52 protein-coding genes and 1 other annotated feature (1 of these 53 cut by a window edge) are annotated in these 56,587 nt (G+C 61.9%); of the genes, 25 read left to right on the top strand and 27 right to left on the bottom strand.

What is annotated here, in order from left to right; all coding sequences use genetic code 11:
- Window positions 1-85: 85 nt before the first annotated feature.
- The 3 genes from D1159_RS04020 to D1159_RS04030 are packed head-to-tail and all read right to left on the bottom strand — an operon-like array spanning window position 86 to window position 3,852.
- Window positions 86-1,213, bottom strand: a complete 1,128-nt coding sequence (locus tag D1159_RS04020; protein ID WP_161844414.1) for a GerAB/ArcD/ProY family transporter — start codon at window positions 1,211-1,213, stop codon at window positions 86-88.
- Window positions 1,214-1,231: 18 nt separating this feature from the next.
- Window positions 1,232-2,344, bottom strand: coding sequence for a Ger(x)C family spore germination C-terminal domain-containing protein (locus D1159_RS20170; RefSeq protein WP_161844415.1), 1,113 nt, complete (start codon window positions 2,342-2,344; stop codon window positions 1,232-1,234).
- A gap of 2 nt (window positions 2,345-2,346) precedes the next feature.
- Window positions 2,347-3,852 carry a spore germination protein gene (locus D1159_RS04030; protein ID WP_347563628.1) on the bottom strand — a complete coding sequence of 502 codons (1,506 nt, stop codon included), beginning with the start codon at window positions 3,850-3,852 and terminating at the stop codon, window positions 2,347-2,349.
- 275 nt (window positions 3,853-4,127) lie between these two features.
- On the opposite strand from D1159_RS04030, the gene D1159_RS04035 reads away from it, so the two are divergent.
- From D1159_RS04035 to D1159_RS04050, 4 genes are all read left to right on the top strand, one after another.
- Window positions 4,128-4,628 (top strand): NAD(P)H-dependent oxidoreductase subunit E, encoded by a 501-nt coding sequence (locus tag D1159_RS04035; RefSeq protein ID WP_161844416.1) that lies wholly within the window; start codon window positions 4,128-4,130, stop codon window positions 4,626-4,628.
- A 15-nt stretch (window positions 4,629-4,643) separates the two neighbouring features.
- Window positions 4,644-5,909 (top strand): NADH-ubiquinone oxidoreductase-F iron-sulfur binding region domain-containing protein, encoded by a 1,266-nt coding sequence (locus tag D1159_RS04040; protein WP_161844417.1) that lies wholly within the window; start codon window positions 4,644-4,646, stop codon window positions 5,907-5,909.
- Window positions 5,906-7,690 carry an NADH-dependent [FeFe] hydrogenase, group A6 gene (locus D1159_RS04045; protein WP_161844418.1) on the top strand — a complete coding sequence of 595 codons (1,785 nt, stop codon included), beginning with the start codon at window positions 5,906-5,908 and terminating at the stop codon, window positions 7,688-7,690. The genes D1159_RS04040 and D1159_RS04045 overlap by 4 nt, the downstream gene beginning before the upstream one ends.
- 150 nt (window positions 7,691-7,840) lie before the next feature.
- Entirely contained in the window at window positions 7,841-8,542 is a 702-nt protein-coding gene (locus D1159_RS04050; RefSeq protein ID WP_161844419.1) for a F420-0--gamma-glutamyl ligase, read from the top strand.
- Between the two features lie 30 nt (window positions 8,543-8,572).
- Here the strand turns inward: D1159_RS04050 and D1159_RS04055 are convergent, their stop codons facing one another.
- On the bottom strand, window positions 8,573-8,833 hold the full coding sequence (locus tag D1159_RS04055; protein ID WP_161844420.1) for a DUF6809 family protein: 261 nt from the start codon (window positions 8,831-8,833) through the stop codon (window positions 8,573-8,575).
- A gap of 86 nt (window positions 8,834-8,919) precedes the next feature.
- Between D1159_RS04055 and D1159_RS04060 the strand changes: the two genes are divergently transcribed.
- Complete coding sequence (locus D1159_RS04060; protein ID WP_161844421.1) at window positions 8,920-9,147, top strand: helix-turn-helix transcriptional regulator; 228 nt, start codon at window positions 8,920-8,922, stop codon at window positions 9,145-9,147.
- Between the two features lie 503 nt (window positions 9,148-9,650).
- On the opposite strand, the gene D1159_RS04065 is transcribed toward D1159_RS04060, so the two are convergent.
- Together D1159_RS04065 and rpsT are read right to left on the bottom strand one after the other, a co-directional pair.
- Window positions 9,651-10,484 carry a YihY/virulence factor BrkB family protein gene (locus tag D1159_RS04065; RefSeq protein ID WP_161844422.1) on the bottom strand — a complete coding sequence of 278 codons (834 nt, stop codon included), beginning with the start codon at window positions 10,482-10,484 and terminating at the stop codon, window positions 9,651-9,653.
- Between the two features lie 135 nt (window positions 10,485-10,619).
- Window positions 10,620-10,883: a 30S ribosomal protein S20 gene (rpsT, locus tag D1159_RS04070; RefSeq protein WP_202620921.1), complete on the bottom strand. Its 264-nt coding sequence runs from the start codon at window positions 10,881-10,883 to the stop codon at window positions 10,620-10,622.
- Window positions 10,884-11,067: 184 nt separating this feature from the next.
- On the opposite strand from rpsT, the gene gpr reads away from it, so the two are divergent.
- Window positions 11,068-11,976, top strand: a complete 909-nt coding sequence (gene gpr, locus D1159_RS04075; protein ID WP_161844424.1) for a GPR endopeptidase — start codon at window positions 11,068-11,070, stop codon at window positions 11,974-11,976.
- On the opposite strand, the gene D1159_RS04080 is transcribed toward gpr, so the two are convergent.
- Window positions 11,969-14,800 (bottom strand): sigma 54-interacting transcriptional regulator, encoded by a 2,832-nt coding sequence (locus D1159_RS04080; RefSeq protein WP_161844425.1) that lies wholly within the window; start codon window positions 14,798-14,800, stop codon window positions 11,969-11,971. The genes gpr and D1159_RS04080 overlap by 8 nt on opposite strands.
- A 37-nt stretch (window positions 14,801-14,837) precedes the next feature.
- Window positions 14,838-15,317, bottom strand: coding sequence for a PTS sugar transporter subunit IIA (locus D1159_RS04085; protein ID WP_161844426.1), 480 nt, complete (start codon window positions 15,315-15,317; stop codon window positions 14,838-14,840).
- A 364-nt stretch (window positions 15,318-15,681) separates the two neighbouring features.
- On the opposite strand from D1159_RS04085, the gene D1159_RS04090 reads away from it, so the two are divergent.
- From D1159_RS04090 to D1159_RS04145, 12 genes are all read left to right on the top strand, one after another.
- On the top strand, window positions 15,682-15,978 hold the full coding sequence (locus D1159_RS04090) for a PTS sugar transporter subunit IIB (protein ID WP_161844427.1): 297 nt from the start codon (window positions 15,682-15,684) through the stop codon (window positions 15,976-15,978).
- Window positions 15,979-16,042: 64 nt separating this feature from the next.
- Window positions 16,043-17,416: a PTS transporter subunit IIC gene (locus tag D1159_RS04095; protein WP_161844428.1), complete on the top strand. Its 1,374-nt coding sequence runs from the start codon at window positions 16,043-16,045 to the stop codon at window positions 17,414-17,416.
- Between the two features lie 23 nt (window positions 17,417-17,439).
- On the top strand, window positions 17,440-18,087 hold the full coding sequence (locus D1159_RS04100; protein WP_161844429.1) for a class II aldolase/adducin family protein: 648 nt from the start codon (window positions 17,440-17,442) through the stop codon (window positions 18,085-18,087).
- A 109-nt stretch (window positions 18,088-18,196) separates the two neighbouring features.
- Complete coding sequence (locus D1159_RS04105) at window positions 18,197-18,433, top strand: hypothetical protein (RefSeq protein ID WP_161844430.1); 237 nt, start codon at window positions 18,197-18,199, stop codon at window positions 18,431-18,433.
- The gene (dhaK, locus tag D1159_RS04110) at window positions 18,408-19,397 is read left to right on the top strand and encodes a dihydroxyacetone kinase subunit DhaK (protein ID WP_161844431.1); all 990 of its coding nucleotides are present in this window, start codon (window positions 18,408-18,410) and stop codon (window positions 19,395-19,397) included. Before D1159_RS04105 ends, dhaK begins: the two co-directional genes overlap by 26 nt.
- A 1-nt stretch (window position 19,398) precedes the next feature.
- Window positions 19,399-20,046 (top strand): dihydroxyacetone kinase subunit DhaL, encoded by a 648-nt coding sequence (dhaL, locus tag D1159_RS04115; RefSeq protein ID WP_161844432.1) that lies wholly within the window; start codon window positions 19,399-19,401, stop codon window positions 20,044-20,046.
- A gap of 37 nt (window positions 20,047-20,083) precedes the next feature.
- Window positions 20,084-21,121, top strand: coding sequence for an alcohol dehydrogenase catalytic domain-containing protein (locus D1159_RS04120; protein WP_161844433.1), 1,038 nt, complete (start codon window positions 20,084-20,086; stop codon window positions 21,119-21,121).
- Between the two features lie 61 nt (window positions 21,122-21,182).
- Window positions 21,183-22,916 (top strand): phosphoenolpyruvate--protein phosphotransferase, encoded by a 1,734-nt coding sequence (gene ptsP, locus D1159_RS04125; RefSeq protein WP_161844434.1) that lies wholly within the window; start codon window positions 21,183-21,185, stop codon window positions 22,914-22,916.
- A 6-nt stretch (window positions 22,917-22,922) separates the two neighbouring features.
- On the top strand, window positions 22,923-23,192 hold the full coding sequence (locus D1159_RS04130) for an HPr family phosphocarrier protein (protein WP_161844435.1): 270 nt from the start codon (window positions 22,923-22,925) through the stop codon (window positions 23,190-23,192).
- Window positions 23,193-23,196: 4 nt separating this feature from the next.
- Window positions 23,197-24,024, top strand: coding sequence for a Cof-type HAD-IIB family hydrolase (locus D1159_RS04135; RefSeq protein WP_161844436.1), 828 nt, complete (start codon window positions 23,197-23,199; stop codon window positions 24,022-24,024).
- Window positions 24,025-24,093: 69 nt separating this feature from the next.
- Window positions 24,094-24,308 (top strand) — a binding site (T-box leader).
- Window positions 24,309-24,382: 74 nt separating this feature from the next.
- The gene (locus D1159_RS04140; RefSeq protein WP_161844437.1) at window positions 24,383-25,813 is read left to right on the top strand and encodes a glycine--tRNA ligase; all 1,431 of its coding nucleotides are present in this window, start codon (window positions 24,383-24,385) and stop codon (window positions 25,811-25,813) included.
- A 17-nt stretch (window positions 25,814-25,830) separates the two neighbouring features.
- A complete protein-coding gene (locus D1159_RS04145) occupies window positions 25,831-26,484 on the top strand; it encodes a pentapeptide repeat-containing protein (protein ID WP_161844438.1) in 654 nt (217 codons plus the stop codon).
- Window positions 26,485-26,990: 506 nt separating this feature from the next.
- Here the strand turns inward: D1159_RS04145 and D1159_RS04150 are convergent.
- The 7 genes from D1159_RS04150 to D1159_RS04180 form a co-directional block, all read right to left on the bottom strand.
- Window positions 26,991-28,229 (bottom strand): threonine synthase, encoded by a 1,239-nt coding sequence (locus D1159_RS04150; RefSeq protein ID WP_161844439.1) that lies wholly within the window; start codon window positions 28,227-28,229, stop codon window positions 26,991-26,993.
- Between the two features lie 561 nt (window positions 28,230-28,790).
- Window positions 28,791-30,266, bottom strand: coding sequence for a pyridoxal-5-phosphate-dependent protein subunit beta (locus D1159_RS04155; protein ID WP_161844440.1), 1,476 nt, complete (start codon window positions 30,264-30,266; stop codon window positions 28,791-28,793).
- Between the two features lie 194 nt (window positions 30,267-30,460).
- Window positions 30,461-31,744, bottom strand: coding sequence for a hypothetical protein (locus D1159_RS04160; protein WP_161844441.1), 1,284 nt, complete (start codon window positions 31,742-31,744; stop codon window positions 30,461-30,463).
- A 275-nt stretch (window positions 31,745-32,019) separates the two neighbouring features.
- Complete coding sequence (locus tag D1159_RS04165; protein WP_161844442.1) at window positions 32,020-33,303, bottom strand: peptidylprolyl isomerase; 1,284 nt, start codon at window positions 33,301-33,303, stop codon at window positions 32,020-32,022.
- Window positions 33,304-33,313: 10 nt separating this feature from the next.
- Window positions 33,314-36,880, bottom strand: coding sequence for a transcription-repair coupling factor (mfd, locus tag D1159_RS04170; RefSeq protein WP_161844443.1), 3,567 nt, complete (start codon window positions 36,878-36,880; stop codon window positions 33,314-33,316).
- Window positions 36,881-37,035: 155 nt separating this feature from the next.
- Window positions 37,036-37,251 carry a helix-turn-helix transcriptional regulator gene (locus D1159_RS04175; RefSeq protein ID WP_161844444.1) on the bottom strand — a complete coding sequence of 72 codons (216 nt, stop codon included), beginning with the start codon at window positions 37,249-37,251 and terminating at the stop codon, window positions 37,036-37,038.
- 319 nt (window positions 37,252-37,570) lie between these two features.
- Window positions 37,571-37,837, bottom strand: a complete 267-nt coding sequence (locus tag D1159_RS04180) for a helix-turn-helix transcriptional regulator (RefSeq protein WP_161844445.1) — start codon at window positions 37,835-37,837, stop codon at window positions 37,571-37,573.
- Window positions 37,838-37,966: 129 nt separating this feature from the next.
- Between D1159_RS04180 and D1159_RS04185 the strand changes: the two genes are divergently transcribed.
- On the top strand, window positions 37,967-38,344 hold the full coding sequence (locus D1159_RS04185; protein WP_161844446.1) for a hypothetical protein: 378 nt from the start codon (window positions 37,967-37,969) through the stop codon (window positions 38,342-38,344).
- 163 nt (window positions 38,345-38,507) lie between these two features.
- Window positions 38,508-38,879 carry a hypothetical protein gene (locus tag D1159_RS04190; protein ID WP_161844447.1) on the top strand — a complete coding sequence of 124 codons (372 nt, stop codon included), beginning with the start codon at window positions 38,508-38,510 and terminating at the stop codon, window positions 38,877-38,879.
- A gap of 55 nt (window positions 38,880-38,934) precedes the next feature.
- Here D1159_RS04190 and pth read toward each other — a convergent pair whose 3' ends face one another.
- The 5 genes from pth to D1159_RS04215 all read right to left on the bottom strand — a co-directional run bounded on the left by pth (window position 38,935) and on the right by D1159_RS04215 (window position 43,433).
- Window positions 38,935-39,525: an aminoacyl-tRNA hydrolase gene (pth, locus tag D1159_RS04195; RefSeq protein WP_161844448.1), complete on the bottom strand. Its 591-nt coding sequence runs from the start codon at window positions 39,523-39,525 to the stop codon at window positions 38,935-38,937.
- Between the two features lie 53 nt (window positions 39,526-39,578).
- Window positions 39,579-40,535 (bottom strand): ribose-phosphate pyrophosphokinase, encoded by a 957-nt coding sequence (locus D1159_RS04200; RefSeq protein ID WP_161844449.1) that lies wholly within the window; start codon window positions 40,533-40,535, stop codon window positions 39,579-39,581.
- A 48-nt stretch (window positions 40,536-40,583) separates the two neighbouring features.
- Window positions 40,584-41,786 (bottom strand): DapH/DapD/GlmU-related protein, encoded by a 1,203-nt coding sequence (locus D1159_RS04205; RefSeq protein WP_161844450.1) that lies wholly within the window; start codon window positions 41,784-41,786, stop codon window positions 40,584-40,586.
- A gap of 227 nt (window positions 41,787-42,013) precedes the next feature.
- Window positions 42,014-42,502: an HD domain-containing protein gene (locus D1159_RS04210; protein WP_161844451.1), complete on the bottom strand. Its 489-nt coding sequence runs from the start codon at window positions 42,500-42,502 to the stop codon at window positions 42,014-42,016.
- A 427-nt stretch (window positions 42,503-42,929) separates the two neighbouring features.
- The gene (locus tag D1159_RS04215) at window positions 42,930-43,433 is read right to left on the bottom strand and encodes a hypothetical protein (protein WP_161844452.1); all 504 of its coding nucleotides are present in this window, start codon (window positions 43,431-43,433) and stop codon (window positions 42,930-42,932) included.
- 1,122 nt (window positions 43,434-44,555) lie between these two features.
- On the opposite strand from D1159_RS04215, the gene D1159_RS04220 reads away from it, so the two are divergent.
- From D1159_RS04220 to D1159_RS04230, 3 genes are read left to right on the top strand one after another with little or no spacing between them, the layout of a single operon-like run.
- Window positions 44,556-44,942 carry a GntR family transcriptional regulator gene (locus D1159_RS04220; protein ID WP_161844453.1) on the top strand — a complete coding sequence of 129 codons (387 nt, stop codon included), beginning with the start codon at window positions 44,556-44,558 and terminating at the stop codon, window positions 44,940-44,942.
- Complete coding sequence (locus tag D1159_RS04225) at window positions 44,939-45,841, top strand: ABC transporter ATP-binding protein (RefSeq protein ID WP_161844454.1); 903 nt, start codon at window positions 44,939-44,941, stop codon at window positions 45,839-45,841. The genes D1159_RS04220 and D1159_RS04225 overlap by 4 nt, the downstream gene beginning before the upstream one ends.
- The gene (locus tag D1159_RS04230; protein WP_161844455.1) at window positions 45,816-47,696 is read left to right on the top strand and encodes an ABC transporter permease; all 1,881 of its coding nucleotides are present in this window, start codon (window positions 45,816-45,818) and stop codon (window positions 47,694-47,696) included. The genes D1159_RS04225 and D1159_RS04230 overlap by 26 nt, the downstream gene beginning before the upstream one ends.
- Before the next feature lie 65 nt (window positions 47,697-47,761).
- On the opposite strand, the gene lepA is transcribed toward D1159_RS04230, so the two are convergent.
- Window positions 47,762-49,570: a translation elongation factor 4 gene (gene lepA, locus D1159_RS04235; protein ID WP_161844456.1), complete on the bottom strand. Its 1,809-nt coding sequence runs from the start codon at window positions 49,568-49,570 to the stop codon at window positions 47,762-47,764.
- A gap of 95 nt (window positions 49,571-49,665) precedes the next feature.
- Entirely contained in the window at window positions 49,666-50,367 is a 702-nt protein-coding gene (locus D1159_RS04240; RefSeq protein WP_161844457.1) for a helix-turn-helix transcriptional regulator, read from the bottom strand.
- A 325-nt stretch (window positions 50,368-50,692) separates the two neighbouring features.
- Between D1159_RS04240 and pta the strand changes: the two genes are divergently transcribed.
- Window positions 50,693-51,670 (top strand): phosphate acetyltransferase, encoded by a 978-nt coding sequence (gene pta, locus D1159_RS04245; protein WP_202620922.1) that lies wholly within the window; start codon window positions 50,693-50,695, stop codon window positions 51,668-51,670.
- A 72-nt stretch (window positions 51,671-51,742) separates the two neighbouring features.
- On the opposite strand, the gene D1159_RS04250 is transcribed toward pta, so the two are convergent.
- Window positions 51,743-52,069, bottom strand: coding sequence for a hypothetical protein (locus D1159_RS04250; RefSeq protein ID WP_161844458.1), 327 nt, complete (start codon window positions 52,067-52,069; stop codon window positions 51,743-51,745).
- A 326-nt stretch (window positions 52,070-52,395) separates the two neighbouring features.
- On the opposite strand from D1159_RS04250, the gene D1159_RS04255 reads away from it, so the two are divergent.
- Window positions 52,396-53,832 (top strand): FxLYD domain-containing protein, encoded by a 1,437-nt coding sequence (locus tag D1159_RS04255; protein WP_161844459.1) that lies wholly within the window; start codon window positions 52,396-52,398, stop codon window positions 53,830-53,832.
- Window positions 53,833-53,898: 66 nt separating this feature from the next.
- Here the strand turns inward: D1159_RS04255 and jag are convergent, their stop codons facing one another.
- From jag to rnpA, 4 genes are all read right to left on the bottom strand, one after another.
- Window positions 53,899-54,696 (bottom strand): RNA-binding cell elongation regulator Jag/EloR, encoded by a 798-nt coding sequence (gene jag, locus D1159_RS04260; RefSeq protein WP_161844460.1) that lies wholly within the window; start codon window positions 54,694-54,696, stop codon window positions 53,899-53,901.
- Between the two features lie 6 nt (window positions 54,697-54,702).
- Window positions 54,703-56,040 (bottom strand): YidC/Oxa1 family membrane protein insertase, encoded by a 1,338-nt coding sequence (locus tag D1159_RS04265; protein ID WP_161844461.1) that lies wholly within the window; start codon window positions 56,038-56,040, stop codon window positions 54,703-54,705.
- Between the two features lie 76 nt (window positions 56,041-56,116).
- Window positions 56,117-56,335 (bottom strand): membrane protein insertion efficiency factor YidD, encoded by a 219-nt coding sequence (yidD, locus tag D1159_RS04270; protein WP_161844462.1) that lies wholly within the window; start codon window positions 56,333-56,335, stop codon window positions 56,117-56,119.
- Window positions 56,332-56,587, bottom strand: the 3' portion of a protein-coding gene (gene rnpA / locus D1159_RS04275; RefSeq protein WP_161844463.1) for a ribonuclease P protein component. The gene runs 89 nt beyond the window's last position; the window shows 256 of its 345 coding nt (coding positions 90-345); the start codon falls outside the window, past its right edge — the gene reads right to left on this strand; its stop codon occupies window positions 56,332-56,334. The genes yidD and rnpA overlap by 4 nt, the downstream gene beginning before the upstream one ends.

Consider the following 56,587-nt stretch of genomic DNA (forward strand, 5'->3'; position numbering starts at 1 on the left):
GTCCCTTCCAAAACTGCTCTCCCTCAAGGCGCTTCGCTAGTATAACAGCTCTCCTCCTCTTTGTCAACTACTTTCTTGCTCTTTTTTAATCTTTTTTCCTTTTTCTTCTCCCCCTCTCTTTTCCTGCGCCCTCCGTCCCCCGAATTTTGAGGATCACCGCCGCCGCCACCGGCACCGCACCGCCCAGGATCACATTCCCTGCCGCCGCCACATGCTCCATCGTATAGGACAGGATAAAGGCGTCCGGCATGGTCCACAGGGCCAGCGCCGCCCCCGCCAGGATAATCCCCCAAGGCAGCCGCCTGCTCTCTTTCCCGCCCCACCAATCCTCTCCAATCTGGCGGCATGCGAAGAAGAGCAAGCCCAGCAGGCACAGATCGGCCAGCACCCACAGCGCCATCAACAGGGATTCCACCCGCTCGAACGCCCCAGGAACTCCCACTCCCTTTATCATCATAAAGAAGGGGATCTCCATCCGGACGATCAGTCCTGGGCCGAAGTTACCCATGCACACCAGCTGAAACGCGGTCAGTCCGGCGCACATCAGGCCCGCCCACCTCAGCAGGCGGCGGCGCTGGCCGGGACGGCGCTCCACCCGTCCCCCCAAAAACGCGGCAAACACCCCGTAGCCCATCAAGCCCAGTACCGGCGCGGTTCCCCGGCCGATGCCTGCCGCCTCCCCCGCGCCCAAGGGCCCCAGATTCGCCCGCTCCATGTGAAAGGCGGCAAAGAGGAGGGAGAGCCCCAGTCCAGCGCCCAGGGCCAGTGCAAAGACCTCCCCCGCCCGGGCCAGAACAGACAGCTTCCGCCGCCCCACCTGGAAGGTGACCGCCAGCAGAATCACAATAAACAGATTCAGCGGCCCGTTCCGGTAACCGGTGGACAGGAAGCGGAAGGCGCACCACCGGGTGTTCCACCCCAGCAGCAGCAGCCCCCATAAGAGATAGACCGCCGTCACCCCCCGGCCCAGCCCCTTCCCAAAGGCCGCCTCCAGGCCGGCGGACAGCCCGTTCCCCTCCGGCCGCGCCCGCAGCAGCACGGACAGGGCCCACGCTGCGGCCAGCACTGCCGGCACCGCCGCAATGCTGCACAGCCACCCTCCCTTTCCCGCCGCCATCGCGGTCTGCCTGGGCAGCAGCAGGAGCATGGGGGACAGCAGCGCGCCAAAGAGCAGCGCCAGCAACTGTCCCAGTGTGATCTTGTCCTCTTTCATAAGTCCGCCTCTCCCTTTTTAAACGGCATCGTAGCCCCGGCGGATGTGGGCCTGGACCTCCACCGTCACCGGCAGCTCTCCTATCTCCCACTGCTCCTGCAGCCGGGTCCAGTTCAGGGGGGCGGACCACCCCGCCCGGTTCTCCATCTGGAAGAAGTCTCCCCCGTACTCCCGGCACAGATCCGCCGCCGCCTGAATGCGCTGGCCGGTCCGGTACTCCAGCCGCTTCTCCAGCTCTCCCCGGACATCCGCCTGGCTCAGGTCTGTCCGGCTCCCCTCGGCCAGATTGGCCTCCACCTTACAGCGGATTGCCACACCGGTCAGGCGCGCCCCCTCCCAGACCGGCTCCACCCGGCTCTTGGCCCCCACCAGGCGCAGGGCGGCGCGCCCCCCCTGGGGCAAATCCACCTCTATAATGTCCGCGTCCACCGCTCCCATCAGCAGGTTGACGCCGCTGGCGGCCTCTCCCTGGGCCCAGCCCACCAGCCGTCCGTCCTTGATCAGCCCGTAACCTGCGGCGGTCATATCGCCCTCTTCTCCCGTGCGCAGGGCTGGCACATAGGTGCAGCCGTTCTCCTCCAGGTCCTCCAGCACTTCCTCCACTGTGCGGGTCATGGACTGGGACAGCAGTCCCCCGTCCGCCTCCATGGCCTCCAGCCGCTCCGGGGCGGAGCCCTCTTGGGCCGCCTGTTCAATCATGCCGGCGGCGGTGTCCCCCTGCACCAGGTAGAGCTTGGTCTCCAGACGCATTTCCACGTCCCGCAGCACATAGTCTAGGACGGGCCCGATGTCCCGCCGGCCCAGCTCCTCCCCCAGCAAAATCTGCCCCACATGGCCGTAGAAGATATAGGAGGCCCCCTGGGCCTGCATGGACAGGCAGGCCCCGCTGATGGTCCCCGCCGTCTCCCCCACCACCAGGGGTTTGTCTCCGTCCAGGGGCACGGCGGTGGAGGCGGTCACCCGCACCGCCCCCGTCCCCGCGGCGTCCACCCCCATGGTCTGCATCAGGGCGGTCTCCTCCAGCTCCCTGGCATAGGGCAGAAAGCCAAATTGATCCGTACAGCCGGACAGCAGCGTACACAGGGCCGCCCACAGCGCCAGCGCCCGTCGTTTTCTCCTTGTCTTTCTCACGCTCACCCCTGCTTTCTCCGGTTGGGGGGGCGGAGCATCCGCTCCCGCAGCTTAATCAGGGGCAGGGGCAGGCGCAGCACCGCCCGGCCCGCGGCGTCTGCCCCCATGCCCCCGGCAAAGGGGGCCAGATAGGGCAGGCCGAAGCTCTCAATTCCCGCCAGGTGGTAGATCAGAAGGCCCACGCCTCCCATCACGCCGAACAGCCCCGCCGCGCTGGCCAGCACCGCCAGGCCGAACCGCCACAGACGCAGGGCGCCCGCCATCTCCTGGCTGGGCATGGTGTAACCGGCAGTCCCCGCGATGGCCACAGCGATGAGCACGGCCGGGGAGACAATCTTGGCCTCCACCGCCGCCTGTCCCACCACCAGCCCCCCCAGAATGGACACCGTCTGTCCAATGGACCGGGGCAGGCGCATCCCCGCCTCCTGCAAGACCTCAAAGGCCGCCAGCATAATCAGCACCTCAAACACCGTCTGAAAGGGCACATTCTGCTTGGCCGCGATCATGGACAGGGCCAGCCGGGTGGGGATCATCTCCTGGTGAAAGGTAGCCATGGCGATATACAGGGCGGGCAGCAGCAGCGTCACCGCCACGCACAGATAGCGCAGCACCGTGATCACGCAGGCTACCGCCCAGTTGCTGGCCTTGTCCTGCCCCGCCCGGAGGAAGCTGCTCACCGTCCCCGGGGCGAGATAGCCCAGGGGCAGGCCGTCCACCAGCACCCCCACTCTCCCCTCCGCCAGTCCGCCGCAGAACCGGTCGGGCCGCTCGGTGTACTGGATGAGGGGGAAGGCGGTGTGGATGTCGTCCACCAGGTACTCCTCTAGATTTCCGGTGGCCAGCACGGCGTCAATGTCAATGGCCGCCAGCCGCCGCTCCATCTCTGCCACGGTGTCCAGGTTGGCAATGCCCTCCAGGTAGACCACGTCCACCCCGGTCAGGCTCTGCCGGCCCACAATCTGTTCTTTGATCCGCAGCTCCGGGGCCTTCAAATGCCGCCGCACCAGGCTGGTATTGGTGCGCAGGCTCTCCACAAAGCAGTCCCGGGATCCCTTGAGCACCGTCTCGTTCTCCGGTGGGCTGATAGACCGCTTTTCCTCCGTACCCACGGAGACGGACAGGGCCCGCCCCTCCCCGGGACAGAAGATCAGGCAGCACCCCTCCACCAGATCCACCGCCGCCCGGTCCATGGTGTCCCGCCAGCTCACCACCAGGTTATACAGCGCCCCCTCCCCCATGCGGCGGAAGGCCTCGCGCAGCTCCAGTTCCGCTAAGCGCCCGTCCTGGGCCAGGGGGCGGAGGATATAGTCGTTCACCCGCTCCAGCCGGACCATCCCCGCCAGATAGCACAGCGTCAGCGTCCCCCGCTCCGGCCACTCCACCTGCCGCACGGAGAAATCCACGCAGTCCCGGAATACCTCTTTGACATGGTCCACGGTCAAAGACAGGGGAATGCGGGGCTCCTGTCTGGGATGGGTGGGCGGCATCTGTTCCAACGGCTTTCCCACGGCGTCTGCCTCCTCTCTCCACAGTTCAAGGCGTACGCCGCCTTGACAGCAGGACCAGTTTGCCCCGCTCTCTCCAATCCTATACAGCGAATCTGGTCGAAATCTCTATATTTCTCTCTCTCAATTTGTGCGTTCCTCCATATTTATTCCGGGTTAGAATTTTGCGCTTGCCATTTTAGACGCTCAAGTATAAAATTTAAGATACCATAATACCCGCCGGCCGGAGGCCGGCTGTTGTATGACCCAACATACAAGCATGAAAAGGAGGCCCCTGCATGAAGCCTTTTGCGAAAAAGCTCACGGAGCTCACCCCCGAGATGGTGTCTTTGGTTGACGAGATCATCGCCAGCCATGACGGGGACGCCACCCAGCTTGTGGGCATTCTTCTGGACTTGGAGGCCGCGGTGGAGCGGCACTACATTCCAGAGCCCGCCGCCTATTACCTGGCCGAACGGCTGGAGATCCGTCCCACTCAGGTCTACGATGTCATCTCCTTTTACTCCGCCCTGCACGACAAGCCCCGGGCCAAGTACACGCTCCAGGTGTGCGACAGCGCCCCCTGCCGCGTGAAGGACAGCGACACGCTGTGCGAGACGCTCCAGCGCCTTTTGAATCTGGAGGTAGGCGAGGTTACTTATGACGGCCGCTTCTCCATTGAGAAGGTGCCCTGCTTCGGCGCCTGCGACGTCTCCCCCGCCGTGCGCGTCAACGGGGTGGTCTACGGCCATCTCGACAGTGAGGAGCGTATTGTCAATATGCTCCAGCAGTTGGATTAAGGAGGTTATGAGACGATGAGCAAGGCAGTCTCCTTCATCACCCGCAATTTTGGAAAGTACAACCCCGCCAGTCTGGCCTCCTATGAGTTTATCGGGGGCTTTACCGCCCTGCGCAAGGCGCTGGACATGGACGGGGACGCCATCGCCCAAGTGCTGGCCGACAACGGCGTACAGGGGCGGGGCGGGGCGGCCTACGACATGGGCCGCAAGTGGTCCCAGGCCCGGGCGGTGGACGCCCCCCACAAGTGCGTGGTGTGCAACGCCGACGAGGGCGAGCCCGGCACCTTCAAGGACCGGGAGCTTCTCTCCAAGGACCCCTTCCAGCTGCTGGAGGGCATGATCATCGCCGGCTGGTCCGTGGGGGCCGACAACGGCTACATCTACATGCGGGAGGAGTACTCCCACCTGCGTCCACAGCTGCTGTCCGCCATTGAGCAGTGCGAGAAGGCGGGCTACCTGGGGGACAATATCCTGGGCCGCAAGGGTTTCAATTACCGCATTCACCTCTACTCCGGCGCCGGGGCCTACGTCTGCGGCGAGGGCAGCGCCCTGTGCGAGTCTTTGGAGGGCCACTCCGGCCGTCCCCGGATGAAGCCCCCCTTCATCAAGCAGTGCGGCGCGTTCCACCTGCCCACCTGCGTCAACAATGTGGAGTCCCTGTCTTTGGTGCCCCCCCTGCTGCTGGACACCGAGGGCTTCTACAAAAGCCAGGGCACCCCGGACTGCCCCGGCACCAAGCTCATCTCCGTGTGCGGCAACGTGGTCAACCCCGGCGTGTTCGAGGTCCCCTTCGGCATCACCCTGCGGGAGATCGTCTATGATCTGGCCGGCGGCCTGGAGAAGGGCCATCAGCTCCAGCTCATTCAGCTGGGCGGCGCGTCCGGCCGGCTGGCCTCCCCGGCCCAGCTGGACACCCCCTATACTTACAAGGACATGAAGGCCGCCGACCTCACCGCCATCGGCTCCGGCGCGGTGCTGGTGGTGGATGAGCGCACCAGCGTCATCGGCTTTCTGCGCATCACCCAGCAGTTCTTCTGCCACGAGAGCTGCGGCCAGTGCACCCCCTGCCGGGAGGGCAACCGCCACATCGCCGCCATCCTGGACAAGATCGCCGAGGGCACCCACACGGAGAACGACATCAAGCTGATGGAAAAATACGCCAGGATTATGTCAACGGCCTCCATGTGCGGCCTGGGCGAGACGGCCCAGTCCGCCCTGCTCTCCGCCCTGAAGCGTTTCCCCGAAGTCTTTGCCATTAAGAAGGAGGTGGCTGTCAGATGAGTGAGAAGCTGATCCATCTGACGATCAATCATATGCCTGTGGAGGTGCCCGCCGGCACCCGCATCATCGAGGCAGCCCAGAGCATCGGCATCGATATCCCCCACCTCTGCTACCATCCCGACCAGTCCATCAAGGCCCACTGCCGGATGTGCATGGTGGAGGTCACCGGCCAGCGCAAGCTGCTGGCCGCCTGCTCCACTTTGGTGTGGGAGGGGATGGAGGTCATCACCGACTCCAAGCGGGTCTATGACGCCCAGGTGGGCGTGCTGGATCTGATTCTGGCCGACCACCGGCAGGACTGCCTGTCCTGTTCCCGCAACAACAACTGCGACCTGCAAAACCTGTGCCGCCGGTTCAACCGGCTCAAGCCTGACCTGCCGGACGTCTCCAGCCAGGAGCGGCCCCGGCTTGACAACCCCTCCATCGTCCGCGACCCCTCCAAATGCGTCAAGTGCGGCCGCTGCGTCAAGGTGTGTTCCGAGGTCCAGGGCATCGGCGCCCTGTCCTTCACCGGCCGCAGCGCGGAGTGCAAGGTCACCACCGCCTTTGACCTGCCCATGAATGAGACCGACTGCGTCCTGTGCGGCCAGTGTACGCTGGTCTGCCCCGTGGGCGCCCTCACCGAGGTGGACCACACCAGCCACGTCCGCCACGCCCTGCACGACTCCAGCAAGCACGTTGTGGTCCAGATCGCCCCCTCTGTCCGGGTGGCCCTGGGCGACGACTTCGGCCTGGAGCCCGGCGCCCTGGTCACCGGCAAGATGGTCACCGCCCTGAAGATGATGGGCTTTGAGAAGGTGTTTGACACCAATTTCTCCGCCGACCTCACCATCATGGAGGAGGGATCCGAGCTGCTCCACCGCATCAAGAAGGGCGGCCGCCTGCCCATGATCACCTCCTGTTCCCCCGGCTGGGTGAACTTTATGGAGAAGCACCATCCGGAGCTCATCGGCAACCTGTCCACCGCCAAGAGCCCTCAGGGTATGTTCGGCGCGGTGCTCAAGACCTATTACGCCCAGCGTATGGGCTGGGACCCCAAGGACATCGTCTCCGTCTCCGTGATGCCCTGCACCGCGAAGAAGTTCGAGGCCACCCGGCCTGAGCTGGGCCGGGACGGCTATCAGGACGTGGACGTGGTCCTCACCACCCGGGAGCTGGCCAAGCTCATCCGGTACGAGGGCCTGAATCTGGCCGCCCTGCCGGAGAGCGAGTTTGACGCTCCCCTGGGCACCGGCTCCGGCGCCGGCGCCATCTTCGGCAACACCGGCGGCGTGATGGAGGCCGCCCTGCGTACCGCCTACGAGCTCTATACCGGCAAAGAGCTGCCCAAGCTGGAGTTCGAGGCTGTCCGCGGCGAGGTCAACGGCATCAAAGAGGCCACCATCGACCTGGACGGCACTCCCATCAAGGTGGCGGTGGTCAACGGCCTGAAGAATGCCGAGACGCTCATCCGCCGGGTGCAGAACGGCGAGGCCGACTACCTCTTTATCGAAATCATGGCCTGTCCCGGCGGCTGCATCGGCGGCGGCGGACAGCCCATCGGCACCAACAACGCCAAGCGCCAGGCCCGCATCAAGGCCCTGTACGAGCTGGACCAGAACCTGCCCCTGCGCAAGAGCCACGAGAACCCCGACATCCAGGCCATCTACCGGGAGTTCTTCGGGGAGCCCCTCAGCCACAAGTCCCATGAGCTGCTCCACACCGACTACGCCCCCCGTCCCAAGCGTTACGACTTCTCCCCCTATATCGAGAAGTACCGCAAGTTCCTGCCCCAGAAATAAGGCGGCACAAAACCCGCAGAGGCGTCCGGCCTCTGCGGGTTTTCATTATGGTTTTCTTAATTTTTCCCCCGCCCGTTGCCTTTTTCCCCGGGACTGGTTATAATGGGAAGGAGATCAGGTAAACCAACCCACATGAAAAGAGGACATTCCATGGAATTCTACGCCAACGAGGGAAAAAGCGTCACCATACAGGCCATGGGCAAAAACTGGGCCCGCCACGCCATCGCCACCCATTTCGTCACCGTGGGGGAGAGCTATCTCGATCTCATGGAGCGGTATGTCAAGCCCATCTACCAGGCGGGGGACATCCTGTCCATGAGTGAGAAGGTCATCGCCATCTGCCAGGGCCGGGTGGTCACAGAGGAGGAGGTCCGCCCCGGCTTCTGGGCCAAGGTGCTGTCCAGGTTCGTCCACCAGACCTCCGCCGGCCCGGGCATGGGCCTGCCGGTGAAGATGCAGTTCGCCATCAACGTGTGCGGCCTGTCCAAGATTCTGTGGGCCGCCTTCCGGGCTGCGGTGGACAAGCTGCGGGGGATCCACGGCACCTTCTACCGCATCGCCGGGGTGGAGGTCTCCGGCCTGGACGGCTTCTACGGCCACGATATCCCCGAGTACGAGCACATGGGCGTCCGGGTGCCGGAGAATCCCAACGGCGTGTGCGACGAGATTTTTGAAAAAACCGGCATTGTGTCCATGATCGTGGACGCCAACGACCTGGACGTGGAGCTGCTGGGCCAGTGCTCCCAGCTCAGGCACTCCCCCCAGGCGCTGCTGGACCTCATCCGGGACAACCCCGCCGGCCAGGACCGCCAGCTCACCCCCTTCATCCTCATCCGCCCCGCCGGGGAATAGCCCAATGGGATAAGCGGACAAGGGGTAATGTTAATTCCCCAGCCGCCCCAGGGAGCAGCCAACTTCCAAAGCGATACGGAATAGCGTATGGTAATAGCAGTCCTCCATATCCGCTCTGGAGGACTCATAATCTTCAAAAATTTCAAATGCTTCTGGTGTAAGATATCCTTTCAGCCGCTTTTCATAAGTTAACGCGCGCGTGACCGCCTCTTTATATGCTGCTGTGTGGTGAACCGTGTGATTACAGCGGGCTTGAACGGCTTCAAAGATTGATTCCATAATGTCAGTCATTCTATCACCCCCCAACACAAAACGAAGAATTCTTCATTTCAAGACCAGTATATATGAAGAAAACATCGTTGTCAAGGAGTAATTATATGTCGGCACCATTTTTTGAACGGCTCAAGGAGCTGCGCACCCAGATGGGGGTCAGCCAGAAACGTGTGGCAGAGGCGGCCGGCGTCACCATGCGGATGTACCAGCGGTATGAGTACGGCGAGTGTGAACCTACCCTCTCCATTCTCATCCGCCTGGCGGATTTTTACGGCGTCTCCATCGACGAACTGGCCGGACGCAGGAAGAGCGCTCCTCCGGAGATGGAATAAGATAACATAAAAACAGCAGGGACCATGCCAAAAAAGGCGTGGCCCCTGTAATTTTTAGAGATAGGGATGATTCCAATGACTTTGGCGAAGAAAAAGTTCCTTATTACGCTTTTTGTCTGTGCCTGTACGGTCCTTGTTTCGCTTTTTCTATATATAATCTATGAGGAGCATAGGGTGAGATATGTATTTCCTCCCTTGATTATGGTAAATAATGTAATGTACAAAGGTTCTGGTCCAAGGCTGGAAACTTTACCAACTGACAGTATTTATTTAGGAAAAGTAACAAGTACGGTAGCATCTAATCAGGCGCCTGTTCAGCACCTTGAAATGAATCGGGAGCTATATTTGGGGCGTCTCGTATATCAGTCGGAGAATAAAATCATAACCGGCAATGTAGGCGAGTGGTGGATCTACTATAAATTGGAGTAAAGGCGTTCAGAAAGAAAGGAGATACCAAGCCGGGAGCGGCGGGAGCCATGCCAAAAGGCATAGCCCCCGCCGCTTTATTTTATCTTTCTCCGGTACCGCACAAAGTTAAACACATTGCCCAGGATGACGATATTCCCGCACAGGTAGAGCCACATAAGCAAAATAATCACCGAGGCCAAAGAGCCGTAGACCAGTGAGTACCGGGAGGACAGGCCGATGAACCAGGAGAAGAGGACGCTGGTGCCCACCAAAGCGGCGGCGGCCAGCACCGCGCCGGAGAACATGGGGGGCCGGGGCTGGTCCCTGGGGGCGGACACCCGGTAGAGCACCAGAATAAAGGCCAGCATGAGGAAGAAGAGCAGCAGGAAGCGCAGCCACTGCCACGCCCAGGGCAGGTCAATCTGCTCCAGGCGGAACAGGTCGGCGGCGGCGTAGAAGAGCCACTCGCCGGTGAGCAGCACCACGATGGACAGATAGATGGTCACCAGCAGCAGCACGGAAAACACCACGCTCACCGCCACCTGCCACAGCCCCCGGTAGGCGGGCCGGCCGTAGATATCGTCCATAATGTTCAGCAGAGCGCGGAAGGCCGCGGACGCGGCAAACAACGTGGTTATCACACCGCCGGCCAGCATCGGGCCGGACTGGTTGTCGGTGATATAGCGGATGTACTCCGCCAGAATGCCTAGGCTCTCCCTGGGCAGGAAGGCCGCCGCTCCCTCCAGCACCAGGCCCACATCCAGCCGGAGCAGGCCGATAAAGGCGTTGATGCAGATCAGGATGGGGAAGAAGGTGAGAATGAGGAAATAAGCCAGCTCCGCGGCGGAGCGGGACACCCGCTTGGAAAAATACAGCTCCGCCAGCTCCGCCAAAAATTGTATGGGCGGCCAGGAAAGCACACGCCTCACACTCCATCTCCCCCTCTCCAATCTATGCAGCTCATTATGCCCCAGCCGGCTGGAAAAAGCAAGTCTTTTCCGCCGGCTTTCAGGCAAAGCAAAAACCGCCTGCGACGCAGGCGGTTTCTTTTGACCACAATTCAATCAGGCCAGCTTGTTGAGCTTAATGGTCATGGCGCTCTTCTTGCGCGCGGCATTGTTCCGATGCAGCAGACCATGGCCCACAGCCTTATCCACGGCCTTGACAGCCACCTTGTAAGCGCTATCGGCCTCGCTGCGGTTGCCTTCGGCCACCGCGGCCTCAAACTTCTTGATGTCGGTCTTCAGCGCGGATCGAGCGGTCTTGTTCTGCATGGCCTTGGTCTTGTTCACCAGGACACGCTTTTTGGCAGACTTGATATTCGGCAAACCAAACACCTCCTCCGATGACGATTCACACAGTACACCCGTGCAGATTCATATTTTAACAGTGAATGGGGAAAAATGCAACTACTATTTTGAAATTTTCTCAGAAAATTTTGTCTTCTCCCGATTTCCCCCCTCTCTCAGAGGGAAAACCGGGGAGAAGCGCCAGATAATAGGGGGCAGCAGCATGTTAAAACGCAGAACCGACCTGGCGGTAGAGGCCCACGACCTGTGGCGGGAATCCGCCGAAGCGGAGACCAAGCTCCCCGGCGTCCGGGCCCGGGAAGAGGAGCGGGAGGGCTTTTCCGTCACCCGGGTGGATATCTTGGACGAGACCGGCGCGGCCGCGCTGGGCAAGCCTGTGGGCCGCTATACCACCCTGGAGCTGAGCGGCCTGGCCGGGCGGGAAAACGACGTATTCCCCCGGGCGGTGCGGGCGGTACGGGACGAGCTGGGCCAGCTGCTCAGGGACATTCCGGAAAACGGTCTGGCTCTGGTGGTCGGGCTGGGCAACCGGGCCATTACGCCGGACGCCATCGGCCCCCGGACGGCGGACCGTATTCTGGTCACCCGCCACCTGGTCACCGGGGCGCCGGAGCACTTTGGCAGCTTCCGCCCGGTGGCGGCGCTGGCCGCCGGCGTGCTGGGCGCCACGGGGGTGGAGAGCGGCGAGCTGGTCCGGGCCGTGGCGGAGCGGATTCATCCCGCCTGCGTCATCGCGGTGGACGCCCTGGCCTCCCGCAGCCTCCACCGGGTGTGCCGCACGGTGCAGCTGTCCGACACCGGCATTGTCCCCGGCTCCGGGGTGGGCAACCACCGCACCGCCCTGGATTTTGACACCCTGGGCGTGCCGGTGCTGGCGGTGGGGGCGCCCACGGTGGTGGACGCGGCTACTCTGTGCGCCGACGTACTGGCAGAGGCGGGCCAGGACGCCCTGGACCCCCAGGCTCTGGCCGGGGGGGCGCCGGGCGTGATTGTTACGCCCCGGGAAATTGACAGCGATGTGGAGGATCTCTCCAAGGTCCTCTCCTACGGCATCAGCCTGGCCCTTCACCCAGGCATTACCATGGCGGATCTGGAGCTGCTGCTCAGCTGACCGGCCCCCGCTCCTGGGACTGTCCGTACTGGGTAATGGTCTGAATGATATAGCACAGCTCGGAGTCGTTGATGGACACCTCGAAGGCGTCCTCCATCACATGGATATGGGCCCGCAGGCGGTCATAGAGGGCCCGGTGGCGGCGGATAAAGTCCGCTTCTCCGTCAAAGCAGATTTTCTTGGCGCAGATATTCCGTTCCAGCATAAAGCCCAGGTGGAGGAGCAGCGACAGCCGCAGGGCGCGGTTGTCATTGATCTGGGGCAGGTCCACCTCGTCCAGAAAGCGGTCGGCAAAGCGTACCGCTACCGCGGGGTTGAGGCACATCACATTGTCGGTGAGGAATTTCCGGCACTCGTCCTGAACGGTAAGCTCCGGGGCGGGCAGTGGGGCCAGGGGGGCGTCGAAGGCGTCCGCCTGGCGGACGAACTGATAGAAGTGCTCCTTGTCCTCGGCGGAGATCATCTTAGAGACATGGAAGAAGGGAATATCCATCCTGCACTCCACATTGCCTACGCAGGCCAGCAGGCGGTACCGGGCCCGGATGGCCTGGAACTGGGGGGAGTTGTCCCGGATGTCCCGGAAGCTCAGAGCCAGCACCCGCACGCCGGTGATCCCGTTTCGGGCCAGGTCCTCCTCCAGCATGGCCTTGAAGGCGGTGCTGGTCCCCGAGCCGGAGGCGCACATGGTGAGCACGGCGGTCTCCTGGGGCCGGGCTGGCGCAGCCTGGCGCTCCAGCTGATTTTTCTCCATATAGCTCTGATAAACCTGTTCCACGGTTTCCTCGGTGCTGAGGAGAATCCGGGTCAGATCCAGGGCCATGAGCATGGTTACATTTGGGATGGCCCGGACGGCAACGCCGGTCTCGGCAGTGAGGCGCTCCCCGAACGTAACCAACGAGCCCATATCCACCAGCAGGAGGGCGCCTTTGCGGTGGTCTGCCTTTTGGACCTCCCGCAAAACATTCTGATACGTCTCCTGAACGCTCTGTTCCAGGGGGGCGTCCACCGCGCAGACGAAGGTGCAGTCCATCAGCCGGTTGCATACGTTGGCCATGCTGGAGGCAGTCGTGGCGCCGTGGGCCACTAAAATCAGCCCTGGCCGGCTCTGGGCGGGGGCGGTGTGCATATTGGACAGGAGAATGGCAATAAAATACTTCTCCTGCTGGGGAATCGACACGTTAAAATGCTTTTCCAGGTGAGACACCATCTCCCCGGCGGCGGAAACCTCCTCCCGGCAGCCGTGCTCCAGGTTGGATATCTCCGTCTCGGAGATATCCTTGCGGGAGCGCAGCCGCTCCAGCAGGAATTTGAAGTGGAAGGCCAGAACCAAAATATTTTTCTGGGTGATCTCCAGGTTCAGCCGTTCAAAGGTATTCTGCGCGGCTTCCATGGTAAAGTCCACAATCTCCTGGTCCACAACCTTGTACATCTCATCTTTGCGGAGATTTTCGTTATAAAAGCGCTTTAAAATATGGTTGCAGTAGGCGCGGATATCCTCCCCCAGGACGTTTTCCATCTCCTCCTTGCTCAGGCCCTGGGCGGTGCAGTGGTCAATCTTCTTCATCAGCCCCCGGTAGGAGTTTTCATCATAGAGCTTGCCGTAGTTATACTGTACGCTTTTGGAGGGCGCCACCAGCATGTCTGAGTCATACCGGCTGGGAAAGCGCTCCTCAATTCTCCACCGGTTCTGGTCAAAATAGGCCCGCACCGGCGCGGAAAGGTTGTTGAAGGCCACCACCAGCTCATCCCGGCCGCTGGCGCTGTCCAAAAAGGACCGGGCGCACAGCACCTTGACCTCAGAGGAGAGCTGGCCGATGTTCCCGGAAAAGGGGTAGGCGGACAGGGCCTTGATAATGGGGGCGCCCACGATATAGGTCTTCTGGGTGGCGGTGGACTCCCGCATAAAGATATGCTCAATGATCTGGAGCTTTTCCCCCTCTCCCCGCTCCCGGTAGGCCGGCAGCTCAATGGTCAGCGGGATGCGCCGCATGAAGGTTTTCAGCAGCACCGCCCTGGGGTCCTCGGTGGTGGCGCCGATGATGAGCACCTGGGCGCTGCGCTGGCCGGAGGACTCCCCCAGCTTGCGGTAGCAGCCCGTATCCATCAGGTAGAACAGCAGCTCCTGCCCCTCCGGCGGCAGGCGGTGGATCTCGTCCAGAAAGAGGATGCCGCCGTCGGCCCGCTCCACCAGGCCGGAGCGCTCCTGGTCCGCGCCGGTAAAGGCCCCCTTCACATGGCCGAAGAGGTGGGACATGAGCAGCTGGGGATTGTGGTAATAGTCGGAGCAGTTGAACTCCACAAAGGGGAACTGCTTCTTGTCCCGCTCCAGCTTTTTCAGCCCGTAATTGTACATCGCCCGGGCAAACAGGGTTTTTCCGGTGCCGCTCTCCCCGATGAGCAGCGTATGCAGCCCCTTGGGCGGGTAGAGGATGGCGGCCTTGGCCTGGTCGATCTGCCGGGACAGGCTGCCTGTGTAGCCGATGAGGACGGAAAAGGGGTCCTCGCCGCCGTCCTCGCCCCCGGGCTGCGGCGTAAGGGCGCGAAGGAATTCCTCCCAGGTGTAGCTGCAGCGCAGCGCGCCGGTGAGATGCTCCCGCAGCAGCGCGGCCGGAAGAAAATAGACCGGCCGGCTGTCAATTTTCACCAGGTCCTCCTTTTTGACCAGCTGATTGAGGATGGCGCTGGCGTTGGAGCGGTAAATGGAGAATTCCCGCTCGACCTCGGCGGCTGTGACACCGGCGGGACGCCCGGTCTGCCGCATCTGCGACAGGGTGTCCGCCCCGACCTTCTGCCGGACATAGTCAAACACCTTTCGTTCGTTCATGGCTCCACCTCTCTGCGTCGGGCCGCCCTTGGGCGCTTCACTCGTTCAAATGGGCTTTGAGCGCCCCAATCAGCTCCTCCCTGGACCCGGCGGCCTTCAGGCCGTTCATGGCCTCCCTGTCGGAAAACAGGCCGATGATCTTTTGCAGGATGGTGAGCTGGTCCTTGGAGCCGCACACCGCCAGCAGGAAGACCACATCCACCGGCACATCCCGCACTCCCTCGCCCATCTCCTTGAAGTTTACCGGGTGTTTCAGCGTGGCCACCACAATCACCGGGGTGATGACCTGATCCCGGTCCATGCTGTGGGGCACAGCCACCTTCAAAATTTCCGTAGGCAGCGCGGTGGGGTAGAGGCGCTCCCGCTCCAGCACCGCGTCGGCGTAGCCCTCCTTGACGAAGCCGCGCACCCTGGCCTCCTCCGCCATACGGCGCAGAAGGCTCTCGGCGTCCTCCGCCTCCACATCCATAAATACCAGATCCGGATTGAGCAAGTTGTCGATTTTCAGTCCATCCATATCAAACGCCATCCTTTTCTTATTTTATTGCGGCATTGGTTCCCCAGGGAACCCCCGGCTTTATTCTCTAAGAGAAGCAATCCGTATGCCAAGAAGTGTATAGCGTCTCCAAAAGCAGTATGCAGCATTGTGAATCCAGGTTCTAAGAGAACACGCCGGGGTATATTGTATTATACACTGAGACTGCCGGAAATAGAAAGGCCGGTTTTAGTGTATAATGGACAAAGTCAATCGCCGTTGTTTCAGCGGTTTGGCGCTCTATACAAAAACTTGGCACACCGCTTGCATAAATAACAGGCATCAGCAACCGGAGGCGCGGACAGACCAAAAGCCGACGGAATTTATTTGAAAGGAGAGACCCCATATGAAAACCATCATTGTGGCCTGCGGAGGAGGCATCGCCACCTCTGCCACGGTGGCCGCCAAGGTCAACAGCCGCCTGGAGGACATGGGCCTTGCGGGAAAGGCGAAGGTGGAGGCGGTGGACATCAAGTCCCTGGACTCGTACATCAGCAGCGCCGATCTCTACTTATCCGTCACCCCCATGGCCCGCGGCGGCAAGGAGTATCCCATTCCCACCATCAGCGGCATTCCGTTCCTCACCGGTATGGGCGCGGACGATGCCATGGAGCAGATCGTCAGCATCCTGAAGCTGAAGTAACCGGCACGGCCCGCGCGCGTGCGGGTTCCCAAACGCAGACGTCATATAGAGAGGAAGGAATCGAATGGACGCATTGGCATTGGTATTCCAGAGCATTCTCGACCTGGGCGCGGCGGTTTTCCTGCCCATCATCATTTTCATCCTTGGCCTGATCGTAGGCCTCAAGCCGGGCAAGGCCCTTTCCGCCGGCCTGATGCTGGGCGTTGCCCTCACCGGCATCAACCTGGTGGTCTCCTACATGAGCACGACTGTGGGCACCGCCGCCCAGGCCTTTGTAGAGAACACCGGCGTACAGCTGACCGGCCTGGACATGGGCTGGGCGCCCGCCTTGGGCCTGTGCTGGAACTGGAAGTATGCTTTCCTGATGTTTCCCGTACAGATCGGCATTAACGTGATTATGCTGGTGCTGGGCTGGACCAAGACTCTGAACGTGGACATGTGGAACGTGGCCAACAAGATCTTTACCGCGTTCCTGGTAGCCAGCGTCACCGGCAGCGCGGTGCTGGGCTTTGCGGCCGCCATCATCCAGATCGTCCTGGAGCTGAAGAACGCCGACGCCACCAAGAACCAGATCACCGAGCTCACCGGCGTCCCCGGCATCTCCATGCCCCACCCCATGTTCCTGAGCAATATCATCTTCTACCCCTTCGCCAAGCTGCTGGATAAGATCCCCTTCATGCGCTATCAGCTCAACGCCGCCACCCTGAAGGATAAGCTGGGCATTTTTGGCGAGAACCACGTCCTCGGCTTTATTGTGGGCACCATCGTGGGCCTGGTGGGCGGACAGGGCTCCCAGGCTCTGCTCACCGGTGTTCAGGCCGGCACCGCGCTGACCCTGTTCCCCATGGTCTCCAAGCTGTTTATGACCGCCCTCACCCCCATTTCCGACGCCGCCAACAGCTTTATCAAGAAGCGCTTCCCCGGCCGCGAGATGGTCATCGGCCTGGATTGGCCCATCCTGGCGGGCAACCCGGAGATCTGGGTGGCCATTATCTTCACCATCCCCGTGGCCCTCATCGTGGCCATGGTTCTCCCCGGCAACACGGTGCTCCCCTTCGGCAACCTGATGAATGTCTGTGTCTGCGCCGCGGCCTTTGTGGCCTGCAAGGGCAACCTCATCAAGATGATCACCATCTCCTGGCTGATGTGCCCCATCCTGAGCTGGTCCGCCTCTGACTTCGCGCCCATGCTCACCGATCTGGCCATCTCCACCGGCTCCACCGACATTCTCATCGAGGGCCAGCAGCTGGCCTGGTGGGGTATGGACATCGCCGAGATCCGCTGGATGGCCGTAGAGGCCTGCCGGGTCAACCCCATCGCCATTGCCGCCCTGGCCGGCTTCGCCGTTCTGGCCTTCTTCTTCTTCAAGTGGCAGAAGAAGGAAGAGCATGACGCCGCTGTCCGTATGGGCTGGATCCAGGAGACCGCCTCCAAGTAAACAGAGAAAGGGGCTTACCTGCCATGTTGGAAGAACTGAAAGCAGAAGTACTCAGAGTGTCCCGCCTGGCCGAGGAGACCGGCCTGTGCCACCACGGCGGCGGAAACTTCAGCCAGATTGACCGGGAGAAGGGCCTTGTGGTCATCACCCCCCACGCCGAGTCCCGCTACAACTTCAGCGCGGAGGATATGCTGGTCATCGATCTCCAGGGCAACATTGTGGAGAACAAGAAGAACTTCACCCCCAGCAGCGAGACGCCCATGCACCTGCTCATCTACAAGGAGCGTCCCGACGCCACTGCCGTCTGCCACACCCACGCCCACAACGCCGCCGCTTTCGCCTGCCTGGGCGTGCCGGTCAAGCCGGTGATTTTCGAGGCCATGATGTACGGCGGCTACTGCCGGGTGGTCCCCTTTGAGGAGCCGGGCTCTGTGGCCCTGGGCCAGTCCGCGGTGGAGGGGCTCAAGGGCACCTACGCCACCATTCTGGGCAAGCACGGCCTGATCTCCATCGGCGAGAACATCTATGACGCCTACCTCAAGACCGTGTACGTGGAGGACGTGTGCGACGTAAACATCCGCGCCGCCAGCGTGGTGGGGTACGACAAGCTGGACTGCCTCACCGACGAGCAGATCGTCTACTTCCGCGACGTGCTGGGGCTCAAGGCGTAATCCCCCGCATGGCTGCCTGGCCCGGCAGCACCCCAAAAAGAAAATCCGTTCACCGGCGCGGGGCGGCTGTTCCGCCGCCTCGCGCCCGTTTTATGGAAGGAGCGCGGCAATGAAGATCCTCATACAGATTTTGTGGTACCTGGGCGTGGCCGCGGCGGCGGCCGTGCTGATTGCGGGGGTCTTCCTGCGAAGCTGGCCCCTCAGCCTGGCCGGCTTCGCCCTGGCCATGACGCTCAAAGCCACCAATAAGTATATCCCCGTGCCCAAATTCTACGAGAAAATGGGCGTAAAAAACGAGATGTTTGAGGGTAAGGTGAACCATGAAAAAGATCATAAACGCGCCTGACCGCGTGGTCAGTGATATGCTCTCCGGCCTCGCCGCCGCCAACCCCAATGTCTGCTACGACAGCGAGGGCGAGGTCATCTACCGCAAGGCCAAGGGCGACAAGGTGGGCCTGGTCTCCGGCGGCGGCAGCGGCCACGAGCCCTCCCACGCCGGCTATGTGGGCCGGGGAATGCTGGACGCGGCGGTGGCCGGCAATGTCTTCGCCTCTCCCGACCCCGCCCGCATCCTCAAGGGCATCGAGCACGCCGACAGCGGAAAGGGCGTGCTGCTCATCATCAAAAATTACTCCGGCGACATTATGAATTTCGAGCTGGCCGGCGAGCTGGCCGCCGACATGGACGTGGCGGTCAAAAGCGTGATTGTCAAGGACGACGTGGCCGTGAAGGAGAGCACCTACTCCACCGGCCGCCGGGGGATCGCCGGCACGGTGTTTGTCCATAAAATCGCCGGCGCCAGGGCGGAGGCCGGCGGCTCCCTGGATGAAGTGGCCGCCGCGGCCCAAAAGACGGCGGACAACGTGCGCTCCTTCGGCGTGTCCCTGTCCTCCTGCATCCTCCCCGGGGTGGGAACCCCCGGCTTCGTCATCGGCGAGGACCAGATGGAGGCGGGCATGGGCATCCACGGGGAGCCCGGCATTGAGCAGACCGCCATGAAAACCGCCGCCGAGATTGCCGCTCTCATGGTGGACAAGATTACCGCCGACCTGGACTATACCGGCCGGGAGGCGGCGGTGATGGTCAACGGCCTGGGGGGCACCCCCATGATGGAGCTGTGCATTCTGGCCGGCGAAGTGGACCGGCTGCTCAAGGAAAAGGGGATCACGCCGGTGAAATACCTGGTGGGCAACTACATGACTTCCCTGGAGATGGCGGGCGCCTCCTTGTCTCTGCTGCGGCTGGATGAGGAGCTGAAGGAGCTTTTGCTGGCGCCCTGCGATACCATGGCGTTGAAAGAGGGAGTGTAACATGGCTTTTTCCATGACAAGTGCCGAGTATGTGGACTATCTGGTCCTGGCCGGCAGGGAAATTGAACAAAACGGCGACTACGTGACCGCCCTGGACGCCAAGACCGGCGACGGCGACCACTGGGTCAACTTGAATATGGGGTTTCAGAAGCTCATCTCCATGGAGGGGGAGCTGCGCGCGCTCCCTCTGGCGGAGATGCTGAAAAAGGTGGGCATGACGCTGATGTCCGCCATCGGCGGCTCCTCCGGCGTGCTCTACGGCAGCAGCTATATTGCCGCGGCCAAGGCCCTGAAGGACCGGGATACGCTGGACATTCAGGGGGTGCGCCTGCTGCTGGAGACCCAGCTCCAGGCGATTATGGACCGGGGCAAGGCCCAGCCCGGCTGGAAGACCATGATTGACAGCCTGTACGAGGGCGTACAGGCCCTCTCCGCCGCCCTGGACGCCGGCGCCGATGACCGCGCCGCGGTGGAGGCCCTGAAGCAGGGGGCAAACCAGGGCATGGAGCACACCCGGGAGATGGAGGCCGTCAAGGGCCGGGCCAGCTACCAGTCCAATAAGGGCGTGGGCGAGCTGGACCCCGGCGCGGTGACCATGTGTATGCAGCTGCAATGCCTGGGGGACTACATTCTCAGCCATAAGCTGTAATCCAATTTTTAGAGCAACAGAAGGGAATTGATGAACCATGAAACGTGTTTTGTTCTATGCCCCGGAGGATATCCGCGTGGAAGACGGCCCCATTCCGGTCCCCGGCCCCGGCGAGGTGGTGGTGCGCAATAAAGTGACCCTGACCTGCGGCACCGACGTGAAGACCTATAAGCGGGGCTACCGCTACGAGCCCCCCTTCTCCATGGGCCATGAGGCCGCCGGCGTGGTCCACGCCGTGGGCGAGGGCGTCACCAAGTTCAAAGTGGGCGACCGGGTGGTGGCCCACAACAGCGCCCCCTGCGGGAAGTGCTACTACTGCAAGAAGGGCCTGCACTCCATGTGCCCCGACCTCATCCAGAATCAGTTCAAGAACGGCGCCTATGCCCAGTATCAGCTCATCCCCGCCCCCATTGTGGAGCAGAACATGTTCCACATGCCCGACACCATGAGCTATAAGCAGGCCGCCCTTCTGGAGCCCCTGGCCTGCGCCGTCTACGGCACCGCCAATGTGCCCATCGAGCTGGGGGACACCGTGTGCGTCAACGGCTGCGGCCCCATCGGCCTGATGTTCATCCGCATGTGCTACCTGCGGGGCGCCCATGTCATCGCCTGCGACATGTCCGACACCCGCCTGGAGGTGGCCAAGAAGCTGGGGGCCCAGGAAGTCATCAACATCAAGAACGTCCCCGACCAGGCCCAGGCGGTGAAGGACCTCACCGAGGACGGCCGGGGCGTGGACGCCGCCATCGAGGCCGCCGGCATCCCCGAGGTGTGGACCATCGCCATGAACATGGCCCGGCCCGGCGGCTTTGTGCTGTGCTTCGGCGGCACCAAGAAGGGGCTCACCGTTCCGGTGGACACCACCAAGCTCCACTATGAGCAGATCACCATCAAGGGCGTGTTCCACACCACGCCGGTCCACGTGAACGCCGCCTTTGAAATGCTCAAAATGAACGCCATTTCCGCCGACGACTTTGTCCAGAACGAGTACCCCATCGAGGACATTGAGAAGGCGATTTTGGAGCACGCTTCCGGCGCGGTGATCAAAAACTGCATCGTCTACCCCGAGGACTGACCGGGCGGGGAAGCGCAGATACATAAGGCACCGCCTGTTCCGGTGCAGGGAGGTTTTGTAGATGCTGTCAGGAAATGCTGTCTCGCCGGGCATCGCGGTGGGCCCGGTGTATGTGTACCGCCCCTTTTACCCCCAGGTGGAGGAGGGGCTGTGTCCGCCGGAGGGCGTGGAGGCGGAGCTGGCCCGGCTGGATGAGGTCAAAGCCGCCGCCGCCGGGGAGCTGGCCGGCCTGGTAGACCGCCTGTCGGCGGAGGACCCGGACAAGGCAAAAATCTTTATTGCCCACCAGGATCTGCTCAACGACGTGGCCATGGACGGAGAAATCCGCGCCGGGGTGCGGGAGAAGCACTGGCGGGGTAACTGGGCCATCTGGCAGGTCTATGAAAACTTTATCGCCATGCTCGCCCAGGTCCCCGACCCTCTGATTCAGGAGCGGGTGGCCGACCTGAAGGACATCCGCCTGCGTCTGCTGCGGCTGTGGCAGGGGGAGAAGGAGCGCAATCTGTCGGTTCTGGACCGGCCGGTGGTGGTGGCCGCCCACGATCTGCTCCCCTCGGACACCGCCACTCTGGACCGGAGCAAGGTGCTGGCCATTCTCACGGAGGTGGGGGGCGCCACCTCCCACTCCGCCATTATCGCCCGCAGCTACGGCATCCCCGCGGTGCTGGCCATTCCCAACCTGCTGGGGCAGGTAGACGACGGCATGGAGATCGCGGTGGATGCCCTCACCGGCCTTGCGGTGCCCCGGCCCGACGAGCAGTGCCGGGCGGAGTATTTGCAGCGCCGCCGGCTCTATCTGGAAGAGGCGGAGGTGACCCGGGCCTATCTGGACGCCCAGCCCCTGACGGCGGACGGCGTCCGGGTGGACATCGGCCTGAACATCGCCTCCGCGGACGCCGCGGAGCTGGACGGCGCGGACCACGTGGACTACATCGGCCTGTTCCGCACGGAATTTCTGTACATGGGCCGCACGGAGCTCCCCAGCGAGGAGGAGCAGTTTGAGGTATACCGCCGCGTACTCACCGCCATGGGGGACCGGCCCACCACTCTGCGCACGTTGGACATCGGCGGGGACAAGACCAGCGAGTGCCTCCCCCTGCCCAAGGAGGAAAACCCCTTTTTGGGCAACCGGGCCCTGCGGCTGTGCCTGTCCAAACCGGAGCTCTTCCGGATACAGCTGCGGGCCGCGCTGCGGGCGTCGGTGTACGGCAATCTATGGCTTATGCTCCCCATGGTGGGCGGTCTGGAGGAGCTTCGCCGGGCCAAGGCCCTCATCGCCGAGGTCAAGGCCGAGCTGGAGGGGGAGGGCAAGCCGGTATCGCCTGACTTCAAGACCGGCATCATGATCGAGGTGCCCTCCATCGCCCTGGTAGCGGCCCAGGCCGCCCGGGAGGTGGACTTCGCCAGCATCGGCAGCAACGACCTGTGCCAGTACCTCACCGCCACAGACCGGGGGAATCCGGCGGTGGCCGGCTATTACCAGAGCTTCCATCCCGCCCTGTTCCGCATCATCGGCATGGCGGTCTCCGCCTTTCAGCAGGCGGGCAAGCCCATCAGCATCTGCGGAGAGCTGGGGGGCGACACCCTGGCCGCGCCGGTGCTGGTGGGCCTGGGGATGCGCAAGCTGTCCATGGGCCTGTCCGGCGTGGCCGCCGTGAAGCGGACGCTGTCCGCCCTGACCATTCTGGAGGCGGAGACTCTGGCCCGGGAGGTCTGCGCCTGCCCCTGCGCCGGGGATGCGGAGGGAGTCATGCGGGCCTGGGCCGGGAAAAAGAAACAACAAGACGAGAGGTGACCTGCTGTGTACAGCAAAGCGACTACGATCATAAACGCCACCGGGCTCCACGCCCGTCCCGCCTCTGACTTCGTGCGGGAGGCGGCCAAGTACAAAAGTGAAATCACCATTCAGCGGGAGGGCAGCGAGACCGCGGCCAACGCCAAGTCCATTATTCTCCTGCTGTCCCAGGCGCTGAGCCAGGGTACCAAGGTCATCATCACCGCCGTGGGCGAGGATGAGCAGGCCGCGGTGGACGGCCTGGTGGCCCTGATTGAATCCGGCTTTGGAGAGTAACGCCATGGCGGTAAAGCTCATCGCTTTGGATATGGACGGCACCCTGATGGACGCCAGCCATATCCACGTATCCCCCCGCAACCGCGCCGCCCTGGCCCAATGTGCCGCCCGGGGGATCCACATCGTGCTGGCCAGCGGTCGGCCCCTGGCCCTGATGACGGACACCGCCCGGGCCCTGGGCTGTGTGCGCTACGCCATTTCGGCCAACGGCGGCGCGGTGTGGGACCTGGCGGAAAACCACAGCCTCTTCCGCCGGGCCATCCCGCCGGAGCAGGCCAAAGCTATCCTGGCCATTCTCACCAGCTATCCCATCGCCGCAGAGGCCTACTGGGGGGGCCGGTCCCACGTGGACCGGCACACCTGGAAGCTGGAGGGCTATGAGCAGCAGCCCGCCGCGTTCCTCCGCTTCCGGGCGGAGCGCAGCGTCTTCGAGGACGACCTGAACCTCGCCCTGGCGGGCCAGGCGGTGGAGAAATTCAACGTGGACAATCTCCCCCACCACATCCGGGATGAGATTCTGCAGCGGCTGGCCCCCTATCAGGACAACCTGGCGGTAAACTTCATCGCCTGTTACGACAACCTGGAGATCAGCCGGGCGGACGCCACCAAGGGCGCCGCCCTGGCCTGTCTGTGTGACAGTCTGGACATCGCCGCCGGGGAGGTAATGGCGTTCGGGGACAGCGACAACGACGCGGACATGCTCCGCTGGGCGGGCCGCTCCTACGCCATGGCCAACGGGGAGCCGGCGGCCCTGGCCGCGGCCAAGGCCGTCACCGCCTCTAACGGGGAGGACGGGGTGGCCGCAGCCCTGGAGCAGGCGGGCCTGGCCTGATCCCTCCGCGGAAAACGACGGTTTTTCCTTGACAGACGGGGCAAAAGATAGTAGAATGTCCCCAATACACCCAAGGCATTGACCGGAAGGAGTACCCGCTGTCCCGCGTTTCAGAGAGAGGCCGTATGGTGGAAGGCCTTGGACGGACGGCGGAGAAGGCGTCCGCGAGCCGCGGTCAGGAAATGGATCGCCGGTCCCCCCCGCCGTTACCGGGTTTGAGCGTGGAGTTGGGCAGATGCCGGCTCCAAATTCAGGTGGTACCACGGACAATGTTCGCCCTGAGCCGGCTGGCTCAGGGCGCTTTTTACTCCAGTGCCGCCTGAACATCCAAAACTCATCGGAAAAGGAGCGTATGAAGATGAAAAACACGGAAAAGACCATGGAAAAGATTGTGGCGCTGTGCAAGGGCCGGGGCTTTATCTTCTCCGGCAGCGAGATCTACGGCGGCCTGGCCAACACCTGGGACTACGGCCCCCTGGGGGTGGAGTTCAAGAACAACGTAAAGCGGGCCTGGTGGAAGAAGTTCGTCCAGGAGAACCCCTACAACGTGGGGCTGGACGCGGCCATTCTCATGAATCCCCAGGTGTGGGTGGCCTCCGGCCACGTGGGCGGCTTCTCCGACCCGCTGATGGACTGCAAGGAGTGCAAGGAGCGCTTCCGGGCGGATAAGCTCATTGAGGACTGGTGCCAGGACAACCAGTTCGACCTGGGCAAGAGCGTGGACGCCCTGTCCCAGGAGGAGATGAAGGCCTTTATTGATGAACACCAGATTCCCTGTCCCACCTGCGGCAAGCACAACTTTACCGACATCCGCAAGTTCAACCTGATGTTCAAGACCTTCCAGGGGGTCACGGAGGACGCCAAGAACACCGTCTACCTCCGGCCCGAGACCGCCCAGGGAATTTTTGTGGATTTTCCCTCCATTCAGCGCACCACCCGGCGCAAGCTGCCCTTCGGCGTGTGCCAGATCGGAAAGTCTTTCCGCAACGAGATCACCCCCGGCAACTTCACCTTCCGCACCCGGGAGTTTGAGCAGATGGAGCTGGAATTTTTCTGCCAGCCGGGGACCGAGCTGGAGTGGTTCCGGTACTGGAAGGACTTCTGCCGCCAGTGGCTGCTGGATTTGGGCATGAGAGAGGAAAATCTCCGCCTGCGGGACCACGACCCCGAGGAGCTGAGCCACTATTCCAACGCCACCACGGACTTTGAGTTCGTCTTCCCCTTCGGCTGGGGGGAGCTGTGGGGCGTGGCCAGCCGGACCAACTTCGACCTGACCGCCCACCAGACCACCAGCGGCAAGGACATGACCTATTTCGACCAGGAGAAGAACGAGCACTATATCCCCTATGTCATCGAGCCCTCTCTGGGCGCCGACCGGGTGGCTCTGGCCTTTTTGGTGGACGCCTACGACGAAGAGGTGGTGGGCCAGGACAAGAACGGCAAGGACGACGTGCGGGTGGTGCTGCGGCTGCACCCTGCCCTGGCCCCCTTCAAGTGCGCCGTGCTCCCGCTGTCCAAAAAGCTGTCCCCCAAGGCCCTGGAGATCCGGGATATGCTGTGCAGGGACTTTATGGTGGATTTCGACGAGGCCGGATCCATCGGCAAGCGCTACCGCCGGCAGGACGAGATCGGCACTCCGTTCTGCGTCACCGTGGACTTTGAAACTGTGGGCGACGCGGAGCACCCCGCCGACGAGTGCGTCACCGTACGCAATCGGGACACCATGGAGCAGGTGCGGATGCCCATCTCTGAACTGAAACAGTACCTGACGGAAAAAACCGCCTTTTAAACAGGGGGGAGCCCGTTATGAAGCTGCTGCCCCCCGCGCTCCCCAGTGAATTCGAACGGCCCGGGGACTTCGCCGTCCTGGCGGCGGAGGCGGCACGGCAGGGGGAGCGCCTGGAGCGCCTGCTGGCGGAGGGCGTGACCATCACCGGAGCGGACCTGTCCGGTCTCAGTCTGGAGGGGGTCCGCCTCCGGAGCTGCCGCCTGCTGGACTGCGATCTGTCCCGCTGGGATCTTACCGACGTGTCCTTCCAGGACTGCGACCTGTCCGGCAGCACCTTTGCCGGCGGGGTGTGGTGCCGCTGCGCCGTGGAGGACTGCCGCCTTACCGGTACGGACCTCCACCGGTGCGGCTTTCAGCACACGGTCTTTCAGGACTGCAAGTGCGCCTACGCCAATTTCAGTGCCCAGCGGGCCAAGCTGTGCCGGTGGAAGGGCTGCGACCTGTCCCACGCAGTCATGGCCAACTGTCAGTGGCGGCAGGCGGCGTTTACCCAGTGCAATCTCACCGGGGTCAGCTTTTTCCAGACTCCCCTGAACGGCCTGGATATGACCTCCTGCCGGCTGGAGGGGCTCATCCTCTCCGAGCAGGGGGCGGAGCTCCAGGGGGTCATCGTGGACCGCTGGCAGGCCGGGGAGCTGGCCCGGCGGATGGGGATCGTTATTCGGGAATAAAAAAGCCGCGGGAAGGGCTGTCCTTCCTGCGGTTTTTTGCGCTCCGGCACCCTGCCGGGGGGCCTGCGCGGCGAGGTCCAGGGGGGTGACCCCCCCTTGAGAATCCCCCAGCGCGGGGGATCCAGGCGGCGCACCCCGCCGCCGCCACTACCTCAGCGTCCTGATAGGTTTTCGAAATAGGTGATCTCTGCGTAAGTCTTCTGCCAGACCAAGTCTTATGTGCCGGGCCTCCCCAGCCGGCCCGGGGGAACGTCCTGTATAGACAAACCCCCGGGCCGACCAGGGAGGCCCGGTGCTTCTATTGTAACATTACTGTAAAGCCCCAGCTGAGATTGCGTTGTCTGCCAGACTGGCACATCGGCATGGCAGATATCCGGCGCGGTGCGCCGGGTGGGCCTATCGTCATGGGGGATTCTCAAGGGGGGTCAACCCCCCTTGAGCCCTTTGGGGTTCCGGGGCCCTTTCGGGAAAGGGCCCCGGACGCCGCCCGCGCAGGGCACCCTAAATCAGGGATGAATTCCGTTGGCCTCGAAGGTCTTGAGCAGCTCCTCCATGCTGGGCCGGACCAGCATGGGCTCTCCGGCGGCCTTGATGCCGTTGGCCACGTCCTTCAGGCCATTGCCGGTGACTACGCTGACCACGGTGGAGTTCGGGTCCAGGAGGTTGTTTTCCAGGGCTTTCTTCACGCCGGCGGTGCCGGTGACGCCGGCGGGTTCGCCAAAGACGCCCTGGGTGCGGCCCAGCAGGCGCATTGCGGCCAAAATCTCGTCGTCGGAGACGTTGATCACCAGGCCGTTAGACTCGCGGATGGCCATCAGGGCCTTGTCCGCGTTCCGGGGCACCCCCACGGCGATGGAGTCCGCCAGCGTATTCTCCTCCATGGGCTGCCAGGGGGTATCGGTCATAATGGCCCGGTTCAGGGGGCAGCAGCCCTCCGCCTGGACGGAGATGAGCCGGGGCAGCTTGTCGATAAATCCGGCGGCGTACAGGTCCTTGAGGCCCTTCCACGCGCCGGCGATGGTGCAGCCGTCGCCCACGGATAGGGCGATAAAGTCCGGCACCTGCCAGTTAAGCTGCTCCATAATCTCCAGAGTAACGGTCTTTTTGCCCTCGGACAGGTAAGGGTTGATGGCGGCGTTGCGGTTGTACCAGCCCCACTTCTCAATGGCGGCCTTGGACAGCTCAAAGGTGTCCTCATAGGAGCCGTCCACGCTGATCACCGTGGCGCCGAAGATGCGCAGCTGGGCCACCTTGCCCTTGGGCGCCCGGGAGGGCACGAAGATATAGGTTGGAATGCCTGCCGCCGCCGCGTTGCCGGCCAGGCTGGAGGCGGCGTTGCCGGTGGAGGAGCAGGCAATGGTCTTGGCCCCGGCCTCCCGGGCCTTTACCACCGCCATGGCGGAGGCGCGGTCCTTCAGAGAGGCGGTGGGGTTCTGCCCGTCGTCCTTGACGTAAAGGGTTTTCAGCCCCAGCTCCTTGGCCAGATTGTCCGCCTTGTACAGGGGAGACCAGCCCACCCGCAGGGGGGTAGCCGGGGAGTCGGGCTCCACCGGCAGCAGGGGGCGGTAGCGCCACATGGACCACTCCTGGCTCTTGGCCAGGTCGTCCTTGGTAAAATGGGCCTTGATGTAGTCGTAGTCGTAGACAATGTCCAGAATCCCGCCGCAGGAACAGGTGGTGGTATGGGGGGTGGCCTCATACTCTTTGCCGCACTTGACACACTTTGCGTATTTGACGTTTTTCATGGTGTTCTCCTTACTTTATGAAATGAGCAGGGGGCCCTGCGGGGGGATGGCCCTGCGCGGGCGGCGCCCGGGGCCCTTTCCCGAAAGGGCCCCGGAACCCCAAAGGGCCAGAGGGGGGTTGACCCCCCCTCTGGACTCCCCCATACGGGAGCCCAGGCGGCGCACCGCGCCGCCACCACTGCCTCAACGCTCTGATAACCTGGCAGTCAACGCAGCCCCAGCTGCGGCCTTGCGCTTACGTTACAATAGAAGAGCCGGGCCTCCCCAGTCGGCCCGGGGGTAAGTCCCCGGTGATCCTCCCCCCGGGCCGACTTGAGAGGCCCGGCACAGAAATCTTAGTCTGGCAGAAGACCTACGCTGGAATCACGTTGTCCGCCAAACTCACAAATCAGCATGGCAGTCATCCGGCGCGGTGCGCCGGGCGGGCCCCTCGTATGGGGAAGTCCCGAGGGGGGGCAATCCCCCGCAGGGGCCCCGCCCGGAGGGCGGAAAAACCAAAAGAGGACGGGGCCGCAGCCCCGCCCTCCTTCCTATGGGCTACCGGATAAAAATACGCTGGGTTTACAGGCTCTTGAGCAGGCCGGTGGCCTCGTTGAACTGGTTAATCAGCTCGTCCAGATCCTTGGCCTGGTTGTGGACCGCGTCCCAAGTGTTCTCGGTATCGTACCACAGGTCGTTCAGATCCTTCACGTCTCTGGCCTGCTGCTCCACCCAGGTGTAGTACTTCAGGTTGTGTACGCGCTTGCGCTCCTGATAGGTCAGCTCCAGCAGGTTGTCGGTCTTCAGGCCCAGCATGTGCAGGTTGTGGTCCAGGGCGGCCTCGTGGGCGTTGTAGGCGCCGTGGGCCTGGTTGAGCTCCTCCACGCGGCTGCCGTACATGACGGCGGAGTCGGTGAGGACGGTGGCGATCACGTCGTGCTCGGTGAACTCATAGTACTTGGCCATCTTGATGCAGCACAGCACGTTGGCGATGCCGGAGATGCCCAGCCAGGTCAGCTTCTCAATGAGGCCGGCGTCCAGGCCCAGCTCTTCCTTCAGGTACTTCTGTCCGTCGGGGGTATTGAACAGGCGCAGCAGGCGCTGGGAGTCCTCGTCGTCAATGGCGATGGCCATGTCGGTATTCTTCACGTTGTGGATCCAGGGGATATGCTTGTCGCCGATGCCCTCAATGCGGTGGCCGCCGAAGCCGTTGTTTACGATGGTGGGGCACTGCAGCGCCTCGCCCACGGCCAGCTTCAGGTGGGGATAGAGATCCTTCAGGCGGTCGCCGGCGGACATGGTACCGGCGGAACCGGAAGTGAAGCAGGCGCCGGACAGCCGGTCGCCGGGGCGCTTGACGGCCTCATACAGATCGGCCAGGGCGTTGCCGGTGACGTTGTAGTGCCACAGGGGGTTGCCCATCTCCTCAAACTGGTTGAAGATCATGTACTGGGGGTCCTGCTTGAGCTCCCAGGTCTTGTCAAAGATCTCCTTCACGTTGGACTCGCAGCCAGGGGTGGCGATCACCTCGCCGGCGATGCTCTTCAGCCAGTCAAAGCGCTCCTGGCTCATCTCGGCGGGGAGGATGGCCACGGAGTCGCAGGCCAGCAGCTTGGAGTTAAAGGCGCCGCCCCGGCAGTAGTTGCCGGTGGAGGGCCAAACGGCCTTGTGATAGGAGGCGTCGAACTGGCCGGTGACCAGGCGGGGGGCCAGACAGCCGAAAGATGCGCCCACCTTATGGCAGCCGGTGGGGAACCACTTGCCAGCCATGGCGATGATGCGGCAGGGTACACCGGTGAGGGAGGAGGGCAGCTCCACATAGTTGGGCACGGCCTGATAGCCGCCGCCGGACTCCTTGGCCTCGTTCTTCCAAGTGATGCGGAACAGGTTCAGGGGATTGACATCCCACAGGCCCACGCTCTTCAGCTTGGCCTGGATCTTCTCGGGGATGGTCTCAGGGTGCTGCATCTGAGCGATGGTGGGGATAATGACGTTATTCTCCCGGGCCTTTTTAATATTGCGGTCCAAATTTTCGCGGTTGATGCTGAGATCAATCATGTCCATGTCCTCCTTAATATAGGGTGCCAAAAGGTGTGGCTATCCTCTATATCATATCACAGAAAGGAAATAAATCAAGTGGAATCTCAGAATGTAAACTAAATAGTTCGTCCGGCGGGGGCGGGCCGGGAAAGCCCGCGGAAAAAGCGGCGCGGCAAAACGCCGCGCCGCCCGAGGCCTGGGGTTCCCGACGGTTATTGGGTTTTCTGAACCGATACTCCAAAGGTATCCAAATACACATACCTGTCTCCGATTTTCTCCACGCTGCCTATGTAGGAGACAGAATAGCCGAGGGCGTCGTAATACAGATTCATGTCTCCTGTGACACTCATGTGATGGGTAGGTTTAAACCCGCAGCCTTTCAAAATTTTTACATACTCACTCCATTGGTCATCGCTCGCGCTGTATCTGTAAACAATGTGGCCGGTTTTTTTTGACGCTTCGCTCTTCTCCACTAGGTTTACACCAAAGATTGCGCCAAAATCGGGAACCGTGGGGAACTCCGCATAGGTGGGATACTGTTTCACCCGCTCCCTTTGTGCCTCTATCTCTGCCAGCTCAGCTTGTACGCCAGCGTACATTGTGCCGGAATCTGAGAGGTTCATCCGGTTGTAGGTGCCAAAAGACCAATTTACTTGTCCCGCGCCGGAGTCTATGGATTTGACATAATAATAACCAGTTGCCTCATATGGCTCCATCTCTCCAGTCTTTCGATTCAGACGTTCGTTTATCGTAAGGGTCAGTACATACGGGTATGTTTTCCCGTTGCTTGGATTGACCATATTCGTCTGAGCCAGTACGGTCCCTTTATATACTCGTATACTGCCTGACGACGAATTTTTCACCACTTTTTCCACCTGATTGCCGGTGATGATGAGCTCCTCAGACATCGGATCCCCATCCGTGTTTTTGAAGTCCCCCTTCCACGCACCCTGGAACAGATCCAGGTTCGCGTCTCCGGTGGACTGGGCGGCCCCGCCGGTCTCAATGAAGATGCCCCGCTGGGCGGACCAATCCACTTTGAAGCCCAACGCGGTCCCCAGGTCGCGGAGCTTGTAGTAGGTGTACGCCCCGCCCTTGTCGTCCTTGAGCTCGATGGCCTCCAGCTTCACGGCGCTGCCGTTTACCCGGGTCTCCGCGGCGGAGGTGGTGTAGCTCCGGTCGCCGGAGAAGGGGGTCTGCATCTCCCCGCCGGCGGCGGTGTACCCCTGGCCGGGGAGGATGTTGATGGCCCCGTCCCACCCCACATTGAACTGGGCGGAGGTGCCGTTGAGGACATAGGCCACGTCCCGCAGCTTCACGTAGTTGGTGGCGTTGCCCTTCTCGTCCTTCAGGGCGTAGGCCTGAAACTCCACCGCCTTGCCGTCCACCTGCACCGTCTGGGTGGCGGCGTAGGCCGTGCCCCCCGCCGCCGACGCCGGGATCAGCCCCGCCGTCAGGGCCAGCGCCAGGGCCGCCGGTATGATCTGCTTTCTCATGTTCTGTTCCTCCGTTTCGTTTTGCAGGGCCGCTCTTCTTTCGTGCAACGAAAGAAGAGAAAGGGGCCCCTTTCTCTTCTTTCGTGCAACGAAAGAAGAGAAAGGGGCCCCTTTCTGCCATTATGATACACCGGTTCCCTCCAAAGCGCAACCCCGAAAAACGGGCGGGTTTGGAACCCGCCCGCATAACCTTATGTTATCCGTCAAACGGCCTTGGCACCGTAGGAGCTGGAAGCCGGCTGTGCAGGTCCCGCCGGGACCTGTCCGCTGTAGCTTCACTCCCGTGGGGTCCAGGTGGAGCTGGGCTCCGGGTCGCAGGCGGGCCCGGGCTCAGCGGTTTCCGCGGGGGTGAGGGTAGCTCTGGGGTCCTGGGTGGGTTCTGGGGTGGCTTCCGCCGCCAGCCGTGCCTCGGCCTCGGCCTGGAGCTCCTGGGTCAGGGCGCTCTGGTTGGCGGAGAACTCCTTGGGGTCAATGGCGTCGTAGGCGGGGTCCAGGGTGACTGCGGCCTCGTCCAGCCACTGCTGCTGAAGCTCCAGCATCTTGTTTTCACGGAAGGCGGCGCGGGTCTCGTCGTTGTCCGCGTCCAGGCGGAGAATGATGTGGTAACCGAACTCGCTCTTCACCGGGTCGCTGATCTCCCCCACCTCCAGGGCCAGGGAGGCGGTCTCAAACTCGGGGACCATCTGGCCGGGCTGGGCCAGGTAGCCGTCGGGAGCGCCCAGATTGCCGTTGGCGTCCCGGCCGTCGTCGCTGCGCTCGTTCATCTTCTGGTCAAAGAAGGCCTCCCGGTCGTCAGCGGCGCGCAGCTGGGCCGTCAGCTCATCCGCCTCGGCCTTGACGGCCTGGGTCTCGGCCTCGGAGAAGGCCTCGTACACGGGATAGCCGAAGACGTCTGTCTCCCCGGTTTCCCGGCGGGTGGACAGGAGGATGTGCTTTACCTTATAGTAACCGCTCTCCTCCAGATAGCCGGCCATTTCCTCCCCGGCAGGCTCTAACGCGCCGTCAGCCAGGAGCTTATCATACACCGCGTCGAAGAGGTAGTAATTTTCCCCCAGCAAGACGCGGTAGCCCTCCCGAGAAATGCACTGGGCATCCAGGGCCATTTGCAGGGTCATTCCCTGGGCGGCAAGCCCCTCCTCCAGAACGGCCAGTTCCTGGTCCACCTGGGCCATCTGCTCGTCGGTAACGGACACCCCCAGCTCCTGGGCATGGTTGGCCATCACCCGGTAAAGCTTGGCCAGCTCCAGGGCGTCCTCCTTCACGTACTGGGCGGCGCTCTTGCCCTCCAGCTCCGCCTCCCAGGCGGCGTCATCGGCCAGATTGCCCATCTGCCGCTGGTAATAGATGCTCTGCCCCAGCCAGAAGAGGTACTCCTCGGCGGTAATGGGCTGGCCGTCCACCTGGATAAGGACGCTGTCCCGCGGGATGCCCGCCAGGCGGTAGGCCACATCGTCGCCGCCGGGGGCGGGCGTCTCCGGTTTGCTCTGGCAGCCGGCCATGGAAGCGGCCAGCATCACGCCGGCCAGGCCGGCGCACATCTTCTGTCTTAACTGTTTCATGGGATTCCTCCTAGAGTCTGTTTTTTCTCTCAGAGTCTGTATTCACGGCCGCGGCCGGCTCTGCCCCGGCGGGGGAGAGGGCGGCATAGTCCTCCACCAGGCGGCGGGCCCATTTCAGGGCGTCCTCTCCCTTTTTCAGCCGCAGGGCAATGGCCGGCTGGTCCCCAGGAAGCACCACCAGCCGGCCCTGGTACTTCCGCTCCCCGCACAGGACGGACACCTGCTGGAAATCGAAGCGGTCCAGGGCGAAGCGGAGCTGATCCCCCTTCTGGCTGATCTCGATAATGCCGCACTGGGCGGCGGCGGCGCGCATGAGGGCCACGGCGATAAGATTGTTCACCGTCCTGGGCGGGTCGCCGTACCGGTCAATCAGCTCGTCGGTGAGGTCGTCGGCGTCCGCCTCGCTGCGGATGGCGGCAATGCGGCGGTAGAGGTCCATGCGCTGCTCCGGGCTGGGGACATAGCGGTCGGGAATGGCGGCGGACACCGTCAAATCGGCGGAGCACTCGGTGTTTTTGGGAATGGGCTCCCCCCGCTCCTCCAGCACCGCCTCCTCCAGCAGCTTTAAGTACAGGTCATAGCCCACGCTGAGCAGAAACCCGCTCTGCTCCGGGCCCAGCACATTGCCCGCCCCCCGGATCTCCAGGTCCCGCATGGCGATTTTGAAGCCGGAGCCAAAGGCGGCGAATTCCCGGATAGCGGCCAGCCGCTTGGAGGCTATTTCGGACAGCACCTTACCCCGGCGGAAGGTGAGGTAGGCGTAGGCCCGGCGGCTGGACCGGCCCACCCGCCCCCGGATCTGGTGGAGCTGGGCCAGGCCCATCCGGTCCGCGTCCTCAATAATCAGGGTGTTGACATTGGCGATGTCGATGCCGGTTTCAATGATGGTGGTGCATACCAGCACGTCCACCTCCCCGTCGCTCATGCGCTTCATCACGTCGTTGAGCTCCTCCTGGGTCATCTTGCCGTGGGCCACCGCCACCTCGGCCGCGTCCCCCAGCAGCTCTTTGATCCGGGCGGCGGCCCGGGTGATGGTCTCCACCCGGTTGTGGAGGTAGTAGACCTGGCCCCCCCGCTCCAGCTCCCGGCGCATGGCGTCGGCAAGGATCCCCCAGTCGTGCTCCAGCACGTAGGTCTGCACTGGCTGGCGGTCCATGGGGGGCTCCTCCAGGCTGGACATGTCCCGGATGCCGGACAGGGCCATGTTCAGCGTCCGGGGAATGGGGGTGGCGGAGAGGGTGAGCACATCCACCTGCTTGGACAGCTCCTTCAGCTTCTCCTTGTGGGCCACGCCGAAGCGCTGCTCCTCATCCACCACCAACAAGCCCAAATCCTTGAACTTCACATCCTTCTGGAACAGGCGGTGGGTGCCGATGAGCAGGTCAATGCCCCCCTGTTCCACCCGGCGCAGGGTGTCCTTCATCTGGGCGGGGGTACGGAAGCGGGACACCACGTCAATCTCCACCGGATACTTGGCAAAACGCTGTTTGGCGGAGAGGAAGTGCTGCCGGGCCAGGACGGTGGTGGGCACCAGAACGGCGGCCTGCTTGCCGTCCAGCACGCACTTCATAATGGCCCGGAAGGCCACCTCGGTTTTGCCGTACCCCACGTCCCCGCACAGCAGGCGGTCCATGGGCCGGGGCTGCTCCATGTCCGCCTTGATCTCGGCGATGCAGCGAAGCTGGTCGTCGGTTTCGGCGTACTCGAACTGGTCCTCAAACTCCTTCATCCACTCCGAGTCGGGGGAGAAAGCGTACCCCGGCTGGCGCTGGCGCTGGGCATAGAGCTGAATCAGCCCCTTGGCCAGATCCTTCACCGCCTTGCGGGCCCGGGTTTTGGCTTTCTCCCAGTCGGCACCCCCCAGCTTGGACAGCTTCTTGGTCTCCTGGGCGTCCTCCCCGCCGCCGATGTACTTGCTCACCAGATCCAGCTGGGTGGCGGGGACATAGAGCACGTCCGCCCCGGCGTAGGCGATTTTTACATAGTCTTTGTCCACCCCGTCCACCTGGATGCGCACCATCTCCTGAAAGCGGCCCACGCCGTGGTGCTCGTGGACCACCAGATCCCCGGGGGAGAGGTCGGCGTAGGAGCTGAGCTTCTCCCGGTTGGTGATCCCCTTTCCCTTGGCCCGGGGGCGCTTGGGAGACGCGGCCTGCCCCTCGGTGAGCACGGCGAAGCGGGCATGGGTGAGCTCCAGCCCCGCGGACAGTCCGCCCACGGCGATCACCGCCTTGCCGGAGGGGGGCAGCGCGTGGAGGGCGCAGTCCACAGCGGGTTTCAGACTGCTCTGCTCCCGGAGCAGGGCCTGGAGGTTGTCCGCCCGCTGGGGGGTGGACACCAGCACCACCACCCGGTATCCTTCGTCCAGATAGTGGGACAGGTCGGACACGGCGGTCTCCAGGCTGGTGCCGTAGGAGGGGAGCTGCTTTACCGCCAGATTCAGCAAAGAGCGGGGGTTTTTGGGGTACTGGGCGGTGGCGAAGGAGTCCAAAAAGACCAGGGGCCAGTCCTCCAGCCGGTCCATCAGCTCCCCGGGCGAGCGGGCGGGATGAGCCAGCTCCCCCGCCACAAGGCCCTGCTCCAACAAAGTGTTGATGTCCTCCCCCAGCTGCCACTGACAGCCGCGGGCCCGCTCCGCCACCCGGGGGCTCTCGCTGAAGAGCACCACCGCGTCCGCCGGCAGATAATCCGCTGCGGTGGCCATTTCCGGATAGATTAAGGGGAGGTACCGATCCGCCGCGGGGAAAGAGGCCCCGTTGGCCAGCCGTGCCCGGTCCTCCTCCAGCGTCTGGAGCAGGGCGGCGTTGTCCCCCTTCCGGCGGCGGCAGCGCTCAATGAGCTCCCCCAGCGCCCGGTCCAGGCCCGCCAGGCCCCCGGGGGCCAGCTGGGGCAGCACCTCGGCGCAGGGGAGGATCTCCGCCTCCTTTTGATTTTCCGTCCGGCGCTGGGTATTGGGGTCGAAGAAGCCGATGGAGTCGATCTCGTCTCCGAACAGCTCCGCCCGCACCGGCTTTGGGTGGGCGGGGGAGAACACGTCCACAATGCCCCCCCGCAAAGCAAACTGCCCCACACCCTCCACCTGCTGGCAGCGGGTGTACCCCGCGGCGGCGAGCTGGCCCGCCAGCTCCTCCAAATCGCAGGATTCCCCCAGGCGGAGGGTGCGCACGGCGCGCAGAAGCTGGGCCTTGGGTATGGTGCGCTGGAGCAGGGCCTCCACCGTGGCCACCGTGACAGGACAGGCCCCGGCAGACAGGGCGCGGAACGCGGACAGCCGCCGGTGTTCCCACTGGCGGGAGATCACCGCCGCGTGGTGAAAGGTGAACTCCCGGGCGGAGAGGCGGCACACCTCCTCCCCGGTGAGGGCCTGGAGGTCCCAGGCCATCCGGCCCGCCTCCTCCTCGTCGGCGCACACCAGCACAATGCTCCGGCCGGTCTCCTGCCGCAGCCCCGCCGCCAGATAGGCGCGATGGACCGGCGACAGGCCCGACACCGCCGCCGGACAGCCGCCCCCGTCCACCGCCGCCAGAAGCCCCTGAAACTCCGGCATCTCCCGGAGCGCCTGGGTGAGCAGCTTCATGGAACCGCCCTCCTTTCTAGAAAAAAATGGAAGTTATGCCGCCGCCAATCCCCCTGCCCTATCCATCCCAGGGCGGGGTCTTGCGTTCTGAAAAGTATAAATCTTTTTCCACATACCGTCAAGGGGAAGCGGGGCGGGACACATACAAGGCCGTTTTAATGCCGCTTAGGATCGTCGGTGCGTCCCGCCAGATAGTCAAGGCTCACATCGAAGAAGTCTGCCAAGGCGATAAACTGCCGGAACGCCGGCTCCCTCGTCCCATATTCATACCGCTGATAGGCCACCGCCGCCATACCTACCGCATCCGCCACCTCTTTCTGCGTCAAATTCTGCTTGCTGCGCAGATCCTTGAGACGGGTTGAGAACAGCATCTGCATCCCTCCAAAATAATTTTTAAAGCATATTAACATCCAAACAGTTGTGTGTTATCATACGAATGCAGCCAATTGGACGTGTTTAAAATGAAGAAAGCGCACCACAAGCGCAGACTGGATTTGTACCCTAAAACCGTGCAAAATTGTTTCATAATAAGTGGTATATTTAAAAAAGTATAAATCTTTTTCCACATACCGTCAAGGGGAAGCAGGGCCAGCGCCCGCATAATGCGCGAAATTGGGAGACAGCGGGTTTGGAGCCCGCCCCTATGATTTCCCGGGAAAACAAAAGAACCTGCGCCAAACGGCACAGATTCTATGGCTCATGTGTTACGCAATCCCGAGAGGGAGGGATATTTTTAAAGAACTCTTCGTATTTTGCGCCGAAAACCATTTGCAGCGCAACCAAATCGCTTACATAAATATTTCCTCTTCCCATTTCTATCAAGGAATACGTGCTGCGGCTGAGGGGAGAACCGAGCACCTGCAATCTGGCGATGGTCTCTTCTTGCGTAAGGTTGCGGCTTTTCCGAATCCGCCGGATATTTTCCCCGAATTGTTTCCCGCTCAGCAGTTTAGACATCGCAATCCCCCCGGAATTTTGGTATGTATTGTACCAAGATTTCAGCCAGGTATTGCTTATACTTATAAGCAGCAGTATAATAGAGCAGGTTAAATTCTATTTACAAGAAACAAGAAATGGGGGAACCTCATGATTTACAGCAGTGAAACCAAGCAGGAATTAGATATGATTTTAGATATATTTCGGCCCTATATCGAGGAAAATCCTTATTTTGATATCGTCTATTCAGATAAGATCGGTTATGTGCAAATAGATATATCTCCTGACTTCGAGCCGTCTCGGATCCGATCTGCGGAGCATCTGCTGGATACACTTCTCGTTCAGCTCGCAATGGACGATCCCTTCTCTCCAGAAATGTGGAAAACGGGCGATTTCACTCCTGCCAGTACAGATCGCATCCGCCGGCGGGTGCTTCCGCTTTTGGAGGGGGCAGGGGAGGAGCGGGAAAAGTATGCCTCCCTCTTTGAGCGCGCCATGAAACGCTATGTCAGGGACTGGGTGGATTGAGAGGGCCGGGCGTCATCAAAATAGATAAAAAATATTCTATACCTAGACCAAAAATGGTAACGATTGCCTATAATCTTTTTGAGAGAAGAGCCGATTAAGTATATTGACACCGGCTGAAATGCGCCGGCGGAATTTCATCGATCTTTTAGGAGGAAATGAAGGTATGAAGAAGAGAATTGTGGCTCTGCTGATGGCGTTTGCTCTGGTCCTGGGTCTGGCCGCCTGCGGCGGCGGCGGTTCCGGCGCCACCGATGTTACCGGCACCACCTGGGCCCTCAGCGGCGGCTCCCAGGGCAGCACCAAGGTGAGCAAGGCCGATCTGGAGGCCGTGTTCGGCGGCGAGATGACCTACACCTTTGAGAAGGACGGCAAGCTGATTCTGGCTCTGGCCGGCGTCGAGGTGGAGGGCACCTGGAGCCAGGACGGCGACAAGGTCTCCATGGACGTGCAGGGCGACACCGGCACCATGACCGTCAAGGGCAGCACCCTGACCATCGAGCAGGACGGCATCACCGTGGAGTTTACCAAGAAGTAAACCCACCCATACATAAAAACCGGCCCGGCAGCGAAAGAAGCTGCCGGGCCGGTTTTCAGTTGTAGCGGCTCATGGCCCGCTCGATGCCCTGGGCAATGAGGCACTCCACCGCGTCCGCCGCCCGCTTGACGGCTTCGTCTATCTTTTTGCGGTCCTCCCCCTGGAACCTGCCCAGCACCCAGTCGGCCATATCGTAGCCGGGGTGCGGCTTTTCTCCCACGCCGATTTTCACCCGGGGGAACTGGTCGGTTCCCAGGTGGGCGATGATGCTTTTCAGGCCGTTGTGCCCCCCGGCGGAGCCCCCCCGCCGCACCCGCAGCTTGCCCACGGGGAGGGCCACGTCGTCGGAAATCACCAGCACCCGCTCCGGCGGGATTTTGAAAAAGGCGGCGGCCTGCCCCACCGACTCGCCGGACAGATTCATAAAGGTCACCGGCTTCATCAGCAGAATTTTCTCCCCGCCCAGGGAAATGGTATTGGTCAGGGCCCGGTATTTCAGCTTTTGCAGGGGCACCCCCGCCCGCTCCGCCAGCTCGTCCGCGGTCTCAAACCCCACATTGTGGCGGGTGTTCTCGTACTTGCTGCCAATGTTGCCCAAACCGGCCACCAGCCAGCTTACACCGGGCCCTTGTCTGCCAAATAACATGTGTCACCTCGAAAATAAGGGCGGGAATTTCTCCCGCCCTTTTTGATGTATGCTTATAGGAAGAGCTTGGAGACCGAAATCTCCTCATAAATGCGGTCAATGGCCTCGGCGAACATGGGGGCCACCGAGAGGTATTTGATCTTGTCGCAGGGGGCGCCGTGGGCGGGGATGGTGTTGAGGAAGAGCACCTCATCCAGCACGCTGTCCTGAATCCGCTGCACCGCGGGGCCGGAGAGCACCCCGTGGGACGCGCAGGCGGCCACAGACTTGGCCCCGCCGATCTCCACCAGGGCCTTGGCCGCGTGGCACAGGGAGCCGCCGGTGTCCACCATGTCGTCCAGCAGAATAACCCGCTTGTCTTTTACGTCGCCGATGATATTCATCACCTCGGAGGAGTTGGCCTTCTGGCGGCGCTTATCCACGATGGCCAGGGGCATATCCAGCTTCTGGGCAAAGGCCCGGGCCCGGGCCACGGAGCCCACATCGGGGGAGACCACCATGACCTCGCCGTGGCAGTCCTGATATTTTTCCATAAAGTGCCGCACAAAGATGGGGGAGCCCAGCAGATTGTCCACGGGGATGTCGAAGAAGCCCTGGATCTGGTTGGCGTGCAGGTCCATGGTCAGCACCCGGTCGGCGCCGGCCCGGGTGATCAGGTTGGCCACCAGCTTGGCGGAAATGGGGTCGCGGGGCTTGGTCTTGCGGTCCTGGCGGGCGTAGCCGAAATAGGGAATGACGGCGGTGATCCGCCCGGCGGAGGCCCGCTTCATGGCGTCGATCATGATGAGCAGCTCCATCAGATTGTCGTTGACAGGGCTGCATGTGGATTGGATGACGAATACGTCGGAGCCGCGCACCGTCTCGTAAATGGAGACGTATTTCTCCCCGTCGGAGAAGGTGCCTACCTCCGCGTTGCCCAGGGGGGTGCCGATCACATTGCAGATATCCAGGGCCAGGGCCTTGTTGGAGCTTCCGCAAAAGATCTTGATATCCTTTCCATGCGCTATCATTTCTATCAAACATCCTCTCATATTTTGAGCCTGCTCACGGGGGGCAGGCTATTTCCTGCGGCTGCGGCGTTTGGCCGCCCACTGCTTTTTCACCACCTGCACGCTGCGGGCGATGGCCAGAGAGTCGGGGGGCACATCGTCGGTAATGGTGGAGCCGGCGGCGGTATAGGCCCCGTCGCCGATTTTCACCGGGGCCACCAGGTTGGTGTTGCAGCCGATGAAGGCGTTGTCCCCGATGGTGGTGCGGAACTTGGCCAGGCCGTCATAGTTCACCGTAACGGTGCCGCAGCCGAAGTTCACCCCGCCGCCCACGTCGGAGTCCCCCACGTAGGTGAGGTGGGAGATCTTGGTTCCGTCCCCGATGGTGGAGTTCTTCAGCTCTACGAAGTCCCCCACCTTTACGTCCCGGCCTACCTTGCAGTTGGGCCGCACGTAGGCGAAGGGTCCGATTTTGGCGCCGGCGCGGATTGTGCTCTCATTGAGCTGGGAGGCGTTGACCACCACCCGGTCCCCCACGGTGCAGTCCCGAATCACGGTATGAGGCCCGATCTCGCACCCCTCGCCGATGACCGTGTTCCCTTTGAGAATCGTGCCTGGCAGGAGGAGCGTCCCCTCGCCCACGGTGACGCAGGGGCCTACGTAGGTATTCTGTGGGTCGAGGAAGCGCACGCCGCCGCTGCGCAGGCGCTGGACAGAGAAGGTCTTGGCCTGGGTCTGGAGTTCCCCAAAGAGGCTGAACTCGTCCACCCAAAAAAAGCACTCCTCATAGGGCCGGCAGTGGGCGGACAGGACCTCCTGGATGCCGCCCCCGTCCTGGAGGGCCTGCCGGCCGGCGGGGGTGAACTCATACACGCCGTGACACTGGGGGGCTGTCCGCTCCAGCCGGTGGGCGCGGCGATCCTCCGGGGGGAGCTCCGTCTGGCCGCAGCGCAGCCGGGGCAGGGCGCCCCAGGGCAGAAATACCGGCTGGGTGATGGCCGCTACCCGCTCATTCTGCTCCAGGAAGGTCAGCAGCCGCTCCCGGGCGTCCTCGGTTCCGGTGGTGATGAACTCCGTCCCCTTGGGGAAGCAGGCGGCGGCGCCCTCCCGGTCGTCCTGGTGGCAGACCACTAGAAAACGGGAGAACCCGGCCTCTTCCAGCGCCTTGGACAGCCACAGCGCCGCCGGATCGAAGAGGATATCCTCCAGCATCAGGGTACGCCGGTTCCCCTCCCGGGGAAGAAATAGAACTGCGCCCGCGGTTTCCGTCATAAGCGCTCACCCTCCTTTTTAAGTACACTATATTTTTCGCAAGGGAATTATATCAAACACGCAGAGGAAATGCACCATCTATTCCCGCAAACCCCCTCTTTTTCGCACTTATCAGACAGATGCACAATGACCGGCCCGTTTTCTCCGCTGGAACCTAGAAAACATGACCATTCCGGCGGACTAAAAAGGAGGACCCGCCGGGGTCCTCCTCGCTTCCTCACTGTGTATCAGGCTGAAACCAGCTGGCGCATCCGCATGGCGCGCCAGATCTGCGTAACCTCCGCCGTGGCACAGAATTTGTCCGCCAGGTTGACCACCGCAGCTTCTTTGCTCCGGGGGCGCCGCTTGGCCAGGGGCCACATATGGGAGATGATGATGTTTTCCTCCTTGGAGGAGAGGGTGCCGCACAGGGCGCGGGCGTTGCGCACCGCGGCCACCGGATGGTCAAAGCACTGGTTGCCGGGGTGGGTGCCCGGCTCCCGGGCGTTGTACAGGTAGAGATCGTGCAGCAGGCCGCACCGGGCCGCCGTACGGTAATCCAGCCCCCAGCGCCGGGCCAGACGGAAGGCCACGTAGGCCACAAAAACCGAGTGCTCGTAGCAGTTGCAGCCAGGGTGGTGGGGAATGTCCCGCATCGACAGCACCTGGGCGCTGCCGATCAGATCGGCCACGCAGCGCAGGAAGCTGCTCCAATTTGCCTCGTCAAGAAAAACCATGGGAATGCACCCCTTATTCCATATTCCAGATTTGGTATTTTGAGCGCGGTCCGGCCCGGATGGGGGAGGGCTCACACTTATTATAAATCCTTCCCCCGCGTTTGTCATGTCGTTTTGTGAAATTTTATTATTTTCCAGGGGGATGGGCCCCGGGGCGCCCCCGCGGGGGGATTTTTCCGCCCTCCGGGCGGGCCCCTGCGGGGGGATTTGCCCTCGCCGGGCGGGCCGCCTGCGCGGCGGACGCCAGGGCCCAAGGGGGGTTGACCCCCTTGGGGAACCCCCATACGATAGGACCACCCGGCGCACCGCGCCGGATGACTGCCATACCGATGTGTAAGTCTGGCAGGCGACGTGATTTCAGCGGGAAGTCTCCCGCCCGTCTCAGTTTTCTGTGCCGGGCCTCCCTGGTCGGCCCGGGGGTGGGGGGTCAGCTCTGAATTACCTGAATCAGACTGCTCATGTCCTCCAGCCAAAGGGAATCCACCCGGCCGTCCTCTGACAAAGTAAGCTGGCCGGCCTGGACGGCGGTGCCGATCTCCGCTCCGTCCCGGCTCACCGACAGGGTAACGGAGAAATTGACCGTGTCTCCCTCCTGCCCGTCAACAGAATACGCCGTAGGCGTTACGGTGCAGTCCCCCTCCGCCGCCAGCTCGTCCAGACGGTAGACATACCGGTTGCTGGTCAGGCTGTACAGCCCTCTGTCCGTACACAGCGCGGAAAAGGGCTCCAGATATGCCTCCAGACCGGCTTCGCCTGTCCCCGCGGATTGAAATTTCTCCCACCGTCCGTCCTGGTTCGTGGTAAACAGAGCCCGCACCAATTCCTCTCCCGGCACGGCCTCCGCTTTCGGGGCGCAGCCCCCCGCAAACAGAAGCAGGGCACATAGGAACGGAAGGAACCATTTACACTTGGTTGGATAAATCTTACTCATAATCTCCTCCTGCACCAAAGATATAAAAAGGAAAGCGTCCGGGTAGATTCGTGAACGCTTTCCTTTCTCAATTTACATGGTAATTCAGAAATCATCAAAAATTTCTGAATTTGCTAGGAAACTATTGATAAAGTCAATTTTTAAAATAGGACTTTGTCAATACCTCATCTCCAATTGGAATTAAAAAACCTGAAGCCAGGCAGAGTGTTGCTATTATAATCTGCTCCCCACTCTTCCGCATTCATATAAACCTGCTCTAAGGGACCTAGTTTATAGGAGCAAGCATAACCTGCCCATTTGCCAACTGCAACCCCTGGATCAAGAGTTACATCACCTTCTGTAACCATAACATAATTACAGTTTTCACATTGCCAGGCACAGCCATGTCCAATATATGTCTCACCATTAACATAGGCAGTTCCTAACCAATGCGACCTCATCACATGATATGGTCTACTGCCGCAGACGGTCTCGTAGCGCGGTGTTGCTGCAAAACTTGGCACCAAGCTAGAGGCAGTAAGAGTTATTGCAGCCGTTAATAAAGTTTGAATGATGCACCACCTCGCCTTTGATTATATTGGACCCGATTATATCCTACAATATTTTCATGTGTTTGTCAATAAAAATGATATTGATATTTTCGATAAATTCGGAAGATAATATTCAGTTATATTTACAATCAGTATTATCTATTAATAAACATTATAGAATTAGTCTGAATATCTGGAAACATATTCACAAAAATTTCCCAGGGCCGACTCAGGAGGCCCGGCACTTCTATTGTAACGTAAGTACAAGGCCTTAGCTGGGGCTGCGTTATCTGCCAGACTGGCAAAACGGCATGGCAGAAATCCGGCGCTATGCGCCGGGTGGGCCCCCGTATGGGGGAGTCCAGAGGGGGGTCAACCCCCCTCTGGCCCTTTGGGTCCAGGGTCCTTTCGGGAAAGGGCCCTGGCGCCCGCCGCGCAGGCGGCCCGTGCGGCGAGCACAAATCCCCCGCAGGGGTCCCCTGCCAAAATGTCATAAAATCGTAAGTTTCCCCCCCTTGTATTCCGCGGATCCCTCCCATATACTAACTGTACTAATACACTTCATACAGTAAATCAGAAAGGGGAGATCAGGATGATCCGTCTGGACTACCGGGACGCCCGCCCCATCTATGAGCAGGTGAAGGACGGCCTGCGCCATCTGGTGGTGGCCGGGGCCATCCAGCCGGGGGATAAGCTGCCCTCCGTGCGGGCGCTGGCCTCTTCGCTGGCCATCAACCCCAACACCATCCAGCGGGCCTACGAGGCCCTGGAGGCGGAGGGTTACCTCCATGCGGTGGCGGGGAAGGGGTGCTTCGCGGCCTCCCGGGAGGGCATTGACAGGCAGCGGTGTTCCGGCCTGCTGGAGCAGTTTGACCAGACCGCCGCGGAGCTTTTGTTCCTGGGCATGACGGTGCAGGAGCTGGCCCAGCGGCTGCATACCGCCGCCCGGACCGGCAGCGGAGAGGAGGAGACGCCATGATCGCGGCAAAGCATGTTATCAAAACCTTTGACGGCTTCCGCGCCCTGGACGGCCTGACCATGGAGGCGCCCAAAGGGTCCATTTACGGCCTGGTGGGGCCAAACGGGGCGGGGAAGTCCACCATTCTGCGGCATATCACCGGCGTCTACCGGCCCGACCAGGGGGAGGTGCTGGTGGACGGCCAGGAGGTATATGAAAATCCGGCGGTGAAAGCCCGGATCGCCTCTATTCCAGACGAGCTGTACGCCTTCCTGTCCGCCTCCACCCGGGATATGATGAAATTTTACCGGGGCTTCTACCCCCGCTTCGACGCAAAGCGGTACCAGGCTTTGAAGGAGATCTTTCCCACTGTGGATGAGAAAACCCCCATCCGCCGGCTGTCCAAGGGGATGCAGAAGCAGAGCGCCTTCTGGCTGGCCCTGTGCTGCCGGCCCGACGTGCTGGTGCTGGATGAGCCGGTGGACGGCCTGGATCCGGTGATGCGGCGGCAGGTATGGTCTCTGCTCATGGGGGACGTGACGGAATACAATACCACGGTATTGGTGTCCTCCCACAACCTGCGGGAGCTGGAGGACGTGTGCGATCATGTGGGCATTCTCTCCCACGGAAAGGTGCTGATCCAGCGATCTCTCAGCGATCTTCAGGAAAACATTGTCAAAATGCAGATTGTCTTTCAGGAGCGGGAGCTGCCTGCGCTGCCGGAGGATATGGAAGTCCTCCACGTATCCCAGGTGGGGCGCATCCACACCCTGATCATCCGGGGGCAGGCCGACGAGGTCACCAACCGCCTGGCGGTGTACGCCCCCATTCTGATGGAGGCCCTGCCCCTCACGCTGGAGGAGATCTTTATTTATGAACTGGGAGGGGAAGACTATGCGGTCCGAGACATTGTCCTCTAAGCCCTGCCGTGTGTGCGGCTGGTTTAATTTTACGCTGTTTCAAAAGAATCTGACCCGGTTCTGGCCTGTCTGGACCCTGTACAGTGTGCTATGGTTTCTCATTCTGCCCACCAATTTTCTCACCAGCCGGGACCGTATCATCCGCCATGAGGGAGCGGCCTACTACCGGGAAGCTGTCATCGATCTGATTCCCAGCGGCATCTTTCTGTCCCTCTTTTTCGGCGTGCTGGCGGCTATGGCGGTGTTCTCCTATCTGTATAACAGCCGCGCCGCCGGGATGATGCACGCTCTGCCCATCCGGCGGGAGGGCCTTTTCCTCACCAACTACCTGTCCGGGCTGTGCTTCTTCCTTCTGCCCATCGGGGCAGTGGCTGTGCTCACTCTGCTGGTTCAGGTGTACATCGGGGTGGGGCTGGATCTCACCGCTCTGTTCCTGTGGACCTGGTGCCAGGCGATGTTCAGCCTCTTTTTCTACTCCTTCGCCGTGTTCTGCGCCATGTTTACCGGAAACATCGTGGCTCTGCCGGTGTTTTACGGCGTTCTGAACGCTCTGGCCTACGGGCTGTACCTCCTCTTCAGCGCCATGGCGGATCTGTTCCTCTTCGGCTACTACGGGGGGACCATAGGAATGGACCACCTGATCGTCTGGCTTACCCCGGTCATCCGCCTGGGGCGCACCGTGGGGAGCTCCGGCGCGCCGGACTACCGGCTTACCGGACTGCTGTCCATCTTTGTATACGCCCTGGCGGGGGTGGTGCTGGCCGCCCTCTCCGCCGCGCTGTACCACCGCCGGCACATCGAGACCGCCGGGGACGTGGTGGCGGTGAGCTGGGTAAAGCCCATCTTCAAGTACGGGGTGGCCTTCTGCTCCGCTGTGGCCCTGGGCACCTTTTTCTGGAGCCTGTTTTTCCTTGCGTCCACCAACAGCGCGTGGCCCCTGCTGCTCTTCATGCTGTTCACCGGCGTTTGGGGCTATTTTGTGGCGGAAATGCTCATGCGCAAGAGCTTCCGGGTCTTCCGGAAGAGCTGGCCGGGGGGCGCGGCCTTCGCCCTGGTGCTGGTGCTGGCCGCCGGCGCGATGGAATTCGACCTCACCGGCTTTGAGAGCCGGGTGCCCCAGGCCAGCCAGGTGGCGGAGGTAACGCTTGAAAGCTACTCGCTCAGCCCCCTGGACAGCGGGGGTTATGGCTGCTACCGCCTCAACCGACCGGAGGACATCGCCCGGGTGGCCGCCCTCCATCAGGCCGTCGTGCGCAGCAAGGCGGACCTGCCGGACGAGCAGGGGGCCTACGCGTCATGGATCCCGTCCGCCGCCTACCCCAACTGGGATATACAGATCAGCGGGACCCAGCATCTCCGGCTGACCTATCTGCTCAAGGGGGGCGGCACTTTGATACGGCAGTACTGGATTCCCGTGGACGAGGACCTGCTTAAAAACGAGGCCTCCCCCGCGGCCCAGCTCGACCGGCTGATCAACGACCCAGAGCAGATCCTTTTCCAGTATTTTGCCTCCAATGGCTGCCAGGAGGGCGACCCGCTGCTCAGCGCCGAGCTGTCCACCCTGGATGGGCCCGCTGTTATCCCCACCGATTTGCTGGAGGAGCTGCTGGACGCCATCCAGTCCGACCTGGCCGAAGGCCGGCTGGGCCGGCACTACCTGCTGGACAGCGAGGAGCGGTATACCAACTGCTACTTTAACGACATCACCCTCCACTTTGCCGCCGCCGGAGCTGACAGGCGCTACGACTACACCGTCACCATCACCGTCCAGTCCACCGCCGGCGCCACCCTCAAGGTGCTGGAGCAGGCGGGGCTCACCGAAACGCTGGTGACCAAGGGGGACAGCATGTGGTAGCGGCCCCGCCGGCAGACACAGCGTTAAGACGCGGCCCGTTTCCGGGCCGCGTCCTTCTATTTCTCTTATTCTTCGTCCAGCTTGAGCACGGCCATAAACGCCTCGGTGGGGAGCTGGACCGTACCCAGGGAGCGCATTTTCTTTTTGCCCTCCTTCTGCTTCTCCAGCAGCTTTTTCTTCCGGGTGATGTCGCCGCCGTAGCACTTGGCCAGCACGTCCTTGCGCATGGCCCGGACCGTCTCCCGGGCGATGACCTTCCCGCCGATGGCGGCCTGGACCGGCACCTCGAAGAGCTGGCGGGGAATGTTGTCCTTCAGCTTTTCGCAGATCCGCCGCGCCCGCTTATAGGCCTTCTCCTTGTGGGCGATAAAGCTCAGGGCGTCCACCTGGTCCCCATTGAGGAGCATATCCACCTTCACCAGCTCGCTGGGGCGGTAGCCCTCCACCTCGTAGTCCAGAGAGGCGTACCCCTTGGTATTGGCCTTGAGGGCGTCAAAAAAGTCGTAGATAATTTCATTCAGGGGCATGGAGTAGTGCAGCTCCACCAGATTGGTGTCCAGGTACTGCATATCCTTGAACTCCCCCCGGCGGTCCTGGCACATGGGCATGATATTGCCCACGTAGTCCGGGGGGGCGATAATGGACACCTTGGCGAAGGGCTCCCTGGCCTCCTCGATGACGGCGGGGTCGGGGTAGTTGTGGGGGTTGTCCACCTGTACCATGGTCCCGTCGGTCTTGGTGATCTCATAGATGACGGAGGGGAGGGTGGTGACCAAATCCAGGTCAAACTCCCGCTCCAGCCGCTCCTGGATGATCTCCATGTGGAGCATCCCCAGGAAGCCGCAGCGGAAGCCGAAGCCCAGGGCCACGGAGGACTCGGGCTCAAAGGACAGGGAAGCGTCGTTGAGCTGGAGCTTTTCCAGGGCGTCCCGCAGGTCGGGGTACTTGGAGCCGTCCTCGGTGTACACGCCGCAGTACACCATGGCCTGGGCGGGGCGGTAGCCGGGGAGGGGCGCTGCGGCGGGGCGCTGCGTGCCGGTGATGGTGTCTCCCACCCGGGTGTCCTTCACGTTCTTGATGGAAGCGGTGAAGTAGCCCACCTCCCCGGCGGAGAGACACTCGCAGGGCTCCAGCCCCAGGGGGCGCAGATAGCCGCACTCCAGCACCTGATAGGCGGCGCCGGAGGCCATCAGCTTTACCTCCATGCCCGTCTTCAAAGTGCCCTCCATTACCCGGAAGTAGACGATTACCCCCCGGTAGGCATCATACTGGCTGTCGAATACCAGGGCCTTCAGGGGGGCCTCCGGGTCGCCGCTGGGGGCGGGGATGTTCTGCACAATGTCCTCCAGCACCGCGTCGATGTTCTGCCCCGCCTTGGCGGAGATCTCCGGCGCGTCCATGGCGGGCAGGCCGATGACGTCCTCAATCTCCTGCTTCACCCGCGCCGGGTCGGCGGCTGGCAGGTCGATTTTGTTCACCACCGGCCGGATCTCCAGATCGTGCTCCAGGGCCAGGTAGGTGTTGGCCAGGGTCTGGGCCTCAATGCCCTGGGCGGCGTCCACCACCAGCACCGCCCCCTCGCAGGCGGCCAGGCTGCGGGAGACTTCATAGTTGAAATCCACATGGCCCGGGGTGTCGATGAGATTCAGGACATACTCCGACCCGTCCTGGGCCCGGTAGTTCAGCTTGACCGCCCGGGCCTTGATGGTGATGCCCCGCTCCCGCTCCAGGTCCATGTTGTCCAGCAGCTGGCTGGACATCTCCCGGGCGGCCACCGCGTTGCACTTCTCAATCAGCCGGTCGGACAGGGTGGATTTCCCGTGGTCAATGTGGGCGATAATCGAAAAATTACGGATTTTAGATGGATCAAACATGGCTGCAACCTCCGCAAATAAACTCTATCTGTCTCAGAATCTGTATTCACAGCCGCCGGCGGCTGTCCAGCATTTTCCCGCGCTGAATAAGGCGCTTACTTTTGATTCTTCCGAAATTCTGTATAGGCCGCGATGCGGCTGCCGGTATTATGGATGATTTGGAGCAGGGACTGATAGGTTCCGGGGTAATTTTCCATTAAAGCGTCGTGATTCATCAGGGGGAAGGATCCCTTTTTCTTCCGGTGCTCCTCCAGGGATTCCGCGTAGGCGGACTGGGCGCAGATCAGCTCGGACTGGGCCACGCCGGAGGAGAAGGACACGGCGGAGGCAGCGAAAAAATCCTCGTTCTGGCTGCCGTCCGCCCGGTAGAGCTGTCGGAAAAGGGTGTACACCGCCGTGGACAGCACATCCGCCGCCCCCTTGATCGCCCCCTTGCACCCCGTCTTTCCCAGAAGGTCGAAAAGCACGCTTACCGAATTTACCAGCAATTTTTTATTCAGCGTGGCCACAATACTCCCATGGAGCACATTGTCCTTTTCCGTGGAGTAGTCGTACAGCTCCTCCGGCGAGACAATGGTGGACCCGTCCTTGGTCAGGGTGCGTCCCAAAAGGAAGTCGGCAGACACATTGTAGAAATCACAGGCCCTGGTGACAAAGGCCAGTCCCGGCTCCCGGGCGCCGTTTTCATAATGGGAGAGCAGCGCCTGACTGATGCCCAGCTCCTTGGCCGCCGCCCGCTGGGAGATTCCCTTCTCCTGGCGCAGCAGGGACAGGCAGCGGGAAAAGTCGGAATGCATCACAAAAACCACCTCACAAACAGTTCTAAAACGAAATTTTCCATAGAATCCTGTCTTTTCTCATCCAAAAAACAGCGTGTATTAGTATAACTTAGTGAATACAAAAAGTAAAGTACAAAATCCGGATAAATTTTCCCATTGACCATTGTGAAATCTGTCCCGGCTGGTGTATAATAGTACTTGATATTCAGAATCTGTATTCACAAGGGCCGCACACTGTCCGGCCGGGTCTTTTTCCGCCCCGCGGCGGCAAAATCCAGCATTTCCAGGATATCAATACAGATTCTTATCCATAATATTTTTTTATTTTTGGAGGCAGATAGATATGTTTGGTAAACTCATCGCAAAGCTGAAGGCAGATCCCAAAAAGATTGTCTTCACTGAGGGCACGGACCCCCGTATTCTGGAGGCCAGCGCCCGTCTGCTGGCCGGTACCTGGCTGACCCCGGTGCTGGTAGGCAAGGATGCGGAGATCTGGGCCGCCGCGGAGGAGGCCGGCTTCAACATCCGGGGGGCCACCATTGTGGATCCCGAAACCTATCCCCGGATGGAGGAGATGGTGGCCAGGATGGTGGAGCTGCGCAAGGGCAAAATGTCTGAGGAGCAGGTCCGCGCCGCCCTGAAGCAGGGCAATTATTTCGGCACCATGCTGGTGAAGCTGGGGGAGGCGGACGCCCTGCTGGGCGGCGCCACCTACTCCACGGCGGACACGGTGCGCCCCGCCCTCCAGCTCATCAAGACAAAGCCGGGGAACAAGATTGTCTCCTCCTGCTTTATCATGGTCCGCCCCTACGCCACCGGCGGCAACGAGGTGCTGGTCATGGCCGACTGTGCCATCAACATCAAGCCCAGCGCGGACGACCTGGTGGAGATCGCCAAGGAATCCGCGGAGTGCGGCCGTATCTTCGGCGTGGACCCCCAGATCGCCATGCTGTCCTACTCCACGCTGGGCTCCGGCGCCGGCGAGGATGTGGACAAGATGCGGGAAGCTACGGAGAAGCTCCGCGCCGCCGCGCCCAGCCTCCCGGTGGAGGGCGAGATCCAGTTCGACGCCGCCGTCTCCCCCAACGTGGCCCGCACCAAGTGCAAAAACTCCGCCGTGGCCGGCCACGCCAATACCTTTATCTTCCCCGACATCAACGCCGGCAACATCGGCTACAAGATCGCCCAGCGCCTGGGCAATTTCGACGCCTACGGCCCCATTCTCCTGGGCCTGAACGCCCCCATCAACGACCTGTCCCGGGGCTGCAACGCCCAGGAGGTCTACTCCATGGCCATCATCACCGCGGCCCTGGCCGACTGATTTCGACATTAGAATGATAATAAACGGGGCGATCCAAAGCGGATCGCCCCGTTTGTCTGCCTCCCGGGACCGCTACAGCACCCCAAAAAAGGCCAGAACAATCCCCGCCATGCCGGCAATCACCGCCAGCGCCGCGCACAGGTCCGCCGCCATGGCCCACCGCTGCCGGCGGGCCATGGGCACCTCCTCCGGCTGGTTTTCCACAGCTTCCAGCTCCTGTGAGGAAAACTCTGCCGGGCGATAGTCCGCCAGATCCACAATCCTGCCTCCCCGACAGGGGGACGGCTCCCGCCGGGAGACCCGGGTGTAGCACACCGCGCCGCCGCTGGCCTGCTGCTCCTCCTCTCCGGCCATAACCGTCACATAGCTGGCGTCCAGGCTGAGATACATTGTCTCCATAGACCAACATCCTCCCTGATTCGGATTTCCCTTGGATTCTGCCTCTATTTTAATCTGTCTTCTGTCCGATAAATAGGACTGCTTCTCTGTTTTCTCTATCTATTAGACTCCTGGGAGATCCCTTTTGTTCCCCAAACCTTTATAGAACTTTTGTTTGATCTCAATTATACAACAGATGTTCGATTTCCGCAAGGCAGAAAACCGCGGGAATCCTGGATTTTCTGACCCGGCCGGCGGCGGGTTCTGATACAGTCTCCCAGTATTGTTTCGGTGGAAAAACTGTGCTATACTGGATCAAATATGAGAAGAGAGAAGGAGGACACACTATGTTCTGTCCCAAATGCGGCGCGCAGGCCCCGGAGGACGCGGCCTTCTGCCAGAAGTGCGGCGCCAAGCTCCAGTCCGGCGGCCCCCCGCAGCCAGAATCCGCACCGGTCCCCACCGTCAGAAGGCGCCAGCCCGGCGATCCGCCGGCGGACCAGCCCAAGAAAAAATCCAAAGCGCCCCTGTTTCTTGTGCTGGGGATTGTCCTGCTTGTTGTGGTAGCCGCGGTGATCCTCTTCTCCTCCGGCGGAGGGGACATTGACTGCATCGCCACTGTCAAGGCCCACAAGCCCTTTGCCGTCAGCCAGGACCTGCCCTATACCTACGGGGAGGTGTTTGACCAATACCTTCCCGGCGCCAAGTGGGAGGTCCGGGAGGCCGGGGACACCCGCTATGTGGACATCTCCGGCACGGGGAAGGGGGTCGGCCTGGAGCTTTCCTTCACCGTGGCGGTAACGGCGGATAAGGACGACCCAGACCGGGCCTCCATCGTGCCCAAAACCGCCGTTGTGGACGGGGAGAAGGCCCCCACGGAAAACGACGCAGTGGAGTTTCTGCTGGCCCTCTTCGCCTATTATGACACCGGGGCCGGGGATCTGTCCAAATTTGCGGAATTCATCGACGGCCCGGACGGCCCCGGCGTGGGCACTGACGTGCCATCCGGCGGGGCGGGGGCGTCCGGCGGGGGAGAATCCGCCGATGTCACCGACACCGTGCTCTTCCGGGGCGTCCCCATCGACGATATTCTGGGGGCCCCGGCGGAGGACATCGTCGCCGCCTGGGGCGAGCCGGAGGAGCGGGACGAGTGGACCCTGATCTATGACGGATACCAGCTCATCTTCTCTTTGGACGTGGAGGGAGACGTCTCCTATTTCTCCAGCGCCAAGCCGGAGGATTTCACCCTCAACGGCAATTCCTTCTATCAGGCCTACGAGGATGTGTCCGCCCTCTTTGGGGCGGACCCGGACTCCTCCTATCTTGCGGGGGACGGTGTGGAGATGATCTGGTATTACGGCGGAAATCTCATCACCCTTCAGCTGGCCGGGGAGACCGACATCTGGACCACCCAGACCGTCTTTATCTCCACAGGGGAACCTATGGGGTATGAGGATGATTATGAGGATTACGAGGAAGAGGGCGGCGTGGGTGATTTTCTGCCTGACCTGCCTGACGGCTTCGTCTGGGTGGAGGAGCCCTATGTCACCACGGACGATTTCGGCTTCCAGACTATCCACGGGGCGGTGCAGAATATCTCCGCCGCTGACCATGAGAACCTGCGCGTTACCTTCAGCCTGTATGACAGCGAGGGCTACCGGATGGACGATGTCAACGACTATCTGGACGGCCTGGGCAGCGGGGAAAAGTGGAAATTCTCCGCCACCTCCTACGCCGGCACCTTCGCCTCCTATGAGTTCTCCGAGCTGAGCTATCGGAGCTGATCACAAAAACCCCCCACGTCTGCCTGCCATTCCGGCGCGCAGACGCGGGGGGTCTTCTGTTTGAAGCTACCGGTGCTCTCCCCGGCTGTAGGCCACCACGGTACGGCGGTTGGGCTCGGTGCCCACGGAGTAGGTACTTACGTCGGGATACTCCTGGAGAGCGGTATGGATCACGTGGCGCTCATAGGCGTTCATGGGCTCCAACGTCACGTTGCGGCGGTACTTGACCACCTTTCCCGCCACCTTGCGGGCCAGCCGCTCCAGCGATTCCTCCCGCTTGGCCCGGTAGTGCTCCGCGTCCACATGGATCCGCACCCGCTTGCTCAGACCCCGGTTCACCGTGTAGACGCACAGCTGCTGAATGGCGTCCAATGTCTCTCCCCGGCGGCCGATGAGCGCGCCCAGGTGCTCTCCCACCAGCTCTGCCTGATAGTTGCCCTTCTCGTCCAGGCGGATCACCGGGGAAGCGTCCGCCCCCATATGGGCCAGCAGTCCGGTGAGAAACTCCTCAATCCGGGCGGCCACGGGATCCCCGCTGAGCTCCGGCGGGGAGACAGGGGGTTCCTCCCTTTTTTCCGCCGGGGGCGCGGCCTTGGGGGCGGGCTTTTCCGCCGGGGTCTGGACGGGCTCCTGCCTGGGGGCGGCGGGCCTGGCCTGGGGCGCAGGGGGAGCGGGGGCCGGCTCGTCAGGGGCCTCGTAGGTCACTTTTACCTTTGCCGGACAGCTGCCAATGCCCAGAAAGCCGGATTTGGCCCGCTCCAGCAGCTCTACAGATACATCGTCCCGGTCAAGACCCAGCTGGGCCAGCGCCGCCTCAATGGCGGCCTCTTCCGTCTTGCCGGTGCTTTCAATCCACTTCAGCATCGGTCATCACTCCTTGCGGTCTTCTTCTTGGACCGGCTCCGCCTCCGGGGCCGGCGCCTGGGCTTCCTCCCGCTCCACCTCGGCGGCCGGGGCGGGGGCGGCGTCTCCGCCCGGGGTGGGGATGATCACGGTCTCTTTCTTCTCCTGAACCTCTCCCTCGCCGGACTCCTTTTTCTTCCGGCCCTTCTCCGGCTCCGGCTTGGGCAGGGTGTCCGGGTCGGTGTAGGGGGTGGGGCCGTCCGGGCTGAAGCGGTTGGGGTCGTAAGCCCGGCCCCGGGCATAGGACCGCATTCCGATTCCGCTCACCGCGATGACGGCGCTGTCCCCCTTGCTGTCCTTCTCCAGGGCGCTGAGCAGCTCCTTTTTCTTCTTGCCCTTGGCGCTCTTGGCCTCCTCGATCCGGCGGGCGCGCTCCTCGGCGGCCTGCCGGCGGCGCTCCTTCTCCTCTTCCTTCTCCAGGCGCTCCTGCTCCGCCTGGCGGGCGGCGGCCTCCTCATAGTCCTTCTTCAGCATTTTGCCGCTGATGAGCTCCTGCACAATGGAGAACAGGTTCTGCACAATCCAGTACAGACACAGGGCGGCCGGCATGGTAAATCCGATCCACAGGGAGATCAGGGGGGAGATGATAAGCATGGTCTTCATGCTGGAGCTGTTGGCGGTCTCCGCCGCCTGCTTGTTGACGGCGTTGGTCTTCTGGGAGACCATGGAGAACAGCACACTGCTGGCCGCGGAGACAATGGGCAGCAGGAACAGGGCAAACCCCCCGTCAATGGTCCAGAACTTCAGATCAGGGATGCGGGACAGATCAAAAATCCCCAGAAAATCAAAGTTGATGGGGAAGATATGGGCGCCCGCTCCGGCCGCGGCCTGGGCGGCCCCCACATTTTCCGCGGTGATCCGGGCGGCCAGCAGCAGCTGGTCATAGCCCTGGTTGGTAAAGGTACTGCCCCAGCCCAGGGCCTGGGCAACGGCGTCCAGATTGCCGGCGCTGACGTTCATCAGATAGATCAGCGGCTCGCGGATGATAGCGTAAAGGGGGAGCAGGATGAACAGGGGGAGCATGGTCCACAAACAGCCGGACATAGGGTTGACCTGCTCCCGCTCGTAGAGCTTCTGCACCTCTTCATTATACCGCTCTTTGTCCTTGCCGTACTGCTTTTGCAACCGCTGCATCTTGGTGGACAGCAGATTCATCTGAATCATCCCCTTCTTGCCCTTGAGCTGGAAGGGGAAGAGAATCAGCTTTACCACAATGGCAAACAGGATCAGGGCCAGGCCATAGCTGTTGGTCATGCTGTAAAACGTGTTCAGCACCCATACAAAGGGGGTCAGGAGTAGTTTCATTTGATTGCCTCCAAAGTGAAATAGGAAACTTGGAATCCGCTTCCGGGCCGCCGGGGGAGATCAGGGGCCGAGGCCCTCATGGCACAGGGTCGTACTGGATGGACTTCTGCCGGTGGAAGGGGTGGCATTTGGACAGCCGGCGCAGGGCCAGCCAGCCCCCCTTCCACGCGCCGTATTTCTCCACCGCCTCCCTGGCGTAGGCCGAGCAGGTGGGGATAAACCGGCAGCAGGGGGGCCGGGCGGGGGAGATATACCTCTGATACAGGCCGATGAGCCGCAGCAGAAAACCCGTCATCCCTCTTTCACCAGCAGTCCCAGCTTGTCCAGGGTTTTGAGCAGGGCCCGCTCGATCTCCCCGTACCGGGAAAAGGCGCAGCGCACCCGCGCCACCACCACAATGTCATACCCCCGGCGGATCTCCCCCTCGTGCAGGCGGTAGGCCTCCCGAATGCGGCGGCGGGTCCGGTTGCGCACCACCGCCTTGCCCACCTTGGTACCCACGGTCAGGCCCAGACGGTTATACCCCAGCCTGTTGCGCCGGCAGTAC

The sequence above is a fragment of the Pseudoflavonifractor sp. 524-17 genome (assembly GCF_009935845.1).
Classification (GTDB): Bacteria; Bacillota; Clostridia; order Oscillospirales; family Oscillospiraceae; genus Pseudoflavonifractor_A.

Bases quoted from the DNA above. Each gene is read 5' to 3' on its own strand.
- D1159_RS04220 (WP_161844453.1), top strand. From the start codon at position 44,556: ATGATCCGTCTGGACTACCGGGACGCCCGCCCCATCTATGAGCAGGTG.
- D1159_RS04165 (WP_161844442.1), bottom strand. From the start codon at position 33,303: ATGAAACAGTTAAGACAGAAGATGTGCGCCGGCCTGGCCGGCGTGATG.
- D1159_RS04185 (WP_161844446.1), top strand. From the start codon at position 37,967: ATGATTTACAGCAGTGAAACCAAGCAGGAATTAGATATGATTTTAGAT.
- D1159_RS04150 (WP_161844439.1), bottom strand. From the start codon at position 28,229: ATGAAAAACGTCAAATACGCAAAGTGTGTCAAGTGCGGCAAAGAGTAT.
- D1159_RS04090 (WP_161844427.1), top strand. From the start codon at position 15,682: ATGAAAACCATCATTGTGGCCTGCGGAGGAGGCATCGCCACCTCTGCC.
- lepA (WP_161844456.1), bottom strand. From the start codon at position 49,570: ATGTTTGATCCATCTAAAATCCGTAATTTTTCGATTATCGCCCACATT.
- D1159_RS04060 (WP_161844421.1), top strand. From the start codon at position 8,920: ATGTCGGCACCATTTTTTGAACGGCTCAAGGAGCTGCGCACCCAGATG.
- D1159_RS04240 (WP_161844457.1), bottom strand. From the start codon at position 50,367: ATGCATTCCGACTTTTCCCGCTGCCTGTCCCTGCTGCGCCAGGAGAAG.
- gpr (WP_161844424.1), top strand. From the start codon at position 11,068: ATGTTAAAACGCAGAACCGACCTGGCGGTAGAGGCCCACGACCTGTGG.
- D1159_RS04190 (WP_161844447.1), top strand. From the start codon at position 38,508: ATGAAGAAGAGAATTGTGGCTCTGCTGATGGCGTTTGCTCTGGTCCTG.
- D1159_RS04180 (WP_161844445.1), bottom strand. From the start codon at position 37,837: ATGTCTAAACTGCTGAGCGGGAAACAATTCGGGGAAAATATCCGGCGG.
- D1159_RS04120 (WP_161844433.1), top strand. From the start codon at position 20,084: ATGAAACGTGTTTTGTTCTATGCCCCGGAGGATATCCGCGTGGAAGAC.
- D1159_RS04055 (WP_161844420.1), bottom strand. From the start codon at position 8,833: ATGACTGACATTATGGAATCAATCTTTGAAGCCGTTCAAGCCCGCTGT.
- D1159_RS04145 (WP_161844438.1), top strand. From the start codon at position 25,831: ATGAAGCTGCTGCCCCCCGCGCTCCCCAGTGAATTCGAACGGCCCGGG.
- ptsP (WP_161844434.1), top strand. From the start codon at position 21,183: ATGCTGTCAGGAAATGCTGTCTCGCCGGGCATCGCGGTGGGCCCGGTG.
- D1159_RS04200 (WP_161844449.1), bottom strand. From the start codon at position 40,535: ATGATAGCGCATGGAAAGGATATCAAGATCTTTTGCGGAAGCTCCAAC.
- D1159_RS04020 (WP_161844414.1), bottom strand. From the start codon at position 1,213: ATGAAAGAGGACAAGATCACACTGGGACAGTTGCTGGCGCTGCTCTTT.
- D1159_RS04135 (WP_161844436.1), top strand. From the start codon at position 23,197: ATGGCGGTAAAGCTCATCGCTTTGGATATGGACGGCACCCTGATGGAC.
- D1159_RS04040 (WP_161844417.1), top strand. From the start codon at position 4,644: ATGAGCAAGGCAGTCTCCTTCATCACCCGCAATTTTGGAAAGTACAAC.
- D1159_RS04105 (WP_161844430.1), top strand. From the start codon at position 18,197: ATGAAGATCCTCATACAGATTTTGTGGTACCTGGGCGTGGCCGCGGCG.
- D1159_RS04095 (WP_161844428.1), top strand. From the start codon at position 16,043: ATGGACGCATTGGCATTGGTATTCCAGAGCATTCTCGACCTGGGCGCG.
- D1159_RS04265 (WP_161844461.1), bottom strand. From the start codon at position 56,040: ATGAAACTACTCCTGACCCCCTTTGTATGGGTGCTGAACACGTTTTAC.
- D1159_RS04050 (WP_161844419.1), top strand. From the start codon at position 7,841: ATGGAATTCTACGCCAACGAGGGAAAAAGCGTCACCATACAGGCCATG.
- D1159_RS04210 (WP_161844451.1), bottom strand. From the start codon at position 42,502: ATGGTTTTTCTTGACGAGGCAAATTGGAGCAGCTTCCTGCGCTGCGTG.
- D1159_RS04250 (WP_161844458.1), bottom strand. From the start codon at position 52,069: ATGGAGACAATGTATCTCAGCCTGGACGCCAGCTATGTGACGGTTATG.
- D1159_RS04175 (WP_161844444.1), bottom strand. From the start codon at position 37,251: ATGCTGTTCTCAACCCGTCTCAAGGATCTGCGCAGCAAGCAGAATTTG.
- D1159_RS04100 (WP_161844429.1), top strand. From the start codon at position 17,440: ATGTTGGAAGAACTGAAAGCAGAAGTACTCAGAGTGTCCCGCCTGGCC.
- D1159_RS04225 (WP_161844454.1), top strand. From the start codon at position 44,939: ATGATCGCGGCAAAGCATGTTATCAAAACCTTTGACGGCTTCCGCGCC.
- yidD (WP_161844462.1), bottom strand. From the start codon at position 56,335: ATGACGGGTTTTCTGCTGCGGCTCATCGGCCTGTATCAGAGGTATATC.
- pth (WP_161844448.1), bottom strand. From the start codon at position 39,525: ATGTTATTTGGCAGACAAGGGCCCGGTGTAAGCTGGCTGGTGGCCGGT.
- D1159_RS04035 (WP_161844416.1), top strand. From the start codon at position 4,128: ATGAAGCCTTTTGCGAAAAAGCTCACGGAGCTCACCCCCGAGATGGTG.
- D1159_RS04160 (WP_161844441.1), bottom strand. From the start codon at position 31,744: ATGAGAAAGCAGATCATACCGGCGGCCCTGGCGCTGGCCCTGACGGCG.
- D1159_RS04230 (WP_161844455.1), top strand. From the start codon at position 45,816: ATGCGGTCCGAGACATTGTCCTCTAAGCCCTGCCGTGTGTGCGGCTGG.
- jag (WP_161844460.1), bottom strand. From the start codon at position 54,696: ATGCTGAAGTGGATTGAAAGCACCGGCAAGACGGAAGAGGCCGCCATT.
- D1159_RS04255 (WP_161844459.1), top strand. From the start codon at position 52,396: ATGTTCTGTCCCAAATGCGGCGCGCAGGCCCCGGAGGACGCGGCCTTC.
- pta (WP_202620922.1), top strand. From the start codon at position 50,693: ATGTTTGGTAAACTCATCGCAAAGCTGAAGGCAGATCCCAAAAAGATT.
- D1159_RS04215 (WP_161844452.1), bottom strand. From the start codon at position 43,433: ATGAGTAAGATTTATCCAACCAAGTGTAAATGGTTCCTTCCGTTCCTA.
- D1159_RS04140 (WP_161844437.1), top strand. From the start codon at position 24,383: ATGAAAAACACGGAAAAGACCATGGAAAAGATTGTGGCGCTGTGCAAG.
- D1159_RS04155 (WP_161844440.1), bottom strand. From the start codon at position 30,266: ATGATTGATCTCAGCATCAACCGCGAAAATTTGGACCGCAATATTAAA.
- D1159_RS04080 (WP_161844425.1), bottom strand. From the start codon at position 14,800: ATGAACGAACGAAAGGTGTTTGACTATGTCCGGCAGAAGGTCGGGGCG.
- D1159_RS04085 (WP_161844426.1), bottom strand. From the start codon at position 15,317: ATGGATGGACTGAAAATCGACAACTTGCTCAATCCGGATCTGGTATTT.
- D1159_RS04205 (WP_161844450.1), bottom strand. From the start codon at position 41,786: ATGACGGAAACCGCGGGCGCAGTTCTATTTCTTCCCCGGGAGGGGAAC.
- dhaL (WP_161844432.1), top strand. From the start codon at position 19,399: ATGGCTTTTTCCATGACAAGTGCCGAGTATGTGGACTATCTGGTCCTG.
- mfd (WP_161844443.1), bottom strand. From the start codon at position 36,880: ATGAAGCTGCTCACCCAGGCGCTCCGGGAGATGCCGGAGTTTCAGGGG.
- D1159_RS04045 (WP_161844418.1), top strand. From the start codon at position 5,906: ATGAGTGAGAAGCTGATCCATCTGACGATCAATCATATGCCTGTGGAG.
- dhaK (WP_161844431.1), top strand. From the start codon at position 18,408: ATGAAAAAGATCATAAACGCGCCTGACCGCGTGGTCAGTGATATGCTC.